This window comes from Hyphomicrobium sulfonivorans (assembly GCF_013306565.1).
In the GTDB taxonomy this organism is placed as follows: domain Bacteria; phylum Pseudomonadota; class Alphaproteobacteria; order Rhizobiales; family Hyphomicrobiaceae; genus Hyphomicrobium_A; species Hyphomicrobium_A sulfonivorans.
Genome location: NZ_PZPO01000001.1, coordinates 740320 through 796307, shown reverse-complemented (window position 1 = coordinate 796307; position 55988 = coordinate 740320). Strand labels below are relative to the sequence as shown.

Below are 55988 nucleotides of genomic sequence, written 5' to 3'. Positions count from 1 at the left end.
TAATCTGCGGCAACGCTGTTACACGGGAACACGCAATGCGCGCACCGTAACGCAGTGTTCAATCTTTGCGTGTCATTGATCCTCTCGGAAGGCGGCGCACGTCGCGCTGCCGTCTGAGGGGGAATGACATGCTTGAAGACGGCCTTTACGGCCTGCGTTTCGTCGCTACCGATGGCGACGAGCCCGGCGCATCCGGCGGTCTCGCCGTTCTGCGCTCCGGCACCGTGCTTGGCTCCGATCCGCTGGGCGCGGTTTTCACCGGCACCTACGAATATGACGACGGCCGCGAACTCAACCGCGTGCGGTTGCGTCTCGATGTGCCGCCCGATGGCGTGCTGGTGAACGGCTACGCCGCCGGTCCGCACGGCGCCACGCTGCATATCGCCGGGGCGTTCCCGCGCGCATCGGTGGATTCAGCGGCCTATCTGCAGGTCGCCGGCTCGCCCATCAGCGTTGAAATCAGGTATCTTGGCCCCCTGCCGAACTAGAGCCGCTCCGTCTCGGATGCATGACAACCGGCCGGCTCTGGCTCGTTTGTCTCATCGTGACTGTGATCGGAAAGCGGGTCTGCGCTTCCGAAGCAGCACCCCAGCGGAACGGCGTCCCACACCATGACCGAGCAAGCCCCGCGCGTCCTCCTTGGCCGCATCGTTGCAGCCCACGGCATCCGGGGCGAGGTGGTCATCGAAACTTTCACCGCCAACCCGGAAGACATCGCCGCTTACGGGCCGCTGCAGTCGTCCGATGGCGCGCGCACGTTCGAGCTGAAGGTGGTGCGCCGCTCGCCGAAGGGCGGCGTGGTTGCGCGCGTGGCCGGTGTGGCGGATCGCAATGGCGCCGAGGCGCTGCGCAAGACCGAGCTATACGCTCTGCGCTCCGATCTGCCCGAGGCAGAAGAGGGCGAATATTACTACACCGATCTGATTGGCCTGCGAGTTGACGACGCGAATGGCGCGGCGCTGGGCAAAGTTGTCAGCGTGCAGAATTACGGCGCCGGCGACCTGCTTGAGATCCGGCTTGATGGCGTTGCGATAACGGAGCTGGTGCCGTTCACCGACACGTTCGTGCCGACCGTTGATGTCGCTGGCGGCCGCGTTGTGGTTGAGCTGCCGGTTGCAAGCGTCGATGACGCGGAAGATGCCGCGCTGCGCCAGGCCGCGGAAGAAGCGGGCGACGGCGACGAGGGTAACGAAAACAGCGAGAGCGACGCAAAATAGCATGATCTCCGCGGCCGATTTTATCGTCGATTCTTGGCCGTTCAGGGCACCCGGCACAATTGTCGCCGGAGGCAACCGCATACGCGAAAGGCGCTACTGTGGACATTCCGCGCATCTACAATATCTCTGAGGCGGCACACCGGATTCACAATCCGCTGACGCCAGAAAAGCTCGCCACTCTAGGGGCGGCGTTGCGCATGCCAGAGAACGCCCGTTTGCTAGACCTTGGCAGTGGCTCGGGGGAAATGCTCTGCACCTGGGCGCGCGATCATCGCATCAGCGGCATTGGCATCGACATGAGCCGCGTGTTTGCCGCGCAAGCCAAACACCGCGCTGAAGAACTTGGCGTCGAAGATCGCGTTGCATTCATCCACGGTGATGCCGCCGGTTATGTCGCCGATGCAAAGGTGGATGTTGCGTGCTGTGTCGGCGCCACCTGGATTGGCGGCGGCATTGAGGGCACGATGGCGCTGTTGTCGCGCAGTTTGCGTCCCGGCGGAATCATCCTCATCGGCGAGCCATACTGGCTGCGGTTGCCGCCGACAGATGATGTTGCGACGGGATGCCGGGCAAACGCGATTGCTGACTTTATGCTGCTTCCCGATCTGCTAGCCGCGTTCGGAAACCTCGGTTACGACGTCGTCGAAATGGTTCTTGCCGATCAGGATAGCTGGGATCGCTATGAGGCAGTCAAGTGGCTGACGATGCGCCGCTGGCTGGAAGAGAACCCTAGCGACGATTTCGTGCCAGAGGTTCGCGCTGAGCTAACCTCTGCGCCCGAGCGCTACGCCAGATACGCGCGCGAATATCTGGGTTGGGGCGTCTTCGCCCTTATGGCGCGGTGATGCGTTGCTGATGGCCGCGTTGTGGTTGAGCTGCCGGTTGCAAGCGTCGCTGACGCAGAAGATGCCGCGCTGCGCCAGGCCGCGGAAGAAGCGGGCGACGGCGACGAACCGGAAGATGATGATCCGCGCACGCACTGAATGTTGTGGCGCGCGTTTGCGTCGGCATTTGGATTTAGCGTACTTTTGCTATGGCCCTGAAATGGTCGCGAATGCGTTGCAGGGCAGGGCTTCGCCGGCACGATTGGTGACACGGCCTCTTGCGAAGCTCTGAGGCCGCACCTACTTTCGGCCCGACACATGACTGGAGACGCTATCGATATGGACATGAACCTCGCTGCCTTCACCCTTTCGGTTTCGCTGCGAGAAGTCATGTCCCATGCCTCCATCCGTTTCCCTCACCGGCCTGTCCTGGTCCACGCCTGACGGCACGCCGCTTTTCACCGATCTCAATCTGAATTTCGGTGCTGAATGCACCGGCATCGTCGGCCGTAACGGTGCTGGCAAAAGCACGCTTCTGCGCCTCATTTCCGGTGATCTGAGCCCTGCCTCAGGTCATGTGCATGTTTCGGGCACCATCGCCATGATGCGGCAGGATGCGATGGAGCGGCCCGGTGAAACGATCGCGGACGTGCTGGGCGTACGGCAAGCGCTCGATCTGCTCGATCGCGCAGACGCAGGGCTTGCGGATGCTGACGACATGGCTGAAGCGGAATGGACGTTACCCGCACGTATCGAGACAGCGCTGTCGCGTTGTGGTCTGTCCGCGCCATCGCAGACACTGCTGACCACGCTTTCGGGTGGGCAACGCAGTCGCGCCGCGCTTGCAGCGTTGATCCTTGCCGCGCCCGACTTTCTGCTGTTGGACGAGCCGACAAATAATCTCGATCGGGCGGGACGCAGGGCTGTGATCGATCTCATCCGAAGCTGGACCGGTGGCGCGGTCATCGTCAGTCACGATCGCGAACTGCTGGAGGAAATGGGCGCCATTGTCGAGCTGAGTTCTCTTGGCGCGGCCCGCTATGGCGGGAACTACAGCGCCTTCCGGCAACGCAAGGATGCCGAGTTGGAAGCGGCCTCGCGCGACCTTGCCCACGCGGAGAAGACCAGTAAAGAGGCTGCCCGTCGCGCACAGCAAGCGGTCGAACGCAAGGCGCGCAAGGACAGTGCCGGGCACAGGGCGCGGGCAAAGGGTGACCATCCGAAAATTCTGCTGGATGCCAGCAGGGATCGGGCGGAAGCCTCGGGTGCTGCGGGCGCGCGCCTGCGTGATGCCCGACGCGAGACGGCTGAAGCAGCTGTATCTGCCGCGCGGGAGAAGATCGAAGTATTACAGCCGCTACGGATGGACGTTGCGTCAACGGGACTGCAAGCCAGCAAGGTGGTGCTTCGGCTCGACGGCGTAACGGGCGGATATGACCCGACGCGAGCCGTCATCAGTGGTTTTTCGCTGAGCATCATCGGGCCAGAGCGCGTGGTCATTGCCGGGCCAAACGGCAGCGGAAAGACGACGCTGCTCAAATTGATTGTCGGCCAACTCGTGCCGCAGAGTGGCCGCATAACGACAATGGTCCCGTTCGCGATGCTGGATCAGCATGTCGGATTGCTCGATTCCAATCGAACATTGCGCGAGAATTTCCAGCAGCTGAACCCTTCTGCCGATGTACACGCCAGCCATGCCGCCTTGGCGCGGTTCGGTTTTCGTGCTGGCGACGCATCGCAGCTGGCGGGCAACCTGAGCGGGGGTGAACGCCTGCGCGCCGGGCTCGCCTGTGCACTTGGGGGCATGCCGCCGCCAAGTTTATTGATCCTCGACGAGCCCACCAATCATCTGGATCTGGACGGCATTGCGGCCCTCGAAGCGGCACTCAACGCTTACGATGGCGCGGTGCTGGTCATCAGCCACGACGATGCGTTTCTTAAATCCCTCGCACCCCACAGAACAATCCATCTGCGCGGATGACAAGTTTGGCGGCTGTAAAACGGACGTTTGATGCGTCGAACATCCAAGCCCTCTGGCCTCAGCACCTTTAGCCCGTCTCTTCTGACCCCTTGCCTCGGAATGGCCGAAAAACATGCGCAATAGGGCGATCTTAAATCGCAGCGAGGGTGGCATGAGAAAAGCATTCAAGTTTGCAGGCATTCTGGTTGGTGTGCTCGTTGTTCTGGCGCTCGGCGCAATTCTTGTGTCGGGCGGCGTCGGCTACATCGATGCGCGTTCCGACGCCGATCAATTGCGTGCGCGTGCCGATGCGCTGATTGCGCAGGGTCGTGGTGCGGATCAGCTGAGTGCGCGCCAACGCGAAATTCTGCTCGCGGTTGAAGATCCGAATTTTGCCGAACACAGCGGTGTCGATTTCTCGACGCCGGGGGCGGGTCTCACGACGATCACGCAATCGGCTTCCAAGCGCTTGGGCTTCGATAAGTTTCGCCCCGGCTTCGGCAAGATCCGGCAGACCGGCTATGCGCTTGGTCTGGAGAGCAAGCTGACCAAGGAGCAGATATTGGCGCTGTGGCTCGATACGCTTGAGATGGGCAAAGGCCCTGACGGATGGATGGTCGGGTTTCACAACGCGAGCACAGTGGTTTACGGCAGGCCTGCGGCCGACTTAAGCGAAGCTGAATTCATCCGGCTGGTTGCTGTTCTGATCGCTCCGGCTGCGTACGATCTTTTTAATGCGCAGGATGACAAGCTTTCAGAGCGGACAGCGCGCATCGAGCGGCTGGTCGCGGGTGCGTGCTCGCCTGCGGGCTTTTCCGATGTCTGGCTGGATGGATGCGCGCAACCTGCGCAGTAAGGTAGCTCTGTCGGGCCTTTACCCTAAACCCGTTTCCCGCGTAGCAGCTTAGGCACTGCGCCCTTCAGCCCTCCTGCCTTGCACTCGTTTATGGTTCGCCTAACTTGCGATTGTGGCGGACGCTGCACGAAGGTGGACACATGATCCGCTCAGTGAGCTATTTAGTGCGCTCAACGATTCGATATCTTGCAGGAACAAGGGGGAAAGCGTGAGCGACGAGCGTGTTCGGGGCATTCTGCGGGAGGCAAAAACCCTTGCGAAGGAGTATCGAGAAATCACAGGCAAGCCACTCGGAATAACAGGCGAAGTTGCCGAGTATGAGGCTGCCAGGCATCTTGATCTAAATCTCTTGCCGGCGCGCAATGTTGGCTACGATGCGATTGACAAGGTCACGGCGCGAACCTTTCAGATCAAAGGGCGATGTGTTTTACCTGGCAGCAAGCCGAGCCAGCGCTTGGGGAAGATCGATATAGCCAGCAAGTTCGATGCAGTGCTTTTGGTTCTGCTGGATCAGTGCTTCGAAGCCACGCAAATATATGAGGCCGAAAGAGATGCTGTGATCGCGGCATTGGTTCGGCCAGGCTCTAAGGCGCGCAATAGACGTGGCGCAATGAGCGTGTCGTTGTTTAAGAAAATTGGGCGCATGGTGTGGGAGCGTGATGGAATTACGCCGCTCAATGGTTGAGCCCGCAATCAGTTTTCGGAAGACTCGCCACGACGTCCCCTAAACCCGTTTCCCGCGTAGCAGCTTAGGCACTGCGCCGGTGAGGCCCGCCGCTTCCTCGACGAAGAAGCGTTTCAGCGCCGGAATGCGATCGACCACGCCGAGCCCGAACTCGCGCGCTGAGCGCAGCAACGTTGCGTCGCTTGAAAACAGGCGGTTGATGCCGTCGAACGTCGCCGTCGAAACTGCTGAATCAAAACGCCGCCAACGCTCATAGCGGCGCAGCGCCAACGCATCGCCCGCGTCGAAGCCTAGCCGCATGTTGTCCGCGACCGCTTCCGTCAGCGCCGCGACATCGCGCAGGCCGAGGTTCAGCCCCTGCCCCGCGATGGGGTGGACGCCATGTGCAGCGTCGCCGATCAGCGCGAACCGCTGGGCGACATAGCTGCGCGCCAGATGCATCGATAGCGGCCACGACTGGCGCGGCCCTTCCAGCGTGATGGCGCCGAGACGGCCACCGAAACGCTTCTCTACCTCGCGCAGGAAGCCATCGTCATCCAGCGCCAGAATGCGCGCGGCTTCCCTGGCGTCCTCGCTCCAGGTGATGCAGGCGCGGTTGCCGGTTAGCGGCAGGATGGCGAACGGCCCGCCGGGCAGGAAGTGCTGCACCGCGCGGCCTTCGTGCGGGTGCGCGTGCTGCACGGTGGTGACGATGCCGGTCTGCGCATAGTCCCAGCCGATCAGCTTGATGTTGGCTGCATCGCGCAACGTAGATTTGCGGCCGTCGGCGGCGATCACCAGTGCGGCGTTGATTTCGCGGCCATCGGCAAGCTGCACCGTGGCGGTTGCATCGCTGGCGGTGAAGCCAGTTGCGTTCGCGGGGGCAAGCAGCGTGATGGATGGGTGCGCCGCCAGGCGGGCGCGCAGAGCATCGGCCAGCAGGTGCGCGGGTACGATATGCGTTGCAGCCTCGCCATCGCCGGTGACGTTGTCATAACGCAGCAGCACTGGCCGCACGCCGGCATCGAGCGGGGAGTCGGTCAGCTCGATCCCCGTCACGGGCTGGGCGGCATGGGCGATGCTGTCCCAAACGCCGATGGCCTGCAGCAGGTGGCGGGATGCGGCGGAGAGGGCGAAGGCGCGGGCATCGTGCGCGTGGTTGGATTGATGGCCGGATGTGGCAGCAGGTGGCGCGGCGCGATCGATCAGGGCGATGCGCAATTCATCGCCGAGGGCGTCGGCGAGAGCACAGGCCAGCGCCATGCCGGCATAGCTGGCGCCGGAGATCGCGACATCGAAGCGGGCGGGCTGTTGCGCCATTTGCAATCCATCCTTCAGTGCGGCCAGCGGTTCGCACGATTTGCAGAGCGCCCCGGCTGGATAAGCTGATAGCAAGATCGGGGCGCGGGAGAAACGCCCGGTGGTGACGCGCGGGGCTTGCTCGCGAGCAGCGGCAACCCATCTGCCGCATGGGGCTGGGCTGTGCCAGAGGATTTCGGCCCGCGGCGGCTTCGTTGCGCAGCTTGGCCGGCCAGCGCGGTATCGCTGACGTGGGTCAAGGCTCGGCGCGCGGAACAGACTTTAGGCAGACAGGCAGAGAGATAGGGACTTAGATGACAACATCAGACAACCCCGCGGGCGGTAGCTCCGCCCAGTCCGCTCTCGATGCGCTGCTGGCTACGCTCAATCTGGAGCCGCTGGAGAACAACCTGTTTCGCGGCGCGCGCGGCATTGAGGGCTGGCAGCGGGTGTTTGGCGGGCAGGTGCTGGGGCAGGCGCTGGTGGCGGCGGCGCGGACGGTCGATCCGGAGCGGCCGGTGCACTCGCTGCATGGCTATTTCTTGCTGGCGGGCGATCCGTCGCGACCTATCATCTATGACGTGGAGCGCATCCGCGACGGCGGCAGCTTCACCACGCGGCGGGTGAAGGCGATCCAGCACGGTCGGCCGATCTTCTCGATGAGCTCTTCGTTCCACAAGGCGGAGGAGGGTTTCGAGCATCAGGCGACGATGCCGGTGGACGTGCCGCTGCCGGAGGCATTGCCGAACCCCAAGGAAGCGATTGCCGAGCATCTGGACACCTTGCCAGAGGCGATGCGGAGCTACTGGAGTCGCGAGCGGCCGATCGACATGCGGGTGGCTGATTTGTCGCGGTATCTGGTCCGCGAGAAGAAGACGCCGCTGCAGAACATCTGGATCAAGGCGGCGGGCAAGTTGCCGGATGACCCCATCGTGCATCAGGCAGTGCTGGCCTATGCTTCGGATTTTACCCTTTTGGATACGGCACTTATCGCGCACGGCAAGCTGCTGTTCGACGCCGATGTGCAGCTCGCGAGCCTCGATCATGGCATCTGGTTTCACCGGCCGTTCCGCGCCGACGAGTGGCTTTTGTACGTGCAGGACAGCCCCAGCGGGTTCGGCGCGCGCGGGTTTTGCCGGGGCAGCATCTATACGCGTGACGGCATTTTGATCGCCTCGGTGGTGCAGGAAGGGCTGATGAGGCAGCGAGCCTCCGCCTTCGTGCCCAGATAATAGGCATCAGCCAGATATTGCACAAATAACAAGCAGCATGTGCCGCCAAAATGCCCTCCGGCTTGGCGGCATATTCTTTTTTATTTCATAAAAACAAAGACCTAGGTCTCCCCTCACGAATTGGCACGGCTCTTGACTCCGTCTTAGGGCGGCGGTCGCGCATGCGCACGTCGAATTGAGAAGACGATGAGGCCGTCGCTACGGGCGGTCAGTGCGTCAAGGGGAGAAAGATCGGCATGAAGTTGATCACGGCAATCATCAAGCCATTCAAGCTCGAGGAGGTTCGCTCCGCGCTGACCGAACTCGGGCTGCAAGGCATGACGGTCACTGAAGTCAAGGGATACGGACGACAGAAGGGGCACACGGAGATCTATCGCGGCGCCGAGTACGCGGTGAACTTCCTGCCCAAGATCAAGATCGAGGTCGTTGCTCCCACAGCGCTGGTCGACAAGGCGGTGGATGCAATCCAACGCGCCGCCAAGACCGGCCAGATCGGCGACGGCAAAATCTTCGTTTCTCCTGTCGAGCACACAGTTCGCATTCGCACCGGCGAGGCGGACGACAACGCGCTTTGAACCGGCTCCGCCTGAATGGGCGAGAGCAAAAGACGACCAGTACCCAAAGGGAAGGGGAATTCTAGTGATGAACTTTAGAGATCTCGGAAGAATGGCGGCGTCCACCTGTGTGGCGGCCGGCCTGTTTGCGGCGACGGCGCTGCCGGCGTTGGCGCAGGAAGAGACGCCAAAGCTCGATACCGGCGACACCGCATGGATGCTCGTGTCGATGGTCATCGTGCTGATGATGGCGGTGCCGGGCCTCGCGCTGTTTTACGGCGGCATGGTGCGCAAGAAGAATATTCTTTCCGTCTGTATGGCCGTGTTCGCCACGGTCTGTCTCATGTCGGTGCTCTGGCTTGTTGCCGGCTACTCCCTCGCCTTCACCGATGGCGGCGCTTACAATTCGTATATCGGCGGCCTCGACAAGATGATGTTCGCGGGCATCGGCAAGGACAGCCTGACGGGCACCATTCCGGAGCTGGTTTTCGCGACCTTCCAGATGACCTTCGCGGCTATCACGCCCGCCCTGATCATCGGTTCGGTTGTTGACCGCATGAAGTTCTCGTCGCTGCTCGTCTTCATGTCGCTCTGGCTGTTCCTCGTCTATGTCCCGGTCTGCCACTGGGTGTGGGGCGGCGGCTTCCTTGCTGGCGACGGCGTTCTTGACTTCGCTGGTGGCACGGTCGTTCACATCAATGCCGGTGTTGCAGGTCTCGTTGCGTGCCTCGTACTTGGTCGCCGCAAGGGTTTCGGCACCGAGAGCATGGCGCCTTCGAACCTTGTATTCACGATGATCGGCGCTGCCCTGCTGTGGGTTGGCTGGTACGGCTTCAACGCTGGCTCGGCCCTCGGCGCCAACTCCACTGCCGGTGTTGCAATGTCCGCAACGCAGGTTGCTACCGCTGCTGCCGCGCTGGCCTGGATGTTCTCAGAATGGCTGGTGCACGGCAAGCCGACCATGCTTGGCATCGCTTCTGGCGCCATCGCCGGTCTCGTCGCCATCACTCCGGCTTGCGGCTTCGTCGATGTGAAGGGTGCTCTGCTCATCGGTGCTGCTTCGGGCGTCGGCTGCTACATCATGTCGACCGGCGTGAAGAAGGCCCTTGGCTACGACGACAGCCTTGACGTCTTCGGTGTTCACGGCGTCGGCGGCATCATCGGTGCCATCCTCACGGGTGTATTCGCGGTCGAAGCAATCGGCGGCACCGCCGGCCTGCTCGAAGGCAACTACGCTCAGGTTGGCATCCAGCTCTACGGCATCCTTGCCACCATCGCATGGTGTGCCGTTGCTACCTTCGGCATCCTGATGCTGCTCAAGTACACCATGGGCATCCGTGTCAGCGAAGCTACGGAAGTGGAAGGCCTCGACGTTGCTCTGCACGGCGAGTCTCTCCAGTAACTCCTCGAAGGGCTGCGGGCGGAGTTTCGTCCGCAGCCTTTGTCTCCCGCGCGCGTGCGCCTTCCCCTAGGCGTGCACAACTGGCCCGGGGCTTCGGCCTTCCGGGCCTTTTTTGTGCGTTGTCGGATAGTCTGCGGATTAAGCTGGAATTACGATCTGCACCGGTCCGGGCTGGCTGCCGATCGCTTCCAGCAGGCGCAGCAGATGATGCCTCTCTAACGCGATGCAGCCTTCAGTCGGCGTCATGCCGGGGCGGGCAATGTGGATGAAAACCGCGCTGCCGCCGCCATGGACTCGGGGCCGCTCGTTATGGTCGAGAATGATCATCGCATCGTAGAGGCCGTCGTCGCGCCAAAGCTTTTCGCATCTGGCCGGATATGGCAGTCGGACAGGCCGATTGTAATTGCGGTCGCGGGGCGTATCGCACCAGCCGTCGTCGCGTTGGGTTGGGCGTATCGTCAGCCCCGTGCGTGGCCGCAGCAACTTGTCGGGCCGATAGCGCGCCGAACGCAGCGCAAATGTGCCGATCGGGCTGGCGTTGTCGCCCTCGCGCTTGTCGACGCGACGGCCGTTAAACCCGAGTACGCAGGGAAAGCTGAGGTTGCCGTAGGTCAGAACGCCCCGGGTAGCCCTTGGCGAAAGGCTTCTCACGACTATTTTAGAAGCTGACCGGTGGTTACTGGGTAGGGTGGTCATTGGAGCTTCCGGTGTGTCCATGCTATTCGGCAAGCGTCAGATAAGACGGGGCATCCGACGTGGCCAAGCAGTTTATCTCTGCCGTCACCGGGGTGGGGCGTTAATTGCTCCCGAGTTATGCCAACGAATGTACTTGAACCCACCGGAATAACCGGCGCAGGATTCTTGAAGTCTGAGGGAGCGAAGTAGCGAAGATGACGACGGCCCGACGCGTCCTCATTGTAGATGATGACGAGGACCTGCGCGAAACCCTCAAAGACCAGCTCATCCTGCATGACGAGTTCGACGTGGAGACTGTCGGTCTGGCATCCAAGGGTATGGAGATAGCCAAATCGAACCACTTCGATCTGGTGGTGTTCGACGTATCGTTGCCGGATATGGACGGCAGGGAAGCGGTTCGCCTGCTGCGCAAAGGCGGCTTCAAGACGCCGATCGTGATGCTGACCGGCAATGTATCGGACGCGGACCAGATCCTCGGCCTTGACGCGGGCGCTAACGACTACATCACCAAGCCGTTCAAGTTCGCCGTGCTGCTGGCGCGCATACGTGCGCAGTTGCGACAGCACGAGCAGAGCGAAGATGCGATCTTCACTATCGGACAATACACCTTCAAGCCGGCTTCGAAGCTTCTGACCGACGAGAAGGGATCGAAGGTCCGGCTGACGGAGAAGGAAACTTCAATCCTGAAGTATCTCTATCGTTCCGGCGATAAGGTCGTGTCGCGCGATACGCTGCTGCACGAGGTGTGGGGCTACAATGCCGGCGTGACGACGCACACGCTGGAAACGCACATCTACCGGCTGCGGCAGAAGATTGAGCGCGATCCGTCGAACGCAGAGCTTCTGGTCACGGAAGCTGGCGGCTACCGGCTTGTGCCCTGACAAAGCCTATCGCAGCTAATGCTGCCGATTGGGCGCGCGGCTAAGTTTTCGCGAATTTTACTGCCCCATTCAGTGCGTTGGCAGGGCGTGGCCTTTGGGCCGCGAGCGCCTTCCGATAGGCATGTTTTCCACAGGGCGCGTGCGTAACCTGTGGACGTCGTTGCTGCCAATTGTGTACCGCTCATGCGTGCGGCGCCGCGAATCACTCACGGTTTCCGCAGCTTGCGTCACTGCAAGATTTAGCTGATGCAGGCATGTTCGCATGCTGAAAAGTTCCGCGTCCTCGGCCACTCAAACGCGATGGGAACGCCTTGGAACTCTTTGCCGGACAACTCGCCATCCTCCCGATTTTCCGTGGGCTGACGCCGCTGCAGGTCGCCGCGATTGCGCGCCGGGCCGATCGTGTCACCTACACGCCGGGCGCGACGATGGTTGAGGAAGACACCGTTGCTGACGCTGCGATCCTTATCGTGTCGGGCAAGGCAATGCGCGTGAGCGGGCCGCAACTCATCACCGTTGGCGAGCCGATCATGAGCGGATCGCTGATCGGCGAAGCGGCGATGCTGATCGAGACCAATTACGGTTGCACCGTTGTTGCCCGCAACAAGGTGCGGTCGGTGCATATCCGTCGCGACAGCCTGCATGAACTGATTTTGCAGGACCGTGCGATGGCGGATCGCCTGATGCAGAACCTTTCTGCGCGCCTGGCCCAGACGGCTGAAGTGTTGCGGCGCGTCGATACCCATCTTGCGAAGGCCGATGCGTTGGCCGCTCACCAGCCCGCAGGGGTGGCGGAGACGGCTGAGCAGCCCCAGCGGGCAGAGCAGGCGCGCGCTGCTGCCGGCTGATGTGCGGGCTTGAAATCCGGGCGTGAGAATAAAAAAACGCCCAACCCCGGGGGGAGGGGTTGGGCGTCGAGAGCGCTTGCGCGCGCGGCGCCGGGAGGGAAGCCGGCACCCCAGGTGATGTCGTTCGGCTAGACGGGGGGGCACTACCGATACAGGGTGACATCACCTGTCTGACTTGAGTTAAGCGCAAAGGTTGAAAGTTCAATAGTGGCGCCCCCGGTCGATCACGAAAATGTTACCGGCACGTAGCAAGTTATCCCCAGACAGAGATTGCCCAGGGCTCGTGGAGCCACAGTCGTGTGATTCGCGGCGCGCCGCTTAGGGAGTGCCGAGCGGTCTGCCCAAGGCCTGAATCTTGAACATCGCGGAATCGAGCTCGACGCTCTTGGCGAGGTTTGAAACCTGAACCCGCGTATCGAGACCTTGCGCGTCCTTGGTTACCCATTCCTTAAGCTCAAGCGCCGGCTTGGTCGACATGAAGAGCTTGATCTGGCCTGGGGTGTTCGGGTTCTTGTCGACGAGACCCACGACCAGCAGGTCGTCCGCCTCCTGAACTTCCATGATCTTGGCATCGCGCACCAGATCTACGTCCGAGCGCAGCAGTAGGCGGAAGGGCGTATCGTCCAGCGCCACGCGATCTTCGTTGTTGAGGTCGAGATCCTGGATGGCCAGATAGCGACCATCGGAAATCACGATCTGGCGTGATGGGCGGTTGTAGTCGAAGCGAAAACGACCGGGGCGCATCACGTAGAACTTGCCGCGCATGCGCTTGTTGTCGGCACCGGTCTGCACGAAGTTGCCCTGCAGCGTGTCGAGGCCGGCGAAATACTGCGAGACCTTATGCACCAGATCGGTCTGATGGTCATCGAGAGCGAGCCCCTCGTTGCCGGCCTTGCTGGGGGCGACCTGAGCGCTCCAGGCCGATCCTGCACCTGCCGTAGCTTCGCCCGGCTTGGGTCCAGAGGCTGGCATCGGAGCGGGGGCCTTGACCGGCTGATCGGCGGCGGCTGCCGGAACGGCCAGAAGGCCGAGAGATACCAGTGCCGCTGCTGCGACTGCTTTGAGTTCCTGCATGGACCCTCAACGTCTCCCGAATCGCCGTAGTTTGCGCATTAGATAGAATATCCCAGCCGAACCGGGAACACCTGACCCGCACTCGTGGCCAAACAATGAGACCACATGTTGGCGGTTTTTACGTTGCTAGGCTCGGATCATTGAAAAGCCCCGCCGATAGCTGGCGGGGCTGGATAATCTGTGCCGTGCCGGATCAGCCGCGGCCGCCGGAGCCGTCACGGCCGGAAACGAGGATCTCGCGCTTTCCGGTGCTGCTCGCGGCGCTGATCAGGCCTTCGCTTTCCATGCGCTCGATCAGATCGGCGGCGCGGTTATAGCCGATCGACAGGCGCCGCTGGATGTAGCTGGTCGATGCTTTGCGGTCGCGCAGCACAATGGCAACGGCCATGTCGTAGATGTCGTCTTCGCTCGCGGTGCGCGGGTCAGAACCTGCTTCGTCTGCAGCGGGCGCGGCGTCGGTGATGCCATCGACGTATTGCGGTGTGCCCTGCTTGCGCAGCGCTTCGACGATCGATTCCACTTCCTCATCCGAAACGAACGGTCCGTGCGCGCGTACGATCTGGCCGGTGCCGAGCGAGTAGAGCATGTCGCCCTGCCCCAGAAGCTGTTCGGCACCCTGCTCGTTCAGGATCGTGCGGCTGTCGATCTTTGACGCCACCTTGAAGCTGATCCGGGCCGGGAAGTTGGCCTTGATCGTACCGGTGACGATGTCAACCGACGGACGCTGCGTTGCCATAATGAGATGGATGCCGGCAGCGCGCGCCATCTGCGCCAGACGCTGAATGGCGCCTTCGATTTCCTTGCCGGCAACGATCATCAGGTCGGCGAACTCGTCCACCACGACGACGATGTACGGCATCGTTTCAGCGGCAACTTCCTGCTGCGCGTAGATCGCTTCACCGGTGCTTTCGTTGAAGCCGGTCTGCACCGTGCGCGTAAGCTGTTCGCCACGGCTCTGCGCCTTCTTCACGCGGGTGTTGAAGGCTTCGATGTTGCGAACCGACAGCGCGGCCATGCGCTTGTAGCGTTCTTCCATTTCGCCGACGACCCAGTTCAGGGCCGCGACGGCCTTGTGCGGATCGGTGACGACAGGCGTCAGCAGGTGCGGAATGCCGTTGTAAACAGACAGTTCCAGCATCTTCGGATCGATCATCAGCATCCGGCATTCTTCCGGGGCGCGCTTATAAAGCAGCGACAGGATCATCGCATTGACGCCGACTGACTTGCCCGAGCCGGTGGTGCCGGCAACCAGCAGATGCGGCATGCGTGCAAGATCCGCGACGATGGGATCGCCGCCGATGGATTTGCCGAGCGCCATCGGCAACGCGGCTTCGGATGCGCTGAATGTGTCGGCTTCGAAGATGTCGCGCAGATATACGGTTTCGCGGCGTACGTTCGGCAACTCGATGCCGATCACGTTGCGGCCGGGAACGACCGCAGCGCGCGCCGAGGTGACGCTGAGCGAGCGTGCGATATCTTCAGCCAGCGCGACCACGCGTGATGACTTGGTGCCGCGTGCGGGCTCAAGCTCAAACAGCGTCACGACCGGGCCGGGCTTGATCTCGCGTACTTCGCCCTTGATCGAGAAATCGGCCAGCACTTCTTCAAGCAGGCGCGCAGTTCCACGCAGCACTGACTGCGTGAACGTTGGGCCCTGCTTACCGGCAGGCGGCCGACGCAGAAGGTTCATCGCGGGCGGGCGATACGAAGCCGGCGCGCGGGCAGCAACGCCACCCAGGAGCCCGGAGCGCTTCGTCGTCTTCGCCACCTGCTCGCGCTGCTTGGTTACAATCGCGGGCAGATCTTCGGCGTCGTCGGGTTCAGCAGGAACGCGCGGCGCATTGGCGGGCGCGAAGCGCTGCGCAATGGCACGGCTTTCAGCGTCGGTCGTGTCGTCGAAGCCGATATCATCGTGATCGCGCACGGCGTCGCTTGCGATGGCATCGGTCAGCGAACGCGGCGGCTGAGCCGGGTGCATGATTTCCGTATCGGCGTCGTCCGGCATGGCGCGTTCGAACTTGGCCGGCCCGGGAAGGAACGGCTCGCGACGGCGCGCGACAGGCGCTTCATTGTCAGTTGCGTAAACCGGCTGCATCGGCGCCGCGGTGGCGGGCTCGAATACTACCGGCGAACGGGCGAAATACTGGCCCAACCATTCCGGCATCAGCGGACCGCGGCTGCGCGAGACGCGGCGGCTGCGATCCAGCAGGCGGTTCAGGTCTTCGCGTTCCAGGCCGATGCTGTAGCCGAGCACGGCGAAACCGGCGAGGAAATAGATAAACCCGGCGAGTGGCATCGCAGCGGATGCGCCGACCAGATCAAGCGCGGTCGCGGTCAGCTTATAAACCCAATCGCCGACGATGCCGCCGAAGCTGTGTCCGAACGGCCAGGTGGCGGAAAGCGGTAGGGCTGCGAAGCCACCGGCCAGAAGCAGAACCGCGAGCGGGAACAGGCTTGTCTTCTTGCGGCTGGCGGAAATGCGCTCCGCCAGCATCAGCTCGATGCCCCAGAACATCGGCGCAAGCAACAGAAACACGCCGGCAAAGCCAAGTGTGTTCAGCAGCACATCCGCGAAGATGGCGCCGGCCGCTCCCAATGCGTTGGTGGGATCGCCATGGGCGGCGTGCGTAAGGCTCGGGTCGGATTGCGACCACGTCAGCAAGCTTGCCCAGGCTGCAGCGACGCCGATGAGAGCCATCAGGCCAGCTACGCGGATCATCCAGCCGATCAGCCGATCTTCCATGTCTGGAGGAAGAAGGCGTCTCGGGTCATGCGACTCGAGCGACATATCGAACGTACTCTGTTACGCAAGAACTACTACTAATCGTTCGAGCGCCTCGCCGACCGTCGCTGGGTCACGGACAAGAGCCAGTCGCAGATAATCTGCTCCAGGATTGGTTCCGTCACATCCGGCCTGTGCCAGAAAGGCGCCAGGAAGCACCTTGACACCGGCACGTTGCCATAAGGTTACCGTAGCCTCACTTGCACCGCCGAAATTGTTCACATCGAGCCAGAGAAAGAAGCCTCCGGCCGGCCGCTGGTAACCGTAACGGCCCTGCAAAACGCGATCGCAGACATCGTATTTCTGCCGGTATGCAGCGCGGTTTGCTTCCACGTGCACTTCATCCGACCACACGGCGGCGGAGGCATGTTGCGTCGGGCCCGGCATCTGCGGCGCGACCATGTTGCGGATCTCGCCGAACGTGTCGATGAAGCTGGCATCGCCGGCACAGAAGCCGGAGCGCAGGCCGGGCAGGTTCGATCGCTTGGACAGCGAATTGAACACCACGAGATTGCTGAACCGCTCCGGCGTTTGCGCGGCAACTTCAAGCGCGCCGGTGGGCGGAGTGGTGTCGTAGATCTCCGAATAGCATTCGTCGAAGAACAGTATGAAGTCGTAGGCGCGGGCGAGGTCGAGTGCGCGCTTGATGTACTGCGCATTGGCAACGGCGCCTTGTGGATTGGCGGGCGAGCACAAATAGAGCGCAGCAGCGCGTTCGAGCAGGGCTTTATTCTGCGCCAGCGCTTCCAGATCAGGCAGATGGCCGGTGGCGGCGGTGGCGTTGAGATAGACGGGCTCGGCATTCGTTGCCAACGCGCCGCCAACGTATGCGCTGTAATACGGATTGCACATCAGAACGGCGGGTCGCGAGACATTCGCCTTGCGCCCGACTGCGGGTAAAGCCGCTAAAAACAGGCCTTCGCGCGATCCGTTGATGGGCAGGATCTCGCGCTCGGGGTCAGGTGCTGCGTTGGCGCCGAAGCGCTTCGCTGCCCAGTTTGAAATGGCGGTGCGCAGTTCACCCGTGCCGCGGATCGGCGGATAGTTGGCGTAGGCTGTCTGCACCTCCAGAAGTTTTTCAGTGACGAACGGCGGCATCGGCTCGCGCGGTTCGCCAATCGTCAGGTCGATGACGTTCGCATGTCCGGCCGGGGTATCACCGAGCAGCTTGCGCAGTTGCGTGAACGGAGAGAGCACTGCGCCGTTGGCGAGTGCTGCAAGGCCGGATGGCGAAGTGGTCATGGCAATCTACGGTGCGATCTTCGGAATGCGTTGCGGACGCTGAACGGCCTCCCGCCGCCAATAGCGGCGAGACGGGGCAGCGTCTACGGAAGTTTGGCCGTGCGCAAGACATTCCGTCGGCAGCAACCGTCAAACCTGGCTGGCCTTGAGCAGGTTTTCCATAACGGTGGCGTTGCTTCCCAGGCGCAGAGAGCCGGTGCAGCCCGACAACTGCACAGCTACAGCGGTCAAAAGGACGGCAGCGAGAACTCGGTACATACGCATCTCCGAAACACTATTCGGCCGGTCATCGGCGGTGCTCGGAGGGTGAATAATTTTGGTTAAGAAAAGATGGACGGCGTGATTATTACGAAACCAAAATAAGCAGTCGCACACATTGTTCGCATGTGCAGCAATTTGGCGGGGAGCTTGAACGACTTTCGCTATTTCAATGCGCGGCTTGCCGCGCCAGCTGCCAAGGAGTGCTCGGCGACTGAAATCCCCGTCCTGCAAACCCGCACCTATGCTCAGTTGCCTTTTCAGGGAGCATAGTTTTGCCGATTGTCAGTTACGCCCGCGGTATTCTAGCCATCGCCCAGACCGTCCACTGCTGGCTTGCCATCCTCACCGGCCTGGATGAAGCGCGGCGTGTCCGTCTGGCTGGCTATGCCGAAAGGATCGCCACCACATTGGAACGTGCGGGTGAAGCCTTGCGTCGGCTGGAAGCCGATCCGGCCGATCGGTCAGCCCGGGGGCAGGCGGTGCGGGAGCTGGGCCGCATCGCCGGCTATATCGACACCATGGTCGGTGCGCTGGAGCAGCAGCTTGACGGGCGCAAGCTTGCGGGGGTTAAAAGACGGCTTGAGGTGCTTCGGCCTGGCGAGCTGCACAGAAATGTGGTGGCTGGTCGCAAGCCCAAAGACCTCGATCGCCTCGCCTCGGCCGAAGGCTATTTCAGAGCCCTGGCTGACGGCCTCAGAATGTGAAAGGCGCTGAAGAGCGAGCATGGAAAAGTTCACGACGCTCACCGGGGTTGCCGCGCCGCTGCCGCTGCGCAACATCGACACCGACATGATCATCCCGAAGCAGTTCCTGAAGACGATCAAGCGCACCGGGCTTGGCAAAAGCCTGTTCTATGAAATGCGCTACGATCAGGAAGGCAAGGAGATCCCGGATTTCGTGCTCAACCAGCCGGCCTATCGCAAGGCCACCATTCTGGTGACGGGCGAGAACTTCGGCTGCGGCTCCTCACGTGAACACGCGCCGTGGTCGCTGCTGGACTTCGGCATCCGCTGTGTCATCGCCGCCGATTTCGCCGACATCTTCTATAACAACTGTTTCCAGAACGGCATTCTGCCGATCAAGCTGCCGCAGTCTGAAGTCGACAAGCTGATGGACGATGCCAGCCGGGGCGCCAATGCAACGCTGACAGTTGATCTCGAAGCGCAGGAAATTCACGGCCCCGATGGCGGCGTGATCAAGTTTGAAATTGATCCGTTCCGCAAGCACTGTCTGTTGAACGGGCTGGATTCCATCGGTCTGACGCTGCAGAAGAAGTCGGAAATCGAGACGTTCGAGAACACAGTTTCAGCCGCGCGCCCGTGGCTTTGATCGCCTAGTCATCGCACGGACGCCTGAAGGCTGACATCTGATAACGGGGGAACGAATGGCCAAGCCGATCCATATGATGGTGCGCGTGCTGGATGAGGCACGCAGCGTTGATTTCTATCGCAAGGCATTCGGGCTGGAAATTTCCCAGCGGGTCGACTTCCCAGATTTCACGCTTGTTTACATGAAGGGCGAGCAGTCGCCCTTCGAAGTCGAGCTGACAATCAACAAGGGCCGCACCGAACCCTATGCGCTGGGTGACGGCTACGGCCACGTTGCTTTTGTCGTCGATGATCTTAGTGCTGAGCATGCGCGCATGCAGTCCGCCGGACTATCGCCGAAGGACATCAAGACAATGACGCATGAGGGGCAGCCATTCGGTCAGTTCTTCTTCATCGAAGATCCGGACGGCTACAAGATCGAGGTGCTCCAGCGGGGCGGTCGCTTCAGCTGAGCTGAGGCGATGCGCGCTACCCCGCTGAGCGCTTTGAAGATCAATAATCGTAATACGAGCCATATCGGGGCGGATTGCGCAGCGAACGCGGGGTTTTCTGCGGCCACTGTGCACCAAGGTTGCGCATGTAGGATTCCTGACTCGGCTGGCACCAGATGTTGCCGTAGAAGCCGAACGGTCCATTGTAGGGGCGGCAGCTGTCAGCGGTACGATAGGCGCGGCCGTTGCGACCAGCATCCGCCGTTTGAACGCCCATGGCGCACGTCAGTCCCACAGCCAAGGCGCTGGCAATAATTGCACGCATGCTTTTTTCTCCCGCTGCATGATGTTGCGGCGGTTTTTTCCGCCATCCATCAAGGCATAGTACGCATGGTGCGTTGCAATCCCGCTCGCGAGGGAAAGCGGATTTTGCGCAAAATTGTTTTCAAGCTTGATGGGTTGGGAAAGCAAAAATTAGGGTGTTGGCCTGCGGAGGCTTTCAAGCGCGTGCGGCCCGCGCTTCGGCCAACGCGCCGGAAAGAAAATGGCAAAGGTCGCGGCGCTCATCGTCGGTCAGGAAGCGGGCGAACGCGAACTCTTGACCGTGGGAGGCCAGCCGCAGGTCGGTAGTGCCCTGCGGACTTTGGGCTAGCCGGACGCGCACCCAGTAGGGATTGAATTCGCGGCTCTCCTGCTCGCCGGAAGGATAAACCCGGGTGATGGTGAGAAGCTGTCGGTTGAGATCGATGCGCTCATGGAGGTTGGCGGCTCGATAGTTCAGCCGGAAAGCGACATAGACGAGCAGGATGTCGAGCCCGAAAAAGCCAAAAACCGGCCAGGCACCCTTGAGCAGAAATATCACTCCGGTAACAAGGCTCACGCCGCCTAGGGCGATCATCAGGTTGCGAAAGCCCTTGAGGCTCAACGACCTGTGCGGATACAGCACGAGTTGCACTGCAGCCGGATCGGTGGGCTGCTGTCCGCCATTAGGTTGTGCAGTTCCCTGGTGAGGAACGTTGTTTGGCTCGTGATCGTGGCCCATGTTGCAAGCCTTGCGTGGGGAACCGTTTATGAAGAGCGTCAATCGGGCTGACCGTCAAGCCAGCGCGGCCAATCCTAAAACAGCGATTAAACCGGATACGGCTGCAGCTACAGGACGGGGCAAGCGGCATCGGCCGGCTGATGACAAGCCTGCGTCGGCAGCAAAAGCGGATGTGGTTGCGACAAAGAAGAAGCCATCAGGGCCGGCGAAGACGCGGTCGCCTGGCCGACCGCGCAGCCGAGGCCGCACCCGATTGAGCCCTGAGGCCATCGAAGAAATGTTTCACCTGCTGGAGCAGGATAATCCGGAGCCGAAAGGCGAGCTGGAATACGTCAATCCGTTCACGCTGCTGGTCGCCGTTGTACTGTCGGCGCAGGCCACCGACGCAGGAGTGAACAAGGCAACGCGGGCCCTGTTCAAGATCGCTGATACACCTGAGAAGATGGTGCGGCTGAACGAAGAAGGCATCCGCGAATACATCAAGACCATCGGGCTCTATCGCACCAAGGCGCGCAATGTGCTGGAGCTGTCGCGTCAACTTATTGCTAACCATGGCAGCGAGGTGCCGCGGGCGCGCGAAGCACTGGAGGCCCTTCCGGGTGTTGGTCGCAAGACCGCGAACGTTGTTCTCAATATTGCCTTCGGTGAACCGACGATGGCGGTCGACACGCACGTGTTCAGGATTGCCAACCGGACGGGCCTTTCCAGTGGGCGTAATCCGCTTGAGGTTGAAGAGGATCTCTTGCGCGTCATCCCGCAGCGATATGCTCTTCACGCACATCACTGGTTGATCCTGCTGGGACGTTATGTCTGTAAGGCGCGTAAGCCTGAATGCCCCCGTTGTGTCGTTCGAGAAATATGTCTTTTCGAGCCGAAAACGATGTAGGCGGATTGGGTAAGTCGGGCGATACAAAATGTGATTGCGACAAAGGTTGTAGGACTCGGCGGGAATTAATCATTGACATGATGTGACAGGCAAAAAACCGCTGATTATCGGGGTCTAGCGGTGCCCGGCCGTTCAGAATGGTTACCGCAATAAGGCCGATTTTCGCGAAACGCCCCCTATCTGCTTAAGGCAACGCACACGGATGGATGCGTATCGTCCGCGGAATGGGCCACATACCGTTGCTATGCAACGCGGTAGTGTTGTGGAGGGGCATTCGCTTCAATGGGTAACACACCCGCATTCAGACAACCTGACGCCGAGCCGTCAGCAGCCTCTACTTCTGATTGGGAGACGACAGCTCTCCTCATGGAGCAGAAGCGTTCGCTTGAGCAGATAAATAGCTGGTTCGAAGTGGCGCTGAACAACATGGTTCGCGGCCTCTCGATGTTTGACGCAAACCAGAGACTGGTTGTCAGCAACAAGAGCTATCGTGAGATTTACTCGCTGCCGCAGGAGCTGACGCAACCTGGAACGCACCTGGGTGACATCGTGCGTTATCACGTGCGCTCTGAGACCGGTCGCGAAAATTTTAACGAAACGGCAAGCTTCTCGCGCTGGCTGGCGCAGCATATGGAAATGATCGCCGAGGGCCGTTCGTTCACGAAAGTGCAGCAGCTCCGCAATGGGCGCACGCTTCTGGTCACCTATCAGCCGTTGGCTGAAGGCGGGTGGGTCGACATCCAGGAAGACATCACCGAGAAGCGCCGCACTGAAGAACGGATTGAATGGCTGGCGCATCACGATGCGCTGACCGGTGTTGCCAATCGATTCCATTTTCGTCAGACGTTCGAAGCGGCGTTGGCTGATCTGGGTGGCGATGAGAACTTGGCGCTGCACTGGCTCGATCTGGATGAATTCAAGGAAGTCAACGATACGCATGGGCACCCGATAGGCGATGCCCTGCTGAAGGCGGTTGCGCAGCGTTTGCGGGCAAGCATCCGCAAGAGTGATTTTCTGGCCCGCCTGGGTGGCGACGAGTTTGCGATCATTCAGCGTGGCGACGTAAACTGCGATCAATGCGAGCGGCTGGCAGAGCGCATTCTCACCGCGATTAATCGGCCGTTCAGCATTCTGGGACATGCGATCAGCGTCAGCGCAAGCATCGGCATTGTGCGCGCCCCAGCACACGGCAATTCGCCGGATGAATTGCTGAAGAATGCAGATGTCGCGCTGTATAATGTGAAGTCGGCGGGCCGTTGTGGCTACGAGCTCTATCAACGCGGTTGCGGACGTCACATTGAAGCGCAGCGTCGGCTTGAGGTCGATATTCAGGGTGCGCTGGATAACAAGCAGTTCGAGCTGCATTATCAGCCGATTCTGAATCTCAAATCCAACAGCGTTACCGGCTGCGAAGCACTGCTGCGTTGGCAGCATCCAGATGACGGGCTGGTAACGGCGGGCACGTTCATGCCGCTTGCCGAAAAAACCGGTGCCATCGTTGATATCGGCAAATGGGTTCTGCAGCAGGCTTGTCGCGATGCGATGCGCTGGTCGGATGACCTGTCCGTTACCGTCAACGTGTCGATGCTGGAATTTGATAGCGGCACACTGACGTCGACGGTTCAGCAGGCCCTTGCCAGTTCGGGATTGGCGGCCGAGCGTCTGGAGCTTGAAGTTGGGGAAACGCTGCTTGCTCGTGACAAGGGCAATCTGCGTGCAACGCTGGCTGAGTTGAAGCAGCTCGGCGTGACGATTGCACTCGACAGTTTCGGCAAGGACGCGGGAGCGCTTACGGCGCTGCGTGCTTTCCCCTTTAACAAGGTCAAGATCGATGGCGATCTCGTGCGCGACGCGGCGTTGAACCGGGATAACGTTGCCATCATCCGTGCGGTGGCCATGTTGGCGGAAACGCTGGGCATGGGTGCAGTAGCCAAGGGCGTCGAGACGCTTGATGAACTCGATGCGGTGACGCGCGCCGGTTGCGGCAAAGCGCAAGGCTATTTTATCGGTCGTCCCGTTCCGATCGAACAGCTCGATGCCATGCTTTCGGAATGCACGCTGCGCCGTCCCTGCGCAGCGTAAGGCGCAGGCGGGCGTCGGTCACGCTACGGCTGTGACCAGTGCCACCGCTTTATTATTCAAAGCCGCATCGGAATGCCGGCATCGGCCATGTAGCGCTTGGCTTCGCCAATCGTGTAAGTGCCAAAGTGGAATATCGAAGCTGCAAGCACCGCGCTTGCATGGCCTTCGGTGATGCCGGCAACGAGATGATCCAGCGTACCTACGCCGCCCGACGCGATCACCGGAATTGAAACCGCGTCGGCGACTGTACGCGTCAGCTCAAGGTCGAAGCCGGACTTGGTGCCGTCGCGATCCATCGATGTCAGCAGGATTTCACCCGCGCCCAGCTCGGTTACGCGCTTGGCAAAATCCACCGCATCGATACCGGTTGAAGAACGCCCGCCGTGCGTGAAAATCTCCCATCGGGGCGGCTCGCCCTGGGCGGACACGCGCTTGGCGTCGATGGCGACGACGATGCATTGAGCGCCGAACTTCTCCGACGCATCCCGCACGAACAGCGGATTTTTCACTGCGGCGGAGTTGATCGAAACCTTGTCGGCGCCGGCATTCAGCAAACGGCTGATGTCGTCGACGGTGCGCACGCCACCGCCAACCGTCAGCGGCATGAAGCAGCGCTTCGCGGTCTGCTCGACAACATGAAATATGTTGTCGCGGCCTTCGTGCGTAGCGGTGATGTCGAGAAAGCAGAGCTCATCGGCGCCGGCGGCATCATAGGCCGCTGCGGCTTCAACCGGATCGCCCGCATCGATCAGGTCGACGAAGTTGACGCCCTTGACGACGCGGCCATCCTTCACGTCAAGGCAGGGGATGATGCGGTTTTTCAGCATGGGCGTTCGCCTTCTTTCTTGCGTCGAGCGGCTTGCCGTTAGGCGCGGTCAGATTGCGCGTTGGGCAAGCAGCGTCAGCGCTTCCTGCGGGTCGATGCGGCCATCATAAAGCGCACGGCCGCTGATCGCGCCTTCAAGCATCGCATATTCGGGCTGCAGCAACGCTTTCACGTCGTCGATCGAGGCAAGGCCACCGGAGGCGATAACCGGGATCGACGTTGCGCGCGCGAGCGCTGCGGTAGCTTCCAGGTTCAGCCCCTTCAGAATGCCGTCGCGTTCGATGTCGGTGTAGATGATTGCCGAGACGCCAGCGTCTTCGAAGCGCTTGGCCAGTTCCTCGGCGGTCAACTCGGACGTTTCGGCCCAGCCTTCAACCGCTACCTTGCCGCCCTTGGCGTCGATACCAACGGCAATGCGTCCGGGAAACTCGACGCACGCGCGACGTACCAGCTCAGGATCGCGCACAGCGATGGTGCCGAGGATCACTCGGTCGATGCCGCTGTCGATCCATTCCTCGATGGTCTGCATGTCGCGAATGCCGCCGCCGAGCTGGGCGGGAATGGTGATAGCGCCGAGAATTGCGTCCACGGCATCGCGGTTGACTGGCTTGCCCGCGAATGCGCCATTGAGATCCACGATGTGCAGGTATTCAAAGCCCTGGTCCTGGAACGTGCGCGCCTGCGCGGCCGGGTCGTCATTGAAGACGGTGGCTTCATCCATTTCGCCGAGCTTCAGGCGCACGCATTTGCCGTCTTTGAGGTCAATGGCAGGAAAGAGGATCACGGGCTTCTCTCGCGATTGTGCGATGCGAACGGCGGCGGCCATTGAAACCGGCCATCAGATCGCTGTTATTATTGGCGATAGAGATTTTGCCGGCCAATAAGTCAAGGCCGCACGTTCGTGATTAATGCGTAGAGTTCAAAAGCCGATGGCCATCGCATTTTTAGACAGTGCCCCGCATGCCATTGCGCGCCGTCCACTCACCGAGGCGGACGCGGTCGATATTTGGATTGCGCGCTGGCTGCGTATCCGCCGCAAGGATCTTCTCGACCGTTACGGGTGCGATCCACGCCGGCTTTATGAAATCTGGCAGGAAGAACGCTTCGCCGGTGCGCGCTCAAAGGCGCTTGAGGTGTTCGCGCAGCGCTATCCGAGCCTCATCGACCGCATTGATTTTGGTCCGCATCAGCGCTTCGAACGCGCGCCGCATCCCGACCAGCTCGCATTGTTTGAGTAGTTTCAAGCACGTATGCGAACGGGAGAACATGCAGAACAACATGAGAACAAATGCTGGACAACGGCACAGTTTCATGTGATGTTCTCACTACGTTCGCAGCAACACAGTGCATCGAGTATCCGGGACAAGTTTCGCGTTTCCCTCGTCCGAAACATCAATCCGCGAGACCCGCCATGCGCACCCTCATCATTTCCTACGACCTGGCTCAACCGCAGCGTAACAAGCACATCCTGGCCCAGCAGATCATGTCCATCGGCCGTTCATGGGCCCGCCCGCTGGAGCAGACCTGGTATGTGCGCACCGACGCGGCCGCCGACGAGGTGGAGGAATTGCTCCGGGTTGTTCTGGAGTCGGATGATGGTCTGCTGGTGCAGGCGACACGCGATGAAGCGGTGATGACCAACACGGCGCTGCGCTGGTTCCGTCAGCGGCAGCCGGAAATCGGTGCAGGCCCCAATGGCGGCGGCAACAACAACGTCATCGCTTTTCCTGCTCCGCAGCCGGTTTCCGACGATCAGGAAGAGCTGCCGTTCGATCTGGCGGAAGCCTGCTGATCGCCTTCGATCGTCGATTTTGGTTTTGTGAAGTGCGTGGCTGTTGTCGGTCGAAATTTGAGATCGATGCAGCGTGATGATCGGGCCGCAAGGTCATGATTGCTTCGGGCTATCCGTCCGAGGCGTGAATTATCGGTCTTGTTAAACGCGTCAGCTGCCCACTGGCGCGATGAAGATCTGGCCCGAAATTTCTGCGTTCTGCGTTCTGGAGTTCTTCGTCCCCCCGCTCTCTCAGCCCCTCCGGTAATGCGTGACGCGCCGGGGTCCGATCGTAAGGTCGGGCCCCGTTTTTGCGCGGATCGCGTGTGTATGAGCTTTATATTCGCGCAGAATCGCGGCACGTATCACAGCAGACGAAGGGAGAAGTCGGATTCGGGCCCGGCTTCTCCCTGCCCGCAATGAATGAGACATCGCGGGATGCCGCTCGTCAGAGCGTTTGCGATGAATCATCTCAACGCGCAGGCAGGTCAAGATGTCTCCCATAGGCACAGATGAAGTTTTGTGGACGGTGAGACATGGTCACGAGAAAACTGCACTACGAAGATGCAATTGAGATTTGGATCCGTCGTTGGCTTGGCGAGGAGCGACACTCGATTATTCGGGCGTTCGACCAGAATCCGATAAGAGTTTACGAGATTTGGGAGCAGAAAGAGTTTCGTGGAAGTCGTGAGGACGCAGAGAATACTTTCAGGACAAGGTATCCTGGTTTAGCTAGCGGCGTCGATTTCGCGCCGCACACTCGGCGGCGCAGACTTATTTCGCGAAACGTTGAGAAGCGATCAGATAACGGGCAAGGCGATTTTTTTAGGGCTTCCAGTTGAGGAAGTTTGCGATCAGCTTCAGGCCCAGCGTCTGGCTCTTTTCCGGATGGAACTGTGTTCCGGCGATGTTGCCGTCAGCGATCATGGCTGTCAGCGGTCCGCCGTATTCCGTTTCGGCAACGACCACATCGCGCCGCTCCGGCACGAAGTGATAGGAATGCACGAAGTAGGCGTGCAGTCCGTCAGAGCCGGTTGCAATGTCCTGCAGCAGCGCATGCGGGCGCGCGACGTTCAGCGTGTTCCAGCCCATGTGCGGAATTTTCAACGCTGGATCGGACGGCGCAATCGGGCGTACCTCGCCAGCTATCCAGTCGAGACCGTCGGTAACAGCAAACTCCAGTCCACGGCTGGCCAGCAGTTGCATGCCGACACAGATGCCGAGAAACGGCCGTCCCTTGCTGCGCACGGTATCGTCGATGGTTTCGATCATGCCCGGCACGGCTTCCAGCCCGGCCTTGCAGTCGGCGAATGCGCCGACGCCCGGCAGCACGATACGATCGGCGGCGGCGACGACAACGGGATCGTTGGTGACGATGATCTGGGACGCTGTGCCGCTGTCGTTGGCGGCGCGCTCAAACGCCTTGGCGGCGGAGTGCAGATTGCCTGAGCCGTAATCGATGATCGCGACGCGCTGCATATTCGCTCAAGTTCCTTGAAGTGCGCGGCATCCACGCGTGAAGAAGTTCTGTGCCCGCGTTATGGCCTGATGGGTCCAGCTTGGCACTGAATATCCCGCGGCGGATGTACGATCGGCGCCCCCGTCACCCCCCGCATCGCCCCATGTCCCCTCATTGGATGTAAGTGTGGCGGGCCGCTGCGAAGGCATTTCCAGCGCGTCAGAGTTGCTCGCACCGCTGGCAGCAGAAGATGAATAGCCGGTGCCGTTGCCGCCGCCGCTGGATGATGGCTCGTTGCGTACGGTGGGGGCAGGAATGGTGGTGTAGGTGGGCAACCACATTTCGAAGAAGCGGCGCTCGCAGTCCTCGCGGTTGCGGCCGTCAACGCTACCGACAAAGCGCCAGCCACGGCGTTCAAGCGATGCGGCATGCAGCAAGCCAGCTTCAAATCCAAACAGGATCTGAATGGCCAGCAGCACTGCGTTGCCGATTATGGCGTGTCCAATCGCTGTGAAGAACCATGCGACGATGCCGACGAGGCCCATGTAGATGCCGAACTCGATCCACATGCGTTTCACCAGTAGCCAAACCGGAGGAAGCGCTGCCGCATAGGGTGCGAAGCCGTCGCGGATGAATGCGAGGCGTTCGGCGCTCTCCATGCGGTCGGCGGGAGCATTCGGCGGTTCAAGCACGGCATAGGTGGCCATGGGGTCCTCGTGGACGTTGTGTCCGTGGCAGAGCGCCAAGTTATGTGCGTGCCCGGCGGCTAGAGTGCTTCCGCCAAGGCGCGAGCAAAAACAAACAGCTTCCGCGATTTAACGAAACGCTGAAAGGCTCTAGCCCGCAAGCATTCCCTTGGTGGAGGGCACGCGGCCTTCCTGTCGCGGGTCCATCTCAGCGGCCTTGCGCAGTGCGCGGGCGAGGCCCTTGTAGCAGGTCTCGGCGATGTGATGGTTGTTGACGCCATAGAGATTGGCGACGTGCAGCGTAATGCCAGCGTTCTGCGCGAAGGCCTGGAACCATTCGCGGAACAGCTCGGTGTCCATCTCGCCGATCTTGGGCTGCGTGAAATCCACCTGCCACACCAGAAACGGCCGGCCGGAAATATCGACAGCGACGCGCGTCAGCGTCTCGTCCATCGGCAGATGCACGTCGGCGTATCGGGTGATGCCCTTCTTGTCGCCCAGGGCCTTGGCGAATGCCTGACCGAGCGCAATGCCCACGTCTTCAGTCGTGTGGTGGAAGTCGATGTGCAGGTCGCCCTTGGCGCGCACGGTAATGTCCATCATTGAATGGCGGCCAAGCTGATCCAACATGTGGTCCAGAAAGCCGATGCCGGTTTCAATGTCCGTCGCGCCGGTGCCGTCGAGATCGACCGTCACGGTGATCTCGGTTTCCTTGGTGCTACGGGAAATAGTCGCCTGACGCTTCAATTTAGGCCTCTCAAGGCTAGCTTGCCTCACCGGAACCGAGCGTTTATCAGCTTGGACCGATCCATTCTAGGGCCGTGCAGCAACGCGCACCGTCCCGCAAATTCGAGTGCCACCCCATGATGACTTCCGGCCCAACGGGCGATGCTTCCGGTTCCTGGCACGCCACCACCATACTCACCATTCGTAAAAATGGTCGTGTCGTTATCGCTGGCGATGGTCAGGTCAGCCTTGGCCCGACGATTATCAAGGGTAACGCCCGCAAGGTGCGCGTTCTTGGCAAGGGCGGGGTGATCGGCGGCTTTGCCGGGGCTACGGCCGACGCCTTCACGCTGTTTGAGCGCCTTGAGGGCAAGCTGGAGCAGTATCCGGGCCAGTTGACCCGGGCGTGCGTCGAGTTGGCCAAGGATTGGCGGACGGACCGGTTTTTGCGCCGGCTGGAAGCGATGATGCTGGTGGCGGATGCTGAGACAACTCTGGTGCTGACGGGTACCGGTGACGTGCTGGAGCCGGAGCGGCAGGTGATGGGCATCGGCTCGGGCGGCAATTATGCGCTCGCGGCGGCTCGCGCACTGCTGGATCAGCCGCTTGAGGCCGAAGAGATCGCCCGCAAGGCGATGGCCATTGCGGCTGAAATCTGCGTTTACACCAACGACAATCTGGTTCTCGAAAGCCTGCCCTCCACGCGCCCGGAATAGCTCCCTCTTACGTTCAAGGCGCCGTCTTCCCGCCCTCGCGGCGCCGCTGTTGCCCGGCATCGTCCTGAAGCCAGCGGCTTGGGGTCATCCATCGCCTCACACACGCTGGCGCCGATTTCATTCTTTAAAACAGAGAATTAACGTGTCGATGATTCAGGACGATCATTTGGATGCGGCGATCGCGCAGGGCATCATTTCGCCCGCCCAGGCGGCGCAGTTACGGGCGCTGGCCGCATCTCCGGCGGCTGCGATGCAACTGGCACACGAACTGCGTGACACCCCCGATCCCGACGACGAGCGCTTCCGGCTGATCGGCGGATTCAACGATGTGTTCGTCACCATCGGTATTGTGCTGCTGGTGTCGGCATTGTTCGGCCTTACGGGTTCGATTGGCTTTGCCATCGGCTTCATTTTCGTCGCGCTGGCTTCGGCGTGGGTGCTGTCGGAAATTTTTATCTCACGTCTGCGGCTGGCGCTGCCGGCCATCGCGCTTGCCGTCATGTTCGCGCTGTCGGGCGCTCTGGCTGTGCGCGCGCTGGTGGCGATGGCGTTTCTTGTCACCGAGAGCGATACCGGGACGGCGGGTTGGGCAATTTTCAGCGTAGGCTTGGCGATTGCAGCTGCGCTGCACCGCTGGCGCTTCAAAGTGCCGATCGACACGGCGCTGATTGCGGCGGGATTGATCGGCGCCATCACCGGCTCCATCAGCGCTCTGGCCCCTGAGCAGTGGAAGACTTGGGGCCCGATCGTATTCGCAGCCTGCGGGCTTGCAGTGTTCGCATTCGCGGTGCGGATTGATGCCACCGATCCGGAGCGAACCACGCGCCGATCAGACGTTGCGTTCTGGCTGCATATGCTGGCGGCGCCGATGATCGTCTACGCGGCGAGTTCGGTTTTCGTTGACCCGGAGGCGGGGTTTGGTGCCGGCGGCGCTGTCGGTGTATTGGCGCTGTTTGCAGTGTTCGGCCTCGTCGCGCTCGTTATTGACCGCCGGGCGCTGCTGGTGTCGGCGCTCTCCTATGCGGGGCTGGCAATCGGCTATCTGCTGAAGGAGAGCGTGGCCAAGGATATGTCAGTATCGCTGACCCTGCTTGGGCTGGCGGTTCTGGTGCTGACCCTTTCGGCGCGCTGGCGCAGTCTCCGGCGGGCGGTGTTGGACAACCTGCCGCTCGACGGTATCAGGAAATATGTACCGCCCGCTTCCTAATCCCCCATGCAGGCGCCACATACCGTTCAGCGCTGGTGCACGACACTCCTTCAGGACAGACCATGACCAACTTCTCGCCCCGTGAAATCGTCTCCGAGCTGGACCGCTATATCGTCGGTCAGGGGGAAGCCAAGCGCGCCGTTGCGATTGCGCTGCGCAACCGCTGGCGACGGCAGCAGCTCACGGGCGACCTGAAGGAAGAGGTGCTGCCCAAGAACATCCTGATGATCGGCCCGACGGGCGTCGGCAAGACGGAAATCTCACGCCGGCTTGCGAAGCTGGCGGGCGCGCCGTTCATCAAGATCGAGGCGACGAAGTTCACCGAGGTTGGCTATGTCGGCCGCGATGTCGACAGCATCATCCGCGATCTGGTGGAAGTGGCCATCGGGCTGGTGAAGGAAACCCGACGCAAGGATGTGCGCGCGAAGGCGGAGAAGAACGCGGAGGAACGCGTGATCGATGCGCTGGTTGGCCCGACCGCTTCCCCTGCAACGCGCGATAGCTTCCGCAAGAAGCTGCGGGCGGGCGAGCTGAACGACAAGGAAATCGAAATACAGGTGGCCGATTCGCCAGCGGGTGGTTTGCCGATGTTTGATATTCCCGGCGTGCCGGGTGCATCCATGGGTGCGGTCAATATCGGCGAGATGCTGGGCAAGGCCTTCGGTCAACGCACCAAGCCGCGCCGCGTTCTGGTGTCTGACAGCTACGATGTGCTGATCGCGGAGGAGAGCGAGAAGCTCATCGATGGCGAGCAGATCACATCGGAAGCGATCAGTGCAGTTGAGAACAACGGCATCGTGTTTCTGGACGAGATCGACAAGATCTGTTCGCGCTCCGACGCGGGGCGTGTTGGCGGCGATGTTTCGCGCGAGGGTGTGCAGCGCGATTTGCTGCCGCTGATCGAAGGCACAACGGTGGCGACGAAATATGGCCCGGTGAAAACCGACCACGTGCTGTTCATCGCTTCGGGAGCGTTCCATGTCGCCAAGCCGTCCGATCTGCTGCCGGAGCTGCAGGGCCGCTTGCCGATCCGCGTTGAGCTGAAGGCGCTGACGCGTGAAGACTTCCGCCGCATCCTGACGGAGCCGCAGGCTTCGCTCATCAAGCAGTATGTGGCGCTGATGGCGACGGAAGATCTGACCATCAGCTTCGATCCTTCCGCCATCGACGCTATTGCCGATGTGGCGGTGCAGGTGAATTCGACGGTTGAGAATATCGGTGCGCGCCGCCTGCAAACGGTGATGGAGCGGGTGCTGGATGAAATATCGTTCGACGCGTCTGATCGCGGCGGGCAGGAGATCGTCATCGACGCGAATTACGTGACGACGCGCATCGGCGATCTGGCGGCCAATACCGATCTTTCGAAGTTCATTCTGTAAGGTGCGCGCTCGGCGGCCGGCTCCCCGACGGGACAGACATACGTCCTCCCGGCGCAGGCCGGGATCTACGCAATTCTCCGCCATAGCGCCGACCGGAAGTAACGTCTAGAGACAGACCGCGAGCAACGTTTCATCCGGCTCGACTTCTGAAGCTGGCGTGGATCCCGACCGTTGTCGGGATGACGGTCTGGGGAGGCGAGCGGGGCGCGCCCTCCAATCAGCGCTCGGCGGCCGGCTCCGCGCAGCGGAGTCGCCGAGCGCCACAAAAACTAAGCCTGCCGTGCAGCCATCGCCTGCTTCAGCACGCGGGCGAAGTTGCCAATGGCGATGTTGCGGATCGCGGTATCGTCATGCCCGGCCTTTTGCCAGGCGCGCACGACCTTCTGCAGATCCGAATAGCTGGCGATGGCAGGGCGAGAAATCGCGTTCATGTCGGTGCCGATGCCGGCGTGCTCGGCGCCGAGCCATTGGCCCAGCTCCCACAGACGTTTTGCGTAGGCATCCGGGCCTGCTCCGATGTCGGAGCGCATCGGCCACAGACCAACGACGCCGCCTTTTTCAGCCATCAGCTTCGCGGTGTCGAAGGTGATCTGACGCGCCTGCCACACAGGCATTTTCCAGTTCGGCTGGCGGGTGCGCGTCACCGATGAGTGCGACCAGATCACCGGTTGGCTCGATGCCTCGATCGCCTGACGAGTGGCCTTGTCAGTGCAGTGCGCGAGGTCGATCAGGATGCCGAGGCGATTGCACTCCTCGATCACCTTGAAGCCGAGCGGCGTAAGACTGCCATGCCGCGGACGCTCGGTCTGGAAATCGCCGATCGGATTTTCAATGTAGTGCACAAGCTGCACGCTGCGCACGCCCTGCTCCCACGCGCGCACCAGGGGCGTTGCGTCATCCTCGATGATGGTCGCGCCTTCCAGCGTCAGCACCACATGCGGATCACCGGCGAGTGCGTTGTCGACGTCATCGGGCGTCAGCGCCAGTTTCAGGTTTTGATCGGCGATGTGCTTCTTGATGCGGGCGATGTCGGTCTCGAACCACTCGGCGGCTTCACCTGGCTTCGGGCTGCCCTTCTGTTTCAGGCCTTTCGATGTTGACCGGATCCACGGCACATCGCCCACCAGCGACCAGCCGACGAGCGTGGCATGGCCGGCGCGCATCGTTGGGCCAAGCGGCTTTTTATCCGGCGTGTTGGCGCCGAAGAAAAACAGATGGGCGTGCATGTCGCCGATATAAACCGGCGCGCGCCCCTCAGCGAATGAGGGACGCGCAGTTCCGGTCAAGGTGCAGGAAGCAGCCAGCGCGCCGAGCGCGAACTGTCGGCGGTCAATTTGCATGTCGTGTGCTTTTTGTAGCCGTCGGGTCCGGTTATTCGATCACAACAGTCGCCACATAGTCCATGGTGCGCTTGTTGGCGTTCTCCGGCAGCAGCGTGTTGATGAGGAATGAAGTGGGCGAATAATTCTCGGCGATGCCGGCCCAGTTGAAGCCGGTGCCGACCAGACGCGCACGCCAGTTCTGCCACATACGGCCGGTCATGCCGGTGTAATAGGTCTTCAGGCGCTCGAAACGCGGCTGCATTTCGGTTGCGACCTGACGGTGGCCGACCGACATCTTCGAAAGGCCGGCAGGGTTCTCAGCAAACACACGGTCGATCATCGCCTTGTTCTGGTCTTCCGGCAGATCGAGCTGATCCAGCACCAGCAGCGGGCCATCGGCCAGACCGGAATAACCGTTGCGGCCCTTCAGCGGCAGGATGTTGCCGGTGGCCTTCATCGGCTCCATCGGCTCCTTGATGCACGAAGGCACGCGGCTGCCCTTGAAGTCGTTGGCGGTCTTTTCCGGATTGCAGTTACGCAGCGACAGCAGCGACCACACGAATTCCGAGCAGTACATATCCAGCGGCTTGCTCTGCGGATTGCCCTGGCCGAGCGCGATCTGTCCGAACTGCTTCACGAAGCCGAGGTTCGAGCTCGATTGATACTTGGGCGCGTTGTAGTCCTGATTGAAGCTGATCTGGCTGGGATAGATCTTCTTCGAGTTGTCATTGAGGCGCTTGGCCCACGCGAACAGGTTCGCCTTCTGCGCGTCAGTCAGGTTGCGCGGGCGGATGATGTGCAGGAAGTTCAGCGTGCGATAGTGCTCGCTCGTCAGATCGCCGCGACCGACATATTCAGCGTCGAGCGGGTTATCGAGATTGCGCACCGTCCCCGTGTTGTCGACATAGGCAAAGCCGGTGTGGCTGATGCCCATCTGGATGTTGGGATAAGCACCCGCGCCGCCCCATTCATTGCGGAACGTCAGCAGGATGTCGCCGGTCTGCACGAGACCGCTCTGGCCCAGGCGCTTGGCCAGCCCCGCGCGCTTGGCAACGATGAGGCGCAGGCCGACATCGCCCTTCGACTTGGTGGCCTCGGGGTGCTTGAAGTCATAGAGCTTGTCGGTGGTCTTGATGTCCTTGGGCAGTGGCGCGCGGGCGCTGGCCGGCACGGCGAAGAACACCGGAATATTCAGCTTCTTGGCGAGGGAAGCGTTGGTCTTCTCGTTGAATGTGAATTCGGCGGCATTGGCGATACCGCCGGCGGCCAGTGTAACGCCAAGGGACGCAGCAGCGCCGATAGCTACGGTGACAATCTTCTTCGACAAGGACATGGGCAGCTCCCCCTAAACTCTTGACGCCAGACTTAACACGGCGGAGGCAGCGGCCCAACAGGCGCGCGCCTGGGTTTTGATCGCCCGCGAGAAAAGCCAACAAGCGTGACGGTCTGATGGACGGGGCGCGGCCAAATCACGGCGAGATGGCAAGTGGTGGCGGACCATTGCAGCGATTTAAGCTCTCGCGGACGCTAAGCGCGACCGATCGGCGCGCGCCAGCCACAGTGCTAACTATTTGATGTGGCGATCTTAGTTGTGTCCCTTTTGCAGGGCAGCAAGAGCGCAGGAACGCTGGTAGACTGAACGCCAGAATCGCGCTCGCTTAAAATTCGGCGGGCAATGCGCGGTGGCCAGTCTGTCGGCTCCGACACCTATGGATCTTATTCACGGAGAGCAGCGTGAAAACGATAGGTGCCGTTCTTGTTGCGGCCAGCGTTTTTGGAATTTCGGCATTTGCGGTTTCGGCGCCCGTGCGTGCGCAAAGCGATGAGGCAATCGGGGAAAGCGCCGGTTGCTCCGATGTGAATCGCGGCCTGCTAAATATCAATTTCTCATCGCCGACGCCGATTTCGCGCCAGCTGATGCTGGAAGAGGGCGACCGCATCGCCTTTTCGGCTTCCGGTGCATCGGTTGCGCTGACGGGTGGCTTCACGGCGCCGCTGGCGCTGGTGTCGACGGGCGGATCGGGCGGGACGTTCAAGGCGCCACGCAATGGCGCCTACACGTTCCAGATCACAGCGACCACCGAAGCTGGCTCCAGCGTGGCGGCAAGTTGCAGTTCAGGTCGTGCGGCGGCCAATGCAGCATTCCTCAATCGCAGAAAATCGCTGCTCAACTCCCGCGACCCCGATCGGTTGCGGATTGATCGCCCTGCGACGCCCATCGCCAATGCCGAAAAGCCGCTTTCCAGCACGGTGACGCTGGATAACGACGGCCGCGCCAAGGATGTCGGCTTCTCGGTCAGTCTGTCTGAAATCACCGCTGCCACCAATGGCGGCAAAGGGAAGCCCGGCATCGTCGATTTCTGGCTGGAAGGCCGGATGCAGAATTATGAAACCGGCCGCGCTGCGGCGCGTGATGCTGGCAACCTGGGTGTGCTGTATGTCGGCACAAGATCGATGGTCGGGCCCGATATTATGGTCGGCGCGATGGCGCAGCTCGATCGCGGTGTTGAAAGTGCGCTCGACGGCACCGATCAGATGCGCGCCGAGGGCTGGATGTTCGGCCCGTATGTCAGCATGAAGGTTGCGCCGGGTGTGGTGTTCGACGGACGTGCCGCATGGGGTGAAACGGTGAGTGCCGTCAGCAGCCCCGACATCGACAACGGCTTCACGCAGCGCAGTCTGTTGCGCGGCAAGCTTACTGGAACGCGCGACTATAGCGGTTGGAAAGTCGCGCCCAGCGTTGGCATGGTCTACATCGAAGACGCCGTGCGCGATGGCAGCAGCGGCGCGATGAAGGCCGCGGGTAGCGGCAAGGTGGAAGTACTGCCTGAAGTGACGCGCCGATTTGAGCTCGACGAAAAAACCTTCATTGAGCCGCGTGCTGCTGTCGGTGCATTTGTCGGTTTCAACGATCTCAACGCAATCAATCCGATGGTGACTACGGTCAATCCAACGGACGTGCAGCTCAAGGCGGAAGCTGGCGTTGTGTTCGGTGTGAAGGACGGCTCGACGTTGCAGGCGACAGGCGGTGTCGAAAGTGGGGCGACAAGTGGCACTGAAACTTGGCGCGGCAGGCTGCAATTGAACATGCCTTTAGGCGATTGAGGCATTTCAAGATCTGCCGGTTCATTTCAAGCGCAAAAAGCATTCAATTTTACAGGCATTCGTCTTTCACCGGCGCAACGGAACTTTATTTCTCTGTGGGCGGAGTAGCGGGTAACATCGCATTTGTTAGCGGTCGTTCCATCGCGGTTTTGGCGCTATGTTGAGTGTCCTTCTCTCGGATTAAAATCGCAGTTGGTTGGCCGACAGAACTTACCCCGTCAGGAGGTCTGTATGTCGTGTCCGAGTATCGAGGTTCGAGGCAAGCGCGTTATCCTGCTTAGCGGCTTCCACGACACTGTTAAGGCCGCGCGGGCCAAAGCAGTGCTGAACGATACAGACGTCAAGGAAGCGGGCAAGCTCCAGCAACTCGCGCGGCTGCATCCCGATGCTGTCGCATTCGGCTTTGTAGCTGGGCGCTGGGTGCCAGCCGCCTGACCTAGCGGCGCGGAGCTGGTCTGGCTCTATGCAGGGGGCGCGGGGGGCCCTCGTCAGCACGACGGCCCCATTGCCGGATACGCGCCGCAGTGGCTGCGGCAACCTATAAAAGATGGCTTTCAGGTAACCAGCCAGAAACCATCTGCCATGTAGCTATGCTGCATCTCTCAAAGGCGTCTCAGTGCGATCCCCAGACCTCAACAGGTCTGGGGATTTGCTGTATTCGGACGGTAACGCTAGATAGAGGCTGATTTCCGCAAATCCCCGCGAGCCCTATCGAACTATCGGACGCCCATGGCCCTAGCTTTCGACCATTCCGCGACCGCCGATGTCGCAGCGCTGCCACTGGTAGCCAGCCCGGAAAAGCCCTCATTGGCAGGACTTGGCCGCGAGGGGCTGCGCGCCGCGCTCGCCGAAGCTGGCGTGCCTGACAAGCAGCTGCGTATGCGCGTCAACCAGCTTTATAGCTGGCTATATGTGCGCGGCGTCTCCAGCTTCGACCAGATGACGGACGTGGCCAAGGATCTGCGCACGCGCCTTAGCGATCGCTATTCGCTGGAGCGGCCGCAGATTGTATCGGAGCAGGTCTCCGTCGACGGCACGCGCAAATGGCTGCTGCGGTTGCCAGCGCAGGGTCGCGATGGCCGCCCGCCCGAGGTCGAGACGGTTTACATCCCCGAGGCCGAGCGCGGCACGCTGTGCATTTCCAGCCAGGTCGGCTGCACGCTGAACTGCACCTTCTGCCACACGGGCACGCAGAAGCTGGTGCGCAATCTTACGGCGCAGGAAGTCATCGGCCAGATCATGCTGGCGCGCGACCGCATCGGCGACTGGCCGGGCGCTGAACCACCCGGCGATGGGCGCCTGCTGCCGTCGTCCGATCGCAAGATCACCAACATCGTGCTGATGGGCATGGGTGAGCCGCTCTACAACTTTGACAACGTCAAAGGCGCGATGGAAGTCGCTGCCGATGGCGAGGGGCTGTCAGTTTCGAAGCGACGCATTACGCTTTCAACGTCGGGCGTCGTACCGGAGATTGCACGCTGGGGCGCAGACACCGGCACCATGCTGGCGATCTCGCTGCACGCTGTGCGCGATGACCTGCGCGATGAATTGGTGCCGATCAACCGCAAGTATCCGATTGCGGAGCTGCTTGAGGCATGCCGCAACTATCCGGCGCTTTCCAACGCGCGCCGCATAACCTTCGAATACGTGATGCTGAAGGGCGTGAACGACAGTCTGGCGGAGGCGCGCGAGCTGGTGCGGTTGCTGGCGGGCATTCCTGCCAAGATCAACCTCATCCCGTTCAACGCGTGGCCGGGCGCACCCTATGAGTGCTCCGACTGGGATCAGATCGAGCGCTTTGCCGAGGTGGTCAATCGCGCTGGATATGCCAGCCCTGTGCGTACGCCGCGCGGTCGCGACATCTATGCCGCCTGCGGGCAGTTGAAGTCCGCCAGCGTGAAGCAGCGCGCCAGTGCCGCGCTGTCATCGCTGCCTCAGGTTGGTGGCCCGGTTGCTTCGGCCTCCGTTTCGGCTGCCGACTTCATTGTCCCTGCCCCCGCTCCCAGCCGCGACGGAGCCTGACGCCAGTGTTCTGGAAGACTGCCGGCCGGGTGCTGATCGTCATACCGTTTGCGCTGCTGGTGGCAGCGCTTGCATCCGCCTTTGTTCTGGTAACGCTGGGGCTGGAGCGGGCGACTGCATTCCTGCACGTCAATCCGATTGGCGATGAAGACGTCGAGACGGTCTTCGCGATGGTCAATCAGGGTGCGGTGCTGGCGGCCAGCATCACCATCATTCCCGCGCTGCTGATGGTCGTTGTGGGGGAGGTCGCGCGTATTCGTGCGTTGGCGTATTACGTCATCGGCGGCGGGCTGGCGCTGGCCGCTGTGCCGCTGCTGGCGCGCTATGGGCAGGCAGGCACTGTTGCCTCCTCCGACGCCATCGTCTGGCAGGTGTTTGCAACCGCAGGCTTTGCCGGTGGTTTCATGTACTGGCTGATCGCCGGACGGAATGCCTGAGGCGCGTGAGCTGCTTTTTTGTGGCGGGCGGCGCAGGGTGAACTTGCGGCAACGCCCGCAACGTCCAGAGGCGTCCGTTAGGCAAGGCGGAGCGTTTTTCGTTGAGATCACGCGCTTAGGGCCTATAAGCTACGCCCGGTTGTAGGGAATTCTGGCTATGCTCACGCTGTTGCGCGTTCTTTTCGGGTTCATCGTTGCCTGCCTCGTCGCGGGCGCTGTGACGGTTGCTTTCATCGTCACGCCGGGCGATGTCGCCGCGCTTCCAGCCGAAGCCCAGGGCGAACGGCTCATCAATGCCGGCGTACTGGCCCTCCTCACCGCAACCCATTCTGCCATCTTCGCTTTTCCGTTCGCGGTGCTGGCCATTGGCATTGCTGAGCTGGCGCGTTTGCGGTCGCTGCTGTTCTACGTCGCCGTTGGCGTCATCATCGCGCTGGGCGGTTTTTCGGCCGAGTACATGAATGAAGTGGCTGGCGAAGCTTCGATCCTGAACAACTACGCGCTGGCGGCTTTCCTTGCTGCGGGCGCGCTGGGTGGCTTCACCTACTGGCTGTTCGCTGGCCGTAAAGCTGGCCGCCGGCGCAAAAATGCTGCCAAAGCTGAGAGCTCGGCCGAGGCTGAAGCCGCTGCTTGAGCCGGTCGGGCCAGTAAAGCTCCTGATTTTTCAGTTTCTGCTATGAAGGCAAACGGCTTGTTTGCATTGCAGCAATAGGGTTAGCCTGCAAACGGGCGTTTGCGGGTGGCTGGTGCTGCCAGCATTGCAGGCCCGTAGCAGGTCGATGAAACCCAATCGAAGGGCATGCAGAATGCTGAATCCCGAACTGCAGCAGCGCTTTGCCCAGAGCTGTGCCGACGCGGCGCTCAACTATTCGAAGGCGAATGCCGCCGCTTATGCCGCGTTCACCGATCAGGTGCTCGGCTTCTGGTCCGGTGTCATGCAGCAGGCGCTTCCGCCGGTGCAGAAGCCTGCCGCCGCTCCGGCCCCTGCATCGTCGCTGTTTCAGCCGTGGGATTTTCTGGCCCCGTGGATGGCGCTGATGACGCCTCCGGGCGCCGCCTCAATGTCTCAGCCGCGTGCGGAGACTTCGGCCGATCTGTTCAGCAACCCGTTTGCCTGGGCGCTACCGGGCGGCGCGATGCCATCGACCAGCCGTGCGCGTCAGCCCGATCCGGCGCCGCAGTTCAATCCGCTGGCGCCGTTCCTGCCGCCTTTCATGCAGCCGCCGGCCGCTGCGCCTTCAGCATCGGCACAGTCGCCGTTTGGTATGCCCTCGTTCGGAGCGCCCCCATTTGGAGTGCCTATGGCTGGCGCGATGCAGCAGGCCATGACCAGTTTTACCGATGCGGTCGTGAACGCGATGAGCGCCCTGAGCGGCGCGCAGGTGCGCTCGATTGCCGAGCCGTCCAATCCGATGGCGGCGTGGCTCGCCATGTTTCCGTTTTCCAGGCAGGCGGCCGCCTGGCCGATGGCGTTTGTGATGATGCAGTCGGGCGTACCGCGGTCTGTCGCCTGGCCCACCGCCGAGGCCAACGCAGCGGTGCTGGATGCCGCCGATACGGCCCGTCGCTCGGTGCAGCAGTCGGTCGACAAATTTCGCCGTGAGGGCGCTTTGAAGGCCCCGGCTCAGGACGCAGCTACGCCGATGGACTTCCTGACCATGATGATCGCGGTGCCGCTGAATATCGGCACCATGTTCACCGCGCTGAAGCTGCGCTGATTTCCGGCCTGTTGTTGGCTTCACAACGGCGGCCGGCATCCGAGCTGGGCGCCCTGCTCTGACGCCCCCGTGCCGCGCGTCGTCAGGCCGTTTTCTTTGCTACCTGCTCATAGGGGCGCACCCGGCAATGCGGCTGGCGGACGTCGCCGAAGCGCGTGGCGCGCTGCTTGCGCCAAAGGCATTCGCCCTTGGTTTGGCAGGTATGGATGTCCAGCCCTACGCACGATGTCGCCGAGCGGTGCTCGATTTTGGTTTCATTGCGCGCGGCCTTTTCTTCGGCGGCGAGCGACGTCACGCTTGCTATTGTGACGATGGCGGTAGCCACGAAGGCCCCCAGCCCCAGTTGGGTACGCATCACGAGGCATTTCCCCCTGAAACAACTTGCAAGCTATTTTTTACCATTCAGGGCACGGCATTTCCAGCCCGGCCTGTCCCGATGGTTAGGCTGATGCTGTTGCAACTATAGGCGGTGGCCTTCCTGTCACATGCATGGTGCAGGATGGTTCTGGATGAAGCCGGTGCAGGTCTCCCGGTGCGTGCGCATTGGCCTAAATGGCACTGAGCCCGCACGCCGCGCCCGCTGGCTATGGCCTAGAGGTGAGAAATCTCGTACAGGGCTGTTGCATCCATTTCCTATCGCTCAAGCCGATAAAGAGCTCCCATGACCAGCCAGACCAAGCCGATCAAGAAGGTCGTGCTCGCCTATTCCGGCGGCCTCGACACGTCGATCATTCTCAAGTGGTTGCAGCAGACCTATGGTGCCGAGGTTGTCACCTTCACGGCCGACCTGGGTCAGGGCGAGGAGCTGGAGCCCGCGCGCGCCAAGGCGCTGATGCTCGGCATCAAGCCGGAGAACATCTACATCGAGGATCTGCGCGAAGAATTCGTGCGTGATTACGTGTTCCCGATGTTCCGCGCCAACGCGCTCTATGAAGGCATTTATCTGCTCGGCACGTCGATCGCGCGGCCGCTGATTTCCAAGCGCCAGATCGAGATCGCCCGCGCTACCGGCGCCGATGCCGTCTGCCATGGCGCCACCGGCAAGGGTAACGATCAGGTCCGCTTCGAGCTGTCCTATTACGCGCTGGAGCCGTCGATCCGCATCATCGCTCCGTGGCGCGACTGGTCGTTCAAGAGCCGCGAAGACCTGATCGCATTCGCCGAGGAGAACCAGATTCCGATCGCGAAGGACAAGCGCGGCGAAGCCCCGTTCTCGGTTGACGCCAACCTGCTGCACTCGTCCTCCGAGGGCAAGGTGCTGGAAGATCCGAACGTCGAGCCGCCGCCGTATGTGTTCCAGCGCACGGTTTCGCCCGAGGAAGCACCCGACAAGCCGACCGTCATCACCATCGGCTTCAAGCAGGGCGACGCGGTTTCCATCAACGGCACGCCGATGAGCCCGGCCAACATCCTCGCGACGCTGAACGACTATGGCCGCGAGAACGGCATCGGCCGCGTCGATCTGGTCGAGAACCGCTTCGTCGGCATGAAGTCGCGCGGCATCTACGAGACGCCGGGTGGTACCATCCTGTGGCATGCCCACCGCGCCATCGAATCCATCACGCTTGACCGCGGTGCGATGCACCTCAAGGACGAGCTGATGCCGCGCTATGCGGAGCTGGTTTATTACGGCTTCTGGTTCTCGCCGGAGCGCGAGATGCTGCAGGCCGCCATCGACAAGAGCCAGGAGCATGTCGAGGGCGTGGTGACGCTGAAGCTCTACAAGGGCAACGTCATCGTCACCGGCCGCGAGAGCCCGAAGAGCCTTTATTCGTCGACGCTCGTCACCTTCGAGGATGACAAGGGCGCGTACGACCAGAAGGACGCCGCAGGCTTCATCAAGCTCAACGCGCTGCGTCTGCGCACTCTGGGCCAGCGCGACCGTCAGGGCTGATTGTCTAAGCGCTGACTACTGAAACAATTAAGGCCGGTGATGCGATCTGCGTCACCGGCCTTTTTCGTATGCTTTCGTTGTGGCTGCCGAGTTAAGCAGCGGCCTTGCGCAGGCCGACGCCTTCGGGGCGGTCTACCTGCGGCTTGGGCACATTATCGGGCAGTTCGCACAGCCCGCCGCCCATGTAGATCTGATGCCAGAGCTGCGTTGAGAGCACGCCGGTCAGGCCCATCTTCAGGAACACGTTGATCTTGTTGCCCTTGCCGGCGCCGATGGCTTCGTAATCGCGCAGCACGGCGTCGGTGTCGAAATAGCCGGTGCGGTTCAGCGACTCGCGGCTCATCAACTGGCGCACATAATCCGGCGGGTTGATGAAGAACGATTCCGCCAGCGGCGCGCGGAACATGCCCTTCTTGCGGAACGCCGACTCCTTCGGCAGCACGCGCGAAGCGGCTAGGCGCAGGAAGTGTTTGTCCTTCAGCATGCCACGCAGCTTCCAGCGTGGGCTGAGCTTAGACACGAACTCCACGACGTCTTCATCGAGGAACGGGTAGCGCGTCTCGACGCTGTTCGCCATGGCGACGCGATCGCCCTTGTGGTTCAGCAGCAGACCCGGCAGATGCACCTTGTAGCCGTAGTAGAGCGACTGGTTCAGCGGATCCCAGCGGCGCATGCGCTCGGTGTCGATGTGCACGTCATCATAGGCGGTGTAATCGCCCAGCTTGGCCTTCACGTCGCCGCTGAAGTACTTCGCGCGCGACTGTGAAACGAGGTGATAGATCAGGGTTTGAGCGTGGGCGCGGCCCATCTTTTCGTCGATGCGCTTCAGCTGTGCGTTCGACATGTGCGGCGCCATGCCGATGCGGAACATGCGGTTGACCGCGTCGGAAACATGCGTGCCGCCGACATCCATGAAGTAGCTGAGCTTGCGCAACTTGAACCAGATGTAGCCGGCAAACGCTTCGTCCGAGCCTTCACCTGTCAGCGCAACCTTGTAGCCCTGATCGTGCACCTCCTGCGCCAGACGCCACAGGGCTGCGCATGATGTGTCGATCACCGGGCTGTCGGTGGAGGCGATCAGCTTGGGATACGTGTTGGCGATCACCGTGCTGTCGGAGCGCAGGATCGTCGGCTGGCAGCCGAGCGCGCGCGCGGTAAACAGCGCGTCCGATGTTTCATCGAGGCCTTTGGCTGGCACCTGAATGGTGAAGCTCGGGATAGGCGAGCCGCGCAGCTTCGAAGCGGTGGCCAGCACATAGGCGGAATCAACACCGCCCGAAAGATAGCCAACCACCGGCACGTCGGCGCGCAGACGCATTGAAACCGAGCGTTGGAACAGCGCTTCGAACTGATCGATCAGCGCGGTCGGATCGGCGGCGTCTACTTCGTCGCCAGCGTCGGGGAAGTCGATGTCCCAGTAGCGGCGCTCGACTACTTCGGCGGCCTTGCCGTCGGCGCGGAATGCGATCTTGAGGTAATGACCGGGCAGCACCGACTGGATGCCCTCGAACATTGTGCGCTGGGTGCCCTGCGCGAAGAACGTGAACACCTGATCCATGCCGCGCGGATCGAACCGCGGCTGCACTTCGCCGGAAGCCAGAATGGCCTTGATCTCGGAACCGAAATACAGCCAGTCGCCCTGGCGACTCCAGTGCAGCGGGCAGATGCCGACGCGATCGCGGCCGAGAAATACGGTGCGCTTGGTGAAGTCGATCAGCGCAACGGCGAACTGGCCTTTGAGGTGCGAGAAAACATCCTCGCCGTACTCTTCGTACAGGTGCACGATGATTTCGGTGTCGGTGTGTGTGCGGAATACGTGGCCCTTGGCCTCCAGCTCCGCCTTCACTTCCGGATAGTTGAACAGCTCGCCGTTATAGACGACGCCGACGCTGCCATCTTCGTTGAAGATCGGCTGCGAGCCGTCACCCAGACCGACGATCGACAGACGCCGATTGGCGAAACCGATGCCGGGCCGGAACAGATAACCGTCCTCATCGGGGCCGCGATGCAGCAGCGCGTCGGCCATTCTTCGGACGACGGCCTGCTCCGGCTGGCGCTTGCCCGTAAGGTCGATAATTCCAGCAATGCCGCACATATGTCCTCGTTTGATGGGGGGCGATTCGGCTCTGCGGGTAAAATGCACCCCGCGCAGGTAAACGGCCGGTTACACAACGTCGCAAATGGCGTCGGCCACAAAGAATTCAAATGGCGCGCGGGCGGATCGTTGCCAGAACAACTAGGTTGACACAAGTAACTTGTGTGCAAGGTTTCTCAAAACAGTTCGAGCGATTTGAGGCTCGCATGGCCTTCGCGGCCAACAATAATGTGATCGTGAACAGCAATTCCCAAAGGTGCCGCAGTCGAAGCGATCAGCTTCGTCATGTCGACATCCGCGCGCGATGGCGTCGGATCGCCAGAGGGATGATTATGAACCAGAATTACAGCCGTAGCTGAAAGCTCAAGCGCCCGTTTCACTACTTCGCGGACGTAAACCGGCGTGTGATCCACGGTGCCGCGCTGCTGCACTTCGTCGGCGATGAGGCGATTGCGCTTGTCGAGAAACAGGATGCGGAATTGCTCGCACTGTTCATAGCGCTGGGCCGCCAGCAGATAATCGAGCACCTGCCGCGACGACGACATGGCTGGGCGCTGCACGATTTCCGAGCGCATTAGCCGCAGGGCTGCGGCGCGTACAACTTTCAGTTCGGTGATGACGGAATCGCCGACGCCGGCAATTTCCTTCAGCCGCTGCTCCGGCGCGCTGATCACCTCGGCGAATGTGCCGAAGCGCGCCAGCAGTTGCTTGGCGAGGCTTTTGGTGTCGCGGCGCGGGATGGCGCGGAACAGCAGCATCTCCAGCAGCTCATAATCGGGCAACGCATCATCGCCGCCTTTGCGAAAGCGCTCACGCAGCCGCTGGCGATGGCCGAGATAGTCAGGTGTGGGTTCGGACGTGTCCGACGCTGTTGCAACGGAAAGCTGTCCTGGTGCGCGCTCAGACGCGGCGGGTGAGGCAGCGGCGAGGAATGTTCCCTGCGGATTATCCTCTATGCTTGCCCCTGATCCCTGAGCGGATCGCTTGCCCCGTGACGCCATTACACCAAGCCGCCGAGCGGTTACTGTTCGAACTTCGGGAATTCCAGCCCGGCGGGCGAATGCGTGAACACTTCGCACCCGGTCTCCGTCACGCCAATGCTGTGCTCGAACTGGGCCGACAGCTCGCGGTCGCGCGTCACGGCGGTCCAGCCGTCGTTCAGCACTTTCACGTGCGGGCGGCCGAGATTGATCATCGGCTCGATGGTGAAAATCATGCCCTTCTCCAGCACCACGCCTTCACCCGGCTCGCCATAGTGAAGGATGTTCGGGCGGTCATGGAACACCTGCCCGAGCCCATGGCCGCAGAAATCGCGCACGACGGAGCAGCGCTCGCCTTCGGCATAGGGCTGGATCGCGGCGCCGATGTCGCCGGTGGTGGCGCCGGGGCGCACAGCGGCGATGCCGCGCTTCAGCGCTTCATAGGTGATGGCGATGAGGCGCTCGGCCTTGCGCGAGATCTTGCCCACCGCATACATGCGCGAGGTGTCGCCATGCCAGCCATCGACAATCAGCGTCACGTCGATGTTGAGAATCTCGCCCTCGCGCAGCGGCTTCGGACCTGGAATGCCGTGGCAGACGACGTGATTGATCGACGTGCAGATGGCCTTGGGGAAGCCGCGATAGTTCAGCGGCGCCGGATAAGCGTTGTTATCGAGCGCGAACTTCAGCACCCGCTCGTCCAGCTCTTCGGTGGTAACGCCCGGCTTCACGTGCTCGGTCAGCATGTCCAGCGCTTCGGCCGCCAGCCGTCCGGCCTTGTGCATGCCTGCAAACGCCTCAGGCCCATGCAGCTTTATCTTCTCACTGCGGGCGGACACGCGTCCGACTTCAACGTTCGACATGGTCTGGTCCTGGAGCCTTGAGCGGTGGAGGAGCGGAATGCTCCAAATAAAGTAAGGGCAGCGGCGCCAAAAAGCAAAAACGGCGCACCGCGAGGCACGCCGTTTTGAATTCTTGAAGCCGGCCGCGATGGCCGTTCAGCTAAGGCTTAGCCCTGAGCTTCTTCGGCCGGAACTTCAGCCACAGCGGCTTCAGCGATCAGCGTACGAGCCTGGCCGACCCAGTCGTCCTTCTCGATGCGACCGTCCAGCTTCAGCGTCTCGTCGATGTGTGCGATGTCATCGTCCGAGAGGTTGGCGATCTGCTCGAGCTTGATAGCGTTGAGGTGGCGCAGAGCAGCGGCCAGATTGGCGTCGATGCCCTTGATCTGCGTCAGATCCTCAGGCTCGCCCTTCTGCTTCTTGAAGCCCTTCCAGGCCGCGTTGAGGCGACGAGCGCGTGCGTCTGAACGCTCCGGAATACGGGCAGCCTTACCGCGACGGCCACGGAGATAGTAAAGCTTGGCGCGGCGCACCTTACCGCGGCGGATAACCTCGATCTCGGCGATGTACGGCGAGTAGATCGGGAACACGCGCTCCACGCCCTCACCATAGGAGATCTTGCGGACAGTGAAGCTCTCGTTGATGCCACCGCCGGAGCGGCTGATCACGACGCCTTCATAGGCCTGCGTACGGGTGTTGGCGCCCTCGATCACCTTCACCATCACCTTGACGGTGTCTCCGGGACCGAATTCGGGAACGGGGCGCTTTGCGATTACAGCGCTGATCTGCTCGCGCTCGATCTCTTGGATGACATTCATAGGGCACCTGACCGTGAAAAACTGGAGCAACAGGCCGTTGAGGCTCGGCGGACTGGCCGGCACCCCTAAACGGCATCATTAGGGAATTTGGGCCGGTTCATAGACGAATTGCGATGGGTTGTCGATATGGTTGGAGGCGATTTGTCGCCGCCGCCGCATCAAATCGAGCCGCGAGTTGTCGCGGGGCACCGATGCAACACGAAAAACAAGCGCAGCCGCCGGATGCGGAACCCCGCGCAGTCAGCATGCATCGCCTGTTTCAGCCCCATATTGCTGGAAATTGTGCCCGCTGCGCAACCGGAAAGCGTTGCTTAACCCTTGCCGCCGATGAGGTCAGGACGTCGCTCCGCCGTGATGCGTTCGGCCTGCTGGCGGCGCCACTTGGCGACCTTGGCATGATCGCCCGACAGCAGGATGTCCGGGATGGCGCGGCCTTCCCACTCGCGGGGCTTGGTGTACTGCGGATATTCCAGCAGCCCGTTTTCGAAGCTCTCTTCGCTTAAAGAGGCGCTGGCCCCCATCACGCCGGGCAGCAGGCGCACACAGGCATCCATCAGCACCATCGCCGCCAGTTCGCCGCCAGACAGCACATAATCGCCGATGGAGACCTCGCGCATCTGGCGTCCGGCGATCACGCGCTCATCGACGCCCTCAAAGCGTCCCGCCAGCAGCATCACGCCGGGACCAGCGGCCAGCTCCGCCGCCAGCGCCTGCGAAAGCGGCTCGCCCCGGGGTGACATATAGATCAGCGGCGTATCGGGTTCGGTTGTGCGGGCGTGATCGATGGCGGCGGCAAGAACATCGGCGCGCATCACCATGCCGGCACCGCCACCGGCCGGGCTGTCGTCGACGGCGCGATGTCGCCCAAGGCCGAATTCGCGAATAAATACAGTGTTGAGAGACCAGAGCCCCGCTTCCAGCGCCTGACCGCTGAGGGACAGTCCGAGCGGACCGGGAAACATTTCCGGAAACAGGGTCAGCACCGTCGCGCGCCACGCCGGATGATCGGTCTTCTCAGGAAAATGCGCCATCGCTGCCATCTCGTTATGCGGGCCAGTTCCCGCCATGCCCGGCTTATATGGCCGTGCGCTCCCCGCTGTCACCCTTCGCCCCGGCTGGCAGTCGATGGAAGTCAGGTTTGGCAAAAGAGAAACGCCGCCCCGAGGCTGGCTCAAGGGCGGCGCGAAACCGACGCATGCGGGGCGGCAGCGAGTGCCGGGCGCCGGGTGCAAGCGAACCCCGGGCGTATAGCGCGTCAGACGCCTTCGACGACAACCATGTGCAGCGTGCCGGCGCCTTCGCGCAGCTTGCGGGCCTCGGCATATTCCGGCGAGGAAGCATAGGCGAGGGCGGTGTCGTAGCTGTCGAACTCGATGACGACGTTGCGGGCAAGGCCGTCGCCCTCGACGATCTTGGCCTGACCGCCGCGAACCACGGGCTTGCCGGCGAACTTATCCAGAGCGACCTTCGACTTGGCGACGTATTCGGCCCACTTATCCGGATTGGTCACTTCTGCGCGCACGATCACATAGCCCTTGGCCATTTGAGTTCTCCGTTATTTTTCAAATTGATGTGATGTTTTGTTAAAGCGAAGCCTGAGCTTCGCGGATGTGGTTGCAGAACGTCTCGGCGGCCAGACGCGGGTCATCCGCCTGCGTGATCGGCCGCCCGACAACGAGGTGGCTGGCGCCCGCTCTGATGGCATTGTCTGGCGTGGTGATGCGCTGCTGATCGTCGGTCGAGCTGCCGGTCAGACGGATGCCGGGCGTGACGATCAGGAAGTCGGGGCCCGTGGCCTCGCGGATGCGTGCAGCCTCCTGTCCGGATGCGATGACGCCATCGAAGCCCGCTTCCTGCGCCAGCAGCGCCCGGCGCAGAACAAGATCGGCCGGCGCCAGCGAGGTTCCCTGCTCAGCCAGATCATCGTTGGTGAGGTTGGTCAGCACCGTCACCGCCAGCAGCTTCAGCTTGCTGTCGCCGCGCCCGGAAACCGCGGCGCGCATCGTTTTCAGGTCGTGGCCATGCACGGTCAGCATGTCGAGGCCCAGCTCGGTGACATTAGCGACCGCGCGCTCGACCGTGTTGCCGATGTCGAGAAACTTCATGTCCAGGAAAACGTGCTTCCCGTCGGCCTTCAGCGCCTGCGCCAGATCGAGGCCGCCCGCAAACAGCAGCTCCAGCCCAACTTTGTAGAAGGTGACGCTGTCGCCCAGGGTGGCAATCAGGCGCCGGGCTTCCTCGATCGTTGGCATATCGAGGGCGACGATCAAACGGTTTTTGGCGGCAGTCGTCATGGCTTTCAAGGTGTGCTGTTGGTTGGAGTGAGGTAGCCATGCAGCACGAGGGCGGTGAGTGCAAGGGGCAGGCGCGTCCTCCCAGGCCACGGGTGGCCGATGCCCGAACGCATTAAGCCTGCTGTCAGTCGCTGAAACTGTAATTGACGCCCAGGCGGGCAATGTTGGCAGTCAAATCAATGGAAGTGTCCAGCGGGCTGCGTCCGATACCGAGTGGCGGCAGCACGACGCCGCTGGTCGATACCTCGCCGAGATCCACATAGAGATATTCGGCCTTGATGGACCACGGGCCACCCAAGCTGGCCTCTACGCCGCCGCCGAGCGTGTAACCGGCTTTGATGCGGGTGTTGGAGCTGGAGCCGCGAGCGGATATCGAGCCGCTGAGCAGCTTGTCGTAGAAGGTGTTCGAGACGTTGACGTCGCTGAGTGCAAGGCCACCGCTGACGAAAAGCAGCATGTTTGGCGCCGCAAGCCAGCCGATACGCACACGGGCCGTCGACAGCCAATTGGTGGAGTAGGACGCCCTTGCGGTGTAGGCCAACGTTGGAAAAGTCGGATAGGGGATGTCGGCCGCCCCCCGGCTACCGCTCAGATCCAAAGCGCCGAAGTCGGCCTCTGCGCCGACGACAACCTGATTGAATCGCTGCTGCGCGCCCAGTTGTACGCCGCCGGTGAACGAGCCTGAGCGCGCCTTGCCGGAAGTGTCCCCTTCGACCAAATCGACGTTCTGTTGGGTGGAAAAATACGACGTGGCATTCACCTCGCCGACGTCCGTCGTGGTGTGGCCGCTGCCCCATGCGCCGCCAGCGAAGGCACCGACATAGAAGCCGTTCCATGGGTCAGCGTGAGTTGGGTCGGCCTGGGCCGGAGACGTGGCCGAAACGACGGCTGAAACCCAAGCGGCGAGGCATGAGCGTTGCCAGAACCTGCGTGTCTGCGCCGCTGCCATTTCCGAATCCCCCGCGCGAATTCTGGAAAGGCTACACGTTATAGAGGATTTCACTCAACCCAAGCGGGACCGTATCGTCCCACGATTGTGGCGATTAGAGCACATTGTTCAGTGTGCAGCAGTTCAGTGGGGTGGCGTCTGCTCAGCCGCGCAGCACGCGCGCCGTATGGGCCGCACGTTGGATCAGCGCCTTCAGGTTTTCCTGGCTGTCCTTGTTCTTCAGGTGGCCGTCGGTGTCGAAGGCCTCAGCGGCGCGGGGCAGTGCGAACTGATCCGGCAGCACCAGAGCGCCAAGGCCAAGCTCCAGAACGTGCCGCACATCGGTGAGGCCGCGCAGGCCACCCATGCCGCCGGGGGAAGCCGCGCCAAGCGCGAACACGCGCGTCTTGAACACCTGCTTGCCGCTGGGCTCAGGTGCGTTCACCCGGCTGACCCAGTCCAGCGTGTTCTTCAGCAGCGCGGTGATGGAGGCGTTATATTCCGGGCAGGCGATGAAAATGGCATCGTGCTCGGCCATCAGGTTCTTGAACTGCACGGCATTTTCGGGCGCTCCGGCGATGGCTTCATCATCGCCGTTGTAGAGCGGCATCGGATAGTCTTCGAGGTCGGCGAAGGTTGCTTCAATGCCATTGGCTTCGGCAATCAGGGCGCCGAGGCGTGCAAGCTGCTTGTTATAGGAGCCGGCGCGTGCCGACCCCGCGAAGAACAGCATCTTCACCGTGTCGCCCATCGCTGACTCAGCTTCCCTTGCCTTCGAAGAAGTCCTTCACGCGGGCAAAGAAGCCGGCGCACTCCGGGCTCGTTTCCTTATGGCTTTCCTGCTCGAACTCTTCCAGCAGTTCGCGCTGGCGCTTGGTGAGGCTCTTGGGCGTTTCCACCTCAACCTGGATGTACATGTCGCCATGTACCTTCGAACGCAGCACCGGCATGCCCTTGCCCTTGAGGCGGAACTGCTTGCCGCTTTCCGAGCCCTCGGGGATCTTGATGCGCGTCGCGCCGCCTTCAACGGTCGGCACCTCGATGTTGCCGCCGAGCGCGGCCGTCGTCATCGCAATCGGCACCTTGCAGAAGATGTCCGCGCCGTCGCGCTGGAAGAACTCGTGCGGCTTGAGCGACAGGAAGATGTAAAGGTCGCCCGCCGGACCGCCACGCAGGCCAGCCTCACCCTCGCCAGCGAGGCGGATGCGCGTGCCATCCTCAACGCCGGGCGGAATATTGACCGAGAGCGTGCGCTCCTTGGTGATGCGGCCGGCGCCGTGGCATGAGGCGCACGGGTCTTCGATGATCTCGCCGCGGCCCTGGCAGTTGGGGCAGGTGCGCTCGATGGTGAAGAAGCCCTGGCTGGCGCGGACTTTGCCGTAACCGGCGCAGGTTGGGCATTGTGAGGGCTTGGTGCCGGCCTTGGCGCCGGTGCCGGCGCAGGTTTCGCAGGCGATGGACGTGGGCACCCGGATCTGGGCAGCCTTGCCGACGTACGCGTCCGAGAGGGTGATTTCCAGATTGTAGCGCAGGTCAGCGCCACGCTCGCGGGCAGAGCGGCCGCCACCAGCCCGCTGGCCGCCGCCGCGCCGGCCACCCATGAATTCGCCGAACAGATCGTCGAAGATGTCCGACATCGAGGACGCGAAGTCCGGGCCGAAGCCACGACCGCCGCCGCCATGCTCAAATGCCGCATGGCCGAATTGATCGTAAGCGGCGCGCTTCTGCGGATCCTTAAGGACCTCATAAGCTTCGTTGAGTTCCTTGAAACGCACCTCGGCAGTGGTGTCGCCGGGGTTGCGATCGGGATGTAATTCCTTGGCGAGGCGGCGGAAAGCAGATTTCAGCTCCTGCTCGCTGGCCCCCCGGGAAAGCCCGAGCGTTTCATAATAGTCGCGCTTGGACATGTTCAGCGCGGATCCTTCGGATTGGTGCAAGGCTGATACCCCATTTCTAGGGAAATAGCGTTGTTTTTGGCGCGGGGAAAGTGCGCGCCGACAACGAAAGCTAATGTGGAGAGGCTGTGGTATCGCCGCAAGGTGCTATGGGCCACACAGGAAAAGCGATTGCTCTTATAGCGTTGGATGGCTGATTTGCCACGCTACTGAGGCAGTCCTGCGCGCTGCTGCTGCGCCTTTTCGTTGGTTGAAAACAAGAGCCCGGCACTAAGGCCGGGCTCGGTAGTGGCTTGGTGCGGCGGAACCACACCCTGTCAAATCAGGCCGACTTCTTCTTGTCGTCCTTTACTTCCTCGAAGTCGGCGTCGACGACGTTGTCGTCGGCCGAAGCGGTCGAGGAGCTGCCACTGTCGGCGTCATCACCATCGCCGCTACCCTGCTGGGCGGCATAGATGGCCTCGCCAATCTTCATCGCAACCTGCGCCAGGGCAGTCGTTCCGGCCTGTACGCGCTCTGCGTCATCGGCCGAGATGGCTTCCTTGAGGTCGGCGATTGCCTTCTCGACGTCGGACTTCACGGCGGCGACGCCAGCGTTAGATCCGTTCTCGGAAAGCTGCTTCTCGGTGCTGTGAATCAGGGCTTCAGCCTGGTTCTTGGCTTCGATCAGCTCACGCTTCTTCTTGTCGTCGGCAGCGTGTGATTCAGCGTCCTTGACCATCTGGTCGATCTCGGAGTCGCTGAGACCGCCCGAAGCCTGGATGCGGATCGACTGCTCCTTGCCGGTAGCCTTGTCCTTGGCAGAAACGTGCACGATGCCGTTGGCGTCGATGTCGAACGTCACCTCAACCTGCGGAACGCCGCGCGGCGCAGGCGGGATGCCGACGAGATCGAACTGGCCCAGCAGCTTGTTGTCCGCTGCCATCTCGCGCTCGCCCTGGCTGACGCGGATCGTCACCGCGTTCTGATTGTCCTCGGCGGTCGAGAAGGTCTGGCTCTTCTTGGTGGGGATGGTGGTGTTACGCTCGATCAGGCGCGTGAACACGCCGCCCAGCGTCTCGATGCCCAGCGAAAGCGGGGTCACGTCGAGCAACAGAACGTCCTTCACCTCACCCTGCAGAACGCCGGCCTGGATCGCGGCGCCGATGGCGACGACTTCATCCGGGTTGACGCCCTTGTGCGGTTCCTTGCCGAAGATCTGCTTTACGATTTCCTGCACCTTCGGCATGCGCGTCATGCCACCGACGAGAACCACTTCGTCGATGTCGGCAGCCTTGAGGCCAGCGTCCTTCAGTGCCTTTTCGCACGGTCCGCGCGTGCGGGTGATCAGGTCGTCAACCAGGCTCTCCAGCTTGGCGCGGGTGAGCTTCATCGTCAGATGCTTCGGACCGGAAGCATCGGCGGTGATGAACGGCAGGTTGATTTCAGTCTGCGTGGCGCTCGACAGCTCGATCTTTGCCTTTTCCGCAGCTTCCTTCAGGCGCTGCAGAGCAAGCTTGTCGTTGCGCAGGTCGATGCCCTGCTCCTTCTTGAATTCGTCGGCGAGGTATTCGACCAGCTTCATGTCGAAGTCTTCACCGCCGAGGAACGTGTCACCGTTCGTCGACTTCACTTCGAAGACGCCGTCGCCGATTTCAAGAATGGAGATATCGAACGTACCGCCGCCGAGGTCGTACACGGCGATGGTCTGGGAATCTTTCTTCTTGTCGAGACCGTAGGCAAGCGCAGCTGCCGTCGGCTCGTTGATGATGCGCAGCACTTCAAGGCCAGCGATGCGGCCAGCATCCTTGGTGGCCTGGCGCTGGGCGTCATTGAAGTATGCGGGAACGGTGATCACCGCCTGCGTGATCTTTTCGCCAAGCTTTGCCTCGGCGGTTTCCTTCATCTTCTGCAGGATGAAAGCGGAGATCTGCTGCGGAGAATAATCCTTGCCGTGGGCTTCAACCCACGCGTCGCCGTTCGGACCCTTGACGATCTTGTACGGGACGAGTTCCTTGTCCTTCTCGACGGTGGGATCGTCATAGCGACGGCCGATGAGGCGCTTGATCGCGAAGAAGGTGTTGATCGGGTTGGTGACAGCCTGACGCTTGGCAGGCAGGCCGACGAGCTTTTCGTCATCGGCGGTGAACGCCACAACGGAAGGCGTCGTGTTCGCGCCCTCGGCGTTCTCCAATACACGCGGCTTGCCGCCCTCCATCACCGCCACGCATGAGTTGGTGGTTCCGAGGTCGATGCCGATAACTTTTGCCATGGTGCTAATCCTCATCCTTCTGCGGCAGACCGTCCGGACCCTGGTTGTCCTGGCGTCCGGAATAACCGCAGCGCGATACAGCGCGCCGGTGCGATCCCCTATGGAGCATCCAAACGGTAAACGCGGCTTATATAAGATGGCTTTCTATGCACGCAACGGGCTGGGTTTGTGCCCGTTGCGTAATTTTCGGCCCTAAGCCGCCTACATTCGCCGCCGCGCCATGGATCTTCCACGCGCGGCTGCGGAAACATTTGCGAGCCGCCGTTATCCGGCGGCTGGGGAGCCATTTCCGGGCTGCGCATCCTGTTTGCGCTGGCCGCCCTTGGAAACGACAACCATCGCCGGGCGCAACACGCGATCCTCAATCAGGTAGCCGGGCTGATACACCTGAACGATGGTTCCAGATGCAACATCAGGCTGTTCGATCTCGGCCATGGCCTGATGCTGGTGCGGATTGAACGGCTCACCTTCCGGGTCAATGCGGCGAACGCCGTTGCGTTCCAGCACGTTGAGGAACTCGCGCTCGGTCATCGAGACGCCTTCCATAAGCGCCTTCAGGGCTGGATCCGCGTCTGCGGCACCCGCGGGAACAGCGGAAGTTGCGCGCTGCAGATTATCGCCAATCGACAGCAGATCGCGCGCGAACTTCGAGATGGCATACTTCGCCGTATCTTCCTTGTCGCGCTCGGTGCGCTTGCGCAGGTTGTCCATTTCGGCATGGGCCCGCAGCAAACGGTCGGTCAGGTCGGAAATGCGAGCTTCAAGCTCAACCACGGTTCCCGACGCTTCACCGTTGCCAGCAGGGCGCGCAGCCTCGTTATCGGGGCGTGCGTTCGGTTCGGACCTGTTTTCGTCTTCAGCCATGATCTCTCCGCGACGTGCTTCTTTATCGGGGAAGCACCTTAAGAATGCGGGCCCGATATCAGGCGATGTATGGCAAAAATCAAGTCAACAGTCGGCTAACGAGCTTGGCGGTGTAGTCCACCATAGGAATTATTCGCGCGTAATTGATTCGTGTTGGACCGATAACGCCCAGCACGCCGACCACTTTCCTGC

57 protein-coding genes and 1 pseudogene (2 of these 58 only partly in view) are annotated in these 55988 nt (G+C 61.5%); 29 read left to right on the top strand and 29 right to left on the bottom strand.

All coding sequences use genetic code 11. From position 1 onward, the window contains the following. The 7 genes from rpsP to C6Y62_RS03675 form a co-directional block, all read left to right on the top strand. Nucleotides 1-3: the final stretch of a 30S ribosomal protein S16 gene (rpsP, locus tag C6Y62_RS03705; RefSeq protein ID WP_068462919.1), read on the top strand. 393 nt of this gene lie to the left of the window's left edge; only the last 3 of its 396 coding nucleotides appear in the window; the start codon falls outside the window, past its left edge; its stop codon occupies nt 1-3. 125 nt (nt 4-128) lie between these two features. After that, nucleotides 129-488, top strand: a complete 360-nt coding sequence (locus C6Y62_RS03700) for a hypothetical protein (RefSeq protein ID WP_068462917.1) — start codon at nt 129-131, stop codon at nt 486-488. A 123-nt stretch (nt 489-611) separates the two neighbouring features. Then, nucleotides 612-1217, top strand: a complete 606-nt coding sequence (gene rimM, locus C6Y62_RS03695; protein ID WP_173952814.1) for a ribosome maturation factor RimM — start codon at nt 612-614, stop codon at nt 1215-1217. A gap of 98 nt (nt 1218-1315) precedes the next feature. Further along, nucleotides 1316-2062, top strand: coding sequence for a methyltransferase domain-containing protein (locus C6Y62_RS03690; protein ID WP_173952813.1), 747 nt, complete (start codon nt 1316-1318; stop codon nt 2060-2062). Between the two features lie 376 nt (nt 2063-2438). Further along, complete coding sequence (locus C6Y62_RS03685; protein ID WP_173952812.1) at nt 2439-4022, top strand: ABC-F family ATP-binding cassette domain-containing protein; 1584 nt, start codon at nt 2439-2441, stop codon at nt 4020-4022. Between the two features lie 151 nt (nt 4023-4173). Further along, nucleotides 4174-4857 (top strand): transglycosylase domain-containing protein, encoded by a 684-nt coding sequence (locus C6Y62_RS03680; protein WP_173952811.1) that lies wholly within the window; start codon nt 4174-4176, stop codon nt 4855-4857. Nucleotides 4858-5065: 208 nt separating this feature from the next. Continuing rightward, a complete protein-coding gene (locus C6Y62_RS03675) occupies nt 5066-5542 on the top strand; it encodes a DUF6998 domain-containing protein (protein WP_173952810.1) in 477 nt (158 codons plus the stop codon). A 39-nt stretch (nt 5543-5581) separates the two neighbouring features. Here the strand turns inward: C6Y62_RS03675 and C6Y62_RS03670 are convergent, their stop codons facing one another. Then, nucleotides 5582-6841: an FAD-dependent monooxygenase gene (locus C6Y62_RS03670; RefSeq protein WP_173952809.1), complete on the bottom strand. Its 1260-nt coding sequence runs from the start codon at nt 6839-6841 to the stop codon at nt 5582-5584. Nucleotides 6842-7134: 293 nt separating this feature from the next. Here C6Y62_RS03670 and tesB point away from each other — a divergent pair, with 293 nt between their 5' ends. From tesB to C6Y62_RS03655, 3 genes are all read left to right on the top strand, one after another. Further along, a complete protein-coding gene (gene tesB, locus C6Y62_RS03665; RefSeq protein WP_173952808.1) occupies nt 7135-8052 on the top strand; it encodes an acyl-CoA thioesterase II in 918 nt (305 codons plus the stop codon). 236 nt (nt 8053-8288) lie between these two features. Beyond that, a complete protein-coding gene (locus tag C6Y62_RS03660; RefSeq protein ID WP_068462907.1) occupies nt 8289-8627 on the top strand; it encodes a P-II family nitrogen regulator in 339 nt (112 codons plus the stop codon). 91 nt (nt 8628-8718) lie between these two features. Then, on the top strand, nt 8719-10008 hold the full coding sequence (locus tag C6Y62_RS03655) for an ammonium transporter (RefSeq protein WP_420844145.1): 1290 nt from the start codon (nt 8719-8721) through the stop codon (nt 10006-10008). 138 nt (nt 10009-10146) lie between these two features. Here C6Y62_RS03655 and C6Y62_RS03650 read toward each other — a convergent pair whose 3' ends face one another. After that, complete coding sequence (locus tag C6Y62_RS03650; protein ID WP_338074306.1) at nt 10147-10659, bottom strand: L,D-transpeptidase family protein; 513 nt, start codon at nt 10657-10659, stop codon at nt 10147-10149. 239 nt (nt 10660-10898) lie between these two features. On the opposite strand from C6Y62_RS03650, the gene C6Y62_RS03645 reads away from it, so the two are divergent. Together C6Y62_RS03645 and C6Y62_RS03640 are read left to right on the top strand one after the other, a co-directional pair. Next, nucleotides 10899-11585: a response regulator transcription factor gene (locus tag C6Y62_RS03645; protein WP_173952805.1), complete on the top strand. Its 687-nt coding sequence runs from the start codon at nt 10899-10901 to the stop codon at nt 11583-11585. A gap of 311 nt (nt 11586-11896) precedes the next feature. Beyond that, nucleotides 11897-12433, top strand: coding sequence for a Crp/Fnr family transcriptional regulator (locus C6Y62_RS03640; protein WP_173952804.1), 537 nt, complete (start codon nt 11897-11899; stop codon nt 12431-12433). Between the two features lie 318 nt (nt 12434-12751). Here the strand turns inward: C6Y62_RS03640 and C6Y62_RS03635 are convergent, their stop codons facing one another. The 4 genes from C6Y62_RS03635 to C6Y62_RS03620 all read right to left on the bottom strand — a co-directional run bounded on the left by C6Y62_RS03635 (nt 12752) and on the right by C6Y62_RS03620 (nt 18023). After that, nucleotides 12752-13507: a LolA family protein gene (locus C6Y62_RS03635; RefSeq protein ID WP_068462900.1), complete on the bottom strand. Its 756-nt coding sequence runs from the start codon at nt 13505-13507 to the stop codon at nt 12752-12754. Nucleotides 13508-13700: 193 nt separating this feature from the next. Next, a complete protein-coding gene (locus tag C6Y62_RS03630; protein WP_173952803.1) occupies nt 13701-16295 on the bottom strand; it encodes an FtsK/SpoIIIE family DNA translocase in 2595 nt (864 codons plus the stop codon). Between the two features lie 15 nt (nt 16296-16310). Next, entirely contained in the window at nt 16311-17531 is a 1221-nt protein-coding gene (locus tag C6Y62_RS03625; RefSeq protein ID WP_173952802.1) for an aminotransferase class I/II-fold pyridoxal phosphate-dependent enzyme, read from the bottom strand. 129 nt (nt 17532-17660) lie between these two features. After that, the gene (locus C6Y62_RS03620; RefSeq protein WP_173952801.1) at nt 17661-18023 is read right to left on the bottom strand and encodes a hypothetical protein; all 363 of its coding nucleotides are present in this window, start codon (nt 18021-18023) and stop codon (nt 17661-17663) included. A 41-nt stretch (nt 18024-18064) separates the two neighbouring features. Between C6Y62_RS03620 and C6Y62_RS03615 the strand changes: the two genes are divergently transcribed. Genes C6Y62_RS03615 through C6Y62_RS03605 form a run of 3 tightly spaced genes read left to right on the top strand, consistent with a single transcriptional unit; the run spans nt 18065 to nt 19572 of the window. Further along, complete coding sequence (locus C6Y62_RS03615) at nt 18065-18496, top strand: hypothetical protein (protein WP_173952800.1); 432 nt, start codon at nt 18065-18067, stop codon at nt 18494-18496. Nucleotides 18497-18515: 19 nt separating this feature from the next. Beyond that, nucleotides 18516-19121, top strand: coding sequence for a 3-isopropylmalate dehydratase small subunit (gene leuD / locus C6Y62_RS03610; RefSeq protein WP_068462891.1), 606 nt, complete (start codon nt 18516-18518; stop codon nt 19119-19121). A gap of 55 nt (nt 19122-19176) precedes the next feature. Beyond that, nucleotides 19177-19572, top strand: a complete 396-nt coding sequence (locus C6Y62_RS03605; protein WP_173952799.1) for a VOC family protein — start codon at nt 19177-19179, stop codon at nt 19570-19572. Between the two features lie 40 nt (nt 19573-19612). Here the strand turns inward: C6Y62_RS03605 and C6Y62_RS03600 are convergent, their stop codons facing one another. Both C6Y62_RS03600 and C6Y62_RS03595 read right to left on the bottom strand, forming a co-directional pair. Continuing rightward, complete coding sequence (locus C6Y62_RS03600) at nt 19613-19876, bottom strand: hypothetical protein (RefSeq protein WP_173952798.1); 264 nt, start codon at nt 19874-19876, stop codon at nt 19613-19615. A 174-nt stretch (nt 19877-20050) separates the two neighbouring features. Then, the gene (locus C6Y62_RS03595) at nt 20051-20593 is read right to left on the bottom strand and encodes a DUF2244 domain-containing protein (protein WP_083509740.1); all 543 of its coding nucleotides are present in this window, start codon (nt 20591-20593) and stop codon (nt 20051-20053) included. Here C6Y62_RS03595 and nth point away from each other — a divergent pair. Further along, the gene (gene nth / locus C6Y62_RS03590; protein WP_246274265.1) at nt 20592-21479 is read left to right on the top strand and encodes an endonuclease III; all 888 of its coding nucleotides are present in this window, start codon (nt 20592-20594) and stop codon (nt 21477-21479) included. The two genes, C6Y62_RS03595 and nth, sit on opposite strands and share 2 nt — an antisense overlap. A 282-nt stretch (nt 21480-21761) precedes the next feature. Then, nucleotides 21762-23561, top strand: a complete 1800-nt coding sequence (locus tag C6Y62_RS03585) for an EAL domain-containing protein (RefSeq protein WP_173952797.1) — start codon at nt 21762-21764, stop codon at nt 23559-23561. Nucleotides 23562-23617: 56 nt separating this feature from the next. Here the strand turns inward: C6Y62_RS03585 and hisF are convergent, their stop codons facing one another. Together hisF and hisA are read right to left on the bottom strand one after the other, a co-directional pair. Further along, complete coding sequence (gene hisF, locus C6Y62_RS03580) at nt 23618-24388, bottom strand: imidazole glycerol phosphate synthase subunit HisF (protein ID WP_068462882.1); 771 nt, start codon at nt 24386-24388, stop codon at nt 23618-23620. 48 nt (nt 24389-24436) lie between these two features. Further along, a complete protein-coding gene (gene hisA, locus C6Y62_RS03575; protein WP_173952796.1) occupies nt 24437-25171 on the bottom strand; it encodes a 1-(5-phosphoribosyl)-5-[(5-phosphoribosylamino)methylideneamino]imidazole-4-carboxamide isomerase in 735 nt (244 codons plus the stop codon). Between the two features lie 145 nt (nt 25172-25316). On the opposite strand from hisA, the gene C6Y62_RS03570 reads away from it, so the two are divergent. After that, on the top strand, nt 25317-25625 hold the full coding sequence (locus C6Y62_RS03570) for a hypothetical protein (protein WP_068462880.1): 309 nt from the start codon (nt 25317-25319) through the stop codon (nt 25623-25625). A 173-nt stretch (nt 25626-25798) separates the two neighbouring features. Then, complete coding sequence (locus C6Y62_RS03565) at nt 25799-26179, top strand: hypothetical protein (protein ID WP_068462877.1); 381 nt, start codon at nt 25799-25801, stop codon at nt 26177-26179. 804 nt (nt 26180-26983) lie between these two features. On the opposite strand, the gene hisH is transcribed toward C6Y62_RS03565, so the two are convergent. From hisH to hisB, 3 genes are all read right to left on the bottom strand, one after another. Next, complete coding sequence (hisH, locus tag C6Y62_RS03560; protein WP_173952795.1) at nt 26984-27637, bottom strand: imidazole glycerol phosphate synthase subunit HisH; 654 nt, start codon at nt 27635-27637, stop codon at nt 26984-26986. 6 nt (nt 27638-27643) lie between these two features. Further along, nucleotides 27644-28324 carry a DUF2628 domain-containing protein gene (locus C6Y62_RS03555; protein WP_173952794.1) on the bottom strand — a complete coding sequence of 227 codons (681 nt, stop codon included), beginning with the start codon at nt 28322-28324 and terminating at the stop codon, nt 27644-27646. Between the two features lie 129 nt (nt 28325-28453). Then, a complete protein-coding gene (gene hisB / locus C6Y62_RS03550; protein WP_173952793.1) occupies nt 28454-29050 on the bottom strand; it encodes an imidazoleglycerol-phosphate dehydratase HisB in 597 nt (198 codons plus the stop codon). A gap of 119 nt (nt 29051-29169) precedes the next feature. Between hisB and hslV the strand changes: the two genes are divergently transcribed. From hslV to hslU, 3 genes are all read left to right on the top strand, one after another. Further along, complete coding sequence (hslV, locus tag C6Y62_RS03545) at nt 29170-29745, top strand: ATP-dependent protease subunit HslV (RefSeq protein WP_173953070.1); 576 nt, start codon at nt 29170-29172, stop codon at nt 29743-29745. Nucleotides 29746-29887: 142 nt separating this feature from the next. After that, nucleotides 29888-30952 (top strand): hypothetical protein, encoded by a 1065-nt coding sequence (locus C6Y62_RS03540; protein WP_173952792.1) that lies wholly within the window; start codon nt 29888-29890, stop codon nt 30950-30952. Nucleotides 30953-31014: 62 nt separating this feature from the next. Continuing rightward, on the top strand, nt 31015-32331 hold the full coding sequence (gene hslU / locus C6Y62_RS03535) for an ATP-dependent protease ATPase subunit HslU (protein WP_068462867.1): 1317 nt from the start codon (nt 31015-31017) through the stop codon (nt 32329-32331). Nucleotides 32332-32600: 269 nt separating this feature from the next. On the opposite strand, the gene C6Y62_RS03530 is transcribed toward hslU, so the two are convergent. Together C6Y62_RS03530 and C6Y62_RS03525 are read right to left on the bottom strand one after the other, a co-directional pair. Next, the gene (locus C6Y62_RS03530) at nt 32601-33671 is read right to left on the bottom strand and encodes a dipeptidase (protein WP_173952791.1); all 1071 of its coding nucleotides are present in this window, start codon (nt 33669-33671) and stop codon (nt 32601-32603) included. Nucleotides 33672-33702: 31 nt separating this feature from the next. After that, nucleotides 33703-34986 carry a hypothetical protein gene (locus C6Y62_RS03525; RefSeq protein ID WP_173952790.1) on the bottom strand — a complete coding sequence of 428 codons (1284 nt, stop codon included), beginning with the start codon at nt 34984-34986 and terminating at the stop codon, nt 33703-33705. Nucleotides 34987-35387: 401 nt separating this feature from the next. Between C6Y62_RS03525 and C6Y62_RS03520 the strand changes: the two genes are divergently transcribed. The 6 genes from C6Y62_RS03520 to C6Y62_RS03495 all read left to right on the top strand — a co-directional run bounded on the left by C6Y62_RS03520 (nt 35388) and on the right by C6Y62_RS03495 (nt 40935). Continuing rightward, complete coding sequence (locus C6Y62_RS03520; protein ID WP_173952789.1) at nt 35388-36758, top strand: hypothetical protein; 1371 nt, start codon at nt 35388-35390, stop codon at nt 36756-36758. A 231-nt stretch (nt 36759-36989) separates the two neighbouring features. Continuing rightward, nucleotides 36990-37193, top strand: a complete 204-nt coding sequence (locus C6Y62_RS03515) for a hypothetical protein (protein WP_157066772.1) — start codon at nt 36990-36992, stop codon at nt 37191-37193. A 294-nt stretch (nt 37194-37487) separates the two neighbouring features. Beyond that, a complete protein-coding gene (rlmN, locus tag C6Y62_RS03510) occupies nt 37488-38780 on the top strand; it encodes a dual-specificity RNA methyltransferase RlmN (protein ID WP_173952788.1) in 1293 nt (430 codons plus the stop codon). A gap of 5 nt (nt 38781-38785) precedes the next feature. Continuing rightward, the gene (locus C6Y62_RS03505) at nt 38786-39217 is read left to right on the top strand and encodes a hypothetical protein (RefSeq protein WP_068462861.1); all 432 of its coding nucleotides are present in this window, start codon (nt 38786-38788) and stop codon (nt 39215-39217) included. A gap of 157 nt (nt 39218-39374) precedes the next feature. Then, nucleotides 39375-39851: a hypothetical protein gene (locus tag C6Y62_RS03500; protein ID WP_173952787.1), complete on the top strand. Its 477-nt coding sequence runs from the start codon at nt 39375-39377 to the stop codon at nt 39849-39851. 172 nt (nt 39852-40023) lie between these two features. Then, a complete protein-coding gene (locus C6Y62_RS03495; RefSeq protein ID WP_173952786.1) occupies nt 40024-40935 on the top strand; it encodes a hypothetical protein in 912 nt (303 codons plus the stop codon). A gap of 82 nt (nt 40936-41017) precedes the next feature. Here C6Y62_RS03495 and C6Y62_RS03490 read toward each other — a convergent pair whose 3' ends face one another. Further along, nucleotides 41018-41293, bottom strand: coding sequence for a hypothetical protein (locus C6Y62_RS03490; RefSeq protein WP_173952785.1), 276 nt, complete (start codon nt 41291-41293; stop codon nt 41018-41020). 303 nt (nt 41294-41596) lie between these two features. Between C6Y62_RS03490 and C6Y62_RS03485 the strand changes: the two genes are divergently transcribed. After that, the gene (locus C6Y62_RS03485) at nt 41597-42829 is read left to right on the top strand and encodes an argininosuccinate synthase (RefSeq protein WP_173952784.1); all 1233 of its coding nucleotides are present in this window, start codon (nt 41597-41599) and stop codon (nt 42827-42829) included. Between the two features lie 91 nt (nt 42830-42920). On the opposite strand, the gene asnB is transcribed toward C6Y62_RS03485, so the two are convergent. The 13 genes and pseudogenes from asnB to hrcA all read right to left on the bottom strand — a co-directional run. Then, nucleotides 42921-44924, bottom strand: coding sequence for an asparagine synthase (glutamine-hydrolyzing) (gene asnB, locus C6Y62_RS03480; RefSeq protein ID WP_173952783.1), 2004 nt, complete (start codon nt 44922-44924; stop codon nt 42921-42923). 176 nt (nt 44925-45100) lie between these two features. After that, the gene (gene radC, locus C6Y62_RS03475) at nt 45101-45925 is read right to left on the bottom strand and encodes a RadC family protein (RefSeq protein ID WP_173952782.1); all 825 of its coding nucleotides are present in this window, start codon (nt 45923-45925) and stop codon (nt 45101-45103) included. 20 nt (nt 45926-45945) lie between these two features. Continuing rightward, nucleotides 45946-46767, bottom strand: coding sequence for a type I methionyl aminopeptidase (gene map / locus C6Y62_RS03470; protein ID WP_068463058.1), 822 nt, complete (start codon nt 46765-46767; stop codon nt 45946-45948). Between the two features lie 332 nt (nt 46768-47099). Continuing rightward, nucleotides 47100-47564, bottom strand: a pseudogene (rplS, locus tag C6Y62_RS16590) (50S ribosomal protein L19); the annotation flags it as partial. 311 nt (nt 47565-47875) lie between these two features. Further along, on the bottom strand, nt 47876-48595 hold the full coding sequence (gene trmD / locus C6Y62_RS03460) for a tRNA (guanosine(37)-N1)-methyltransferase TrmD (protein ID WP_173953069.1): 720 nt from the start codon (nt 48593-48595) through the stop codon (nt 47876-47878). 224 nt (nt 48596-48819) lie between these two features. Then, nucleotides 48820-49107: a DUF1330 domain-containing protein gene (locus C6Y62_RS03455; RefSeq protein WP_173952781.1), complete on the bottom strand. Its 288-nt coding sequence runs from the start codon at nt 49105-49107 to the stop codon at nt 48820-48822. 40 nt (nt 49108-49147) lie between these two features. After that, a complete protein-coding gene (gene pyrF / locus C6Y62_RS03450) occupies nt 49148-49858 on the bottom strand; it encodes an orotidine-5'-phosphate decarboxylase (RefSeq protein WP_068463051.1) in 711 nt (236 codons plus the stop codon). 124 nt (nt 49859-49982) lie between these two features. Next, nucleotides 49983-50807: an outer membrane protein gene (locus tag C6Y62_RS03445; protein WP_173952780.1), complete on the bottom strand. Its 825-nt coding sequence runs from the start codon at nt 50805-50807 to the stop codon at nt 49983-49985. A gap of 142 nt (nt 50808-50949) precedes the next feature. Then, nucleotides 50950-51537 carry an NADPH-dependent FMN reductase gene (locus C6Y62_RS03440; RefSeq protein ID WP_173952779.1) on the bottom strand — a complete coding sequence of 196 codons (588 nt, stop codon included), beginning with the start codon at nt 51535-51537 and terminating at the stop codon, nt 50950-50952. A 7-nt stretch (nt 51538-51544) separates the two neighbouring features. Further along, on the bottom strand, nt 51545-52693 hold the full coding sequence (dnaJ, locus tag C6Y62_RS03435) for a molecular chaperone DnaJ (protein ID WP_173952778.1): 1149 nt from the start codon (nt 52691-52693) through the stop codon (nt 51545-51547). A 310-nt stretch (nt 52694-53003) separates the two neighbouring features. Then, nucleotides 53004-54932, bottom strand: a complete 1929-nt coding sequence (gene dnaK / locus C6Y62_RS03430) for a molecular chaperone DnaK (RefSeq protein WP_173952777.1) — start codon at nt 54930-54932, stop codon at nt 53004-53006. 264 nt (nt 54933-55196) lie between these two features. Then, nucleotides 55197-55796, bottom strand: a complete 600-nt coding sequence (gene grpE / locus C6Y62_RS03425; RefSeq protein ID WP_173952776.1) for a nucleotide exchange factor GrpE — start codon at nt 55794-55796, stop codon at nt 55197-55199. A 79-nt stretch (nt 55797-55875) separates the two neighbouring features. Then, nucleotides 55876-55988: the final stretch of a heat-inducible transcriptional repressor HrcA gene (hrcA, locus tag C6Y62_RS03420; protein WP_173952775.1), read on the bottom strand. The gene runs 946 nt beyond the window's last position; 113 of the gene's 1059 nt are visible here — the last part of the coding sequence; its start codon lies off the right edge, out of view; its stop codon occupies nt 55876-55878.

Excerpts from the sequence above, each read along its gene's own strand:
- C6Y62_RS03700 (WP_068462917.1), top strand. The coding sequence starts at position 129 with ATGCTTGAAGACGGCCTTTACGGCCTGCGTTTCGTCGCTACCGATGGC.
- rimM (WP_173952814.1), top strand. The coding sequence starts at position 612 with ATGACCGAGCAAGCCCCGCGCGTCCTCCTTGGCCGCATCGTTGCAGCC.
- C6Y62_RS03685 (WP_173952812.1), top strand. The coding sequence starts at position 2,439 with ATGCCTCCATCCGTTTCCCTCACCGGCCTGTCCTGGTCCACGCCTGAC.
- C6Y62_RS03680 (WP_173952811.1), top strand. The coding sequence starts at position 4,174 with ATGAGAAAAGCATTCAAGTTTGCAGGCATTCTGGTTGGTGTGCTCGTT.
- C6Y62_RS03670 (WP_173952809.1), bottom strand. The coding sequence starts at position 6,841 with ATGGCGCAACAGCCCGCCCGCTTCGATGTCGCGATCTCCGGCGCCAGC.
- tesB (WP_173952808.1), top strand. The coding sequence starts at position 7,135 with ATGACAACATCAGACAACCCCGCGGGCGGTAGCTCCGCCCAGTCCGCT.
- C6Y62_RS03660 (WP_068462907.1), top strand. The coding sequence starts at position 8,289 with ATGAAGTTGATCACGGCAATCATCAAGCCATTCAAGCTCGAGGAGGTT.
- C6Y62_RS03655 (WP_420844145.1), top strand. The coding sequence starts at position 8,719 with ATGGCGGCGTCCACCTGTGTGGCGGCCGGCCTGTTTGCGGCGACGGCG.
- C6Y62_RS03645 (WP_173952805.1), top strand. The coding sequence starts at position 10,899 with ATGACGACGGCCCGACGCGTCCTCATTGTAGATGATGACGAGGACCTG.
- C6Y62_RS03635 (WP_068462900.1), bottom strand. The coding sequence starts at position 13,507 with ATGCAGGAACTCAAAGCAGTCGCAGCAGCGGCACTGGTATCTCTCGGC.
- C6Y62_RS03630 (WP_173952803.1), bottom strand. The coding sequence starts at position 16,295 with ATGTCGCTCGAGTCGCATGACCCGAGACGCCTTCTTCCTCCAGACATG.
- C6Y62_RS03625 (WP_173952802.1), bottom strand. The coding sequence starts at position 17,531 with ATGACCACTTCGCCATCCGGCCTTGCAGCACTCGCCAACGGCGCAGTG.
- leuD (WP_068462891.1), top strand. The coding sequence starts at position 18,516 with ATGGAAAAGTTCACGACGCTCACCGGGGTTGCCGCGCCGCTGCCGCTG.
- C6Y62_RS03605 (WP_173952799.1), top strand. The coding sequence starts at position 19,177 with ATGGCCAAGCCGATCCATATGATGGTGCGCGTGCTGGATGAGGCACGC.
- C6Y62_RS03600 (WP_173952798.1), bottom strand. The coding sequence starts at position 19,876 with ATGCGTGCAATTATTGCCAGCGCCTTGGCTGTGGGACTGACGTGCGCC.
- nth (WP_246274265.1), top strand. The coding sequence starts at position 20,592 with ATGTTGCAAGCCTTGCGTGGGGAACCGTTTATGAAGAGCGTCAATCGG.
- C6Y62_RS03595 (WP_083509740.1), bottom strand. The coding sequence starts at position 20,593 with ATGGGCCACGATCACGAGCCAAACAACGTTCCTCACCAGGGAACTGCA.
- C6Y62_RS03585 (WP_173952797.1), top strand. The coding sequence starts at position 21,762 with ATGGGTAACACACCCGCATTCAGACAACCTGACGCCGAGCCGTCAGCA.
- hisF (WP_068462882.1), bottom strand. The coding sequence starts at position 24,388 with ATGCTGAAAAACCGCATCATCCCCTGCCTTGACGTGAAGGATGGCCGC.
- C6Y62_RS03570 (WP_068462880.1), top strand. The coding sequence starts at position 25,317 with ATGGCCATCGCATTTTTAGACAGTGCCCCGCATGCCATTGCGCGCCGT.
- C6Y62_RS03565 (WP_068462877.1), top strand. The coding sequence starts at position 25,799 with ATGCGCACCCTCATCATTTCCTACGACCTGGCTCAACCGCAGCGTAAC.
- hisH (WP_173952795.1), bottom strand. The coding sequence starts at position 27,637 with ATGCAGCGCGTCGCGATCATCGATTACGGCTCAGGCAATCTGCACTCC.
- C6Y62_RS03555 (WP_173952794.1), bottom strand. The coding sequence starts at position 28,324 with ATGGCCACCTATGCCGTGCTTGAACCGCCGAATGCTCCCGCCGACCGC.
- hslV (WP_173953070.1), top strand. The coding sequence starts at position 29,170 with ATGACTTCCGGCCCAACGGGCGATGCTTCCGGTTCCTGGCACGCCACC.
- hslU (WP_068462867.1), top strand. The coding sequence starts at position 31,015 with ATGACCAACTTCTCGCCCCGTGAAATCGTCTCCGAGCTGGACCGCTAT.
- C6Y62_RS03530 (WP_173952791.1), bottom strand. The coding sequence starts at position 33,671 with ATGCAAATTGACCGCCGACAGTTCGCGCTCGGCGCGCTGGCTGCTTCC.
- C6Y62_RS03525 (WP_173952790.1), bottom strand. The coding sequence starts at position 34,986 with ATGTCCTTGTCGAAGAAGATTGTCACCGTAGCTATCGGCGCTGCTGCG.
- C6Y62_RS03515 (WP_157066772.1), top strand. The coding sequence starts at position 36,990 with ATGTCGTGTCCGAGTATCGAGGTTCGAGGCAAGCGCGTTATCCTGCTT.
- rlmN (WP_173952788.1), top strand. The coding sequence starts at position 37,488 with ATGGCCCTAGCTTTCGACCATTCCGCGACCGCCGATGTCGCAGCGCTG.
- C6Y62_RS03500 (WP_173952787.1), top strand. The coding sequence starts at position 39,375 with ATGCTCACGCTGTTGCGCGTTCTTTTCGGGTTCATCGTTGCCTGCCTC.
- C6Y62_RS03495 (WP_173952786.1), top strand. The coding sequence starts at position 40,024 with ATGCTGAATCCCGAACTGCAGCAGCGCTTTGCCCAGAGCTGTGCCGAC.
- C6Y62_RS03485 (WP_173952784.1), top strand. The coding sequence starts at position 41,597 with ATGACCAGCCAGACCAAGCCGATCAAGAAGGTCGTGCTCGCCTATTCC.
- asnB (WP_173952783.1), bottom strand. The coding sequence starts at position 44,924 with ATGTGCGGCATTGCTGGAATTATCGACCTTACGGGCAAGCGCCAGCCG.
- radC (WP_173952782.1), bottom strand. The coding sequence starts at position 45,925 with ATGGCGTCACGGGGCAAGCGATCCGCTCAGGGATCAGGGGCAAGCATA.
- map (WP_068463058.1), bottom strand. The coding sequence starts at position 46,767 with ATGTCGAACGTTGAAGTCGGACGCGTGTCCGCCCGCAGTGAGAAGATA.
- trmD (WP_173953069.1), bottom strand. The coding sequence starts at position 48,595 with ATGGCGCATTTTCCTGAGAAGACCGATCATCCGGCGTGGCGCGCGACG.
- C6Y62_RS03455 (WP_173952781.1), bottom strand. The coding sequence starts at position 49,107 with ATGGCCAAGGGCTATGTGATCGTGCGCGCAGAAGTGACCAATCCGGAT.
- pyrF (WP_068463051.1), bottom strand. The coding sequence starts at position 49,858 with ATGACGACTGCCGCCAAAAACCGTTTGATCGTCGCCCTCGATATGCCA.
- C6Y62_RS03445 (WP_173952780.1), bottom strand. The coding sequence starts at position 50,807 with ATGGCAGCGGCGCAGACACGCAGGTTCTGGCAACGCTCATGCCTCGCC.
- C6Y62_RS03440 (WP_173952779.1), bottom strand. The coding sequence starts at position 51,537 with ATGGGCGACACGGTGAAGATGCTGTTCTTCGCGGGGTCGGCACGCGCC.
- dnaJ (WP_173952778.1), bottom strand. The coding sequence starts at position 52,693 with ATGTCCAAGCGCGACTATTATGAAACGCTCGGGCTTTCCCGGGGGGCC.
- dnaK (WP_173952777.1), bottom strand. The coding sequence starts at position 54,932 with ATGGCAAAAGTTATCGGCATCGACCTCGGAACCACCAACTCATGCGTG.
- grpE (WP_173952776.1), bottom strand. The coding sequence starts at position 55,796 with ATGGCTGAAGACGAAAACAGGTCCGAACCGAACGCACGCCCCGATAAC.